Consider the following 56,248-nt stretch of genomic DNA (forward strand, 5'->3'; position numbering starts at 1 on the left):
CGCGGCACGACGGCCGCACCGACGCGCTTGCCGCTGGCACAGATCGTCGCCAATCCGCAGCAGCCGCGGCGCCAGTTCGATGCGGCGGCGATGGATGAACTCGTCGCATCGGTGCGCGAACGCGGGCTGTTGCAGCCAATCCTGGTGCGGCCGCTGCCCGGTGGGCGCTACGAAGTCGTCGCCGGCGAACGCCGCTGGCGCGCAGCGCAGGCCGCACAACTCCATGAAGTGCCGGTGGTGGTGCGTGAGCTTGATGACAGCGCGGCGTTCGAAATCGCGCTGATCGAAAACATCCAGCGCGTCGACCTCAACGCCATCGAAGAAGCTGAAGGCTTCGCGCGGCTGATGCGCGACTTTGGCCACACCCAGGAAGCACTCGCCAAACTGGTCGGCAAGGCGCGTAGCCATGTCGCCAACCTGCTGCGCCTGCTCGACTTGCCCGAAGCCGTGCGCGCGATGGTCATCGAACGCAAACTGACCATGGGCCACGCCCGCGCGTTGGTCAGTGCGCCCGACCCGGTCGGCCTCGCCAATCGCATCATCGCCGAAGGCCTGTCCGTGCGCGCCACCGAAGCGCTTGCCAGCGCCAGCCAGCCCGCTGCCGGCACGGCGCGCGCACCACGCACCAAGTCGCGCGATGCCGAAATGGACGCCAACGTCATTGCGCTCGAAAATCAATTGGCGGACGCCATTGGCGTGCCGGTGTCGATCACTATGTCGACGGTCGACTCGGGCTCGGTGACGCTGCGCTTTGCCTCGCTCGATCAGCTCGATCTGATTTCGGCGCGTGTGGCTGGTGAGGCGTTGATTTAGAAGCTGAATTTAAGGGCCTCCGGCGGGCAGGCCTGAGGCCTGCACCCGATTGAAGAGCGCACAACAGTTGGGTGCAGGGCCTGAGGCCCTGCCCGCCGGAGGTCCTTAACGCTTCGGCGCCATCAATGTCGCAATCCCCAGAATCGCCTGTCGCGCCAGCACATCACCGGCGCTGGCGCTGGTCTTAATCTCGCGTTCGGCGCCGAGCAGACGGTCGAGCGCGTTGCGGATCTGCGGGACGCGGGTGCGGCCGAGCTGGCTGGTGATCGCCGGTTTGGCCTTCCAGAACACCGGCGGGCGGGCGCCATCGACGGCGCTTTGCGGTGAAAGTCCGCCTTCGACGGCGAGGCGCAGTTCAAGCAGTAGCCAGAAGCGCCGTGCGATACCGCGCAGCATGACGATGCCGGGGATGTTGGCTTCGGCCAGCCGTGCCATCTGCTGGTCGGCAATATCGGGGCGGCCGGCCGATACCGCTTCGACTAGCGCGTTGATCTCAGAGTCGCCGAGGTCGGCGCCGATGGCGGCTAGAGCGGCGGGTTCGAGCGTCGCAGGCGCTTCGGGCGAGGCGTCGAGATAGAGTGCAAACTTCTGCAGTTCGGCCCGCAGCACGCCGCGATCACCGCCGGTGGCGGTGGCGAGCGACCTTGCGACGCCGCGCGCCAGTCGCAGCCCGAATTCGGTTGCGGCGGCGTCGGCAACAGTATCCCAGTCGCGGCCTTCGGCGGCGTAGTTGATGACGCTCAACGTAACCGGCGAACGTTCCGCAAGTGACTGTAATTTAGAACCTTTTTTGAGTTCACCGGCCACCATCAGTACCGGATTGCCGGCCACTTCGGCGTTAAGCAACATCGTCACGGCATCGAGTACCTCGTCGCCGGCATCATCGACCCGGACTAGGGTGCGGTCGCCGAACATTGAGACTTCGGCGGCGGCTGCCGCGAGCGCTGACGGGTCATCCTTGAGCGTTGCGGCGGCAATCAGCGTCTGTGCCAGCGGATTGTCGGCAGCATCGAACTGGCGCGCGATCTGGCGTGCCATGTCGCGCGATGCGGCCTCGTCGCGGCCGTGCAGCAGCACCAGCCGCAGTTTCGGGTCGAGCCGGGAAAGGTTGGCTGCAAGCTGTTGCTTGTCGGCCTTCATTTGGCGGCTGCGGGCACCAGTTGGCCGCTCTTGGCAAATAGCGTCAGCCGCTGCGCGATCTGCTGCGCGACGACAATCGACAGCCGTTCGATGGCCGAGGTTTCGGCCGCCACGGTCGCGTAGTCCGAGCTGCTGACGTTGTCGATCGACATGTCCGACCCGGTGGTGGCGAGCAGCAGCACCTTACCATTGGCGTCCTTGAGCTCGTAACGCGCGCGCAACGTGATGCGTTCGGCAGCGATGGTGTTGTTATCGCGAATACCGAAGCCGAGGATTTGCTCTTCGAGTTCGATTTCGATGCGGAACTGCGGGTTGGCATTCACCGGCCCGAGTTCATGGCGCAGCGCGGTGCTGACCAGATAGCCTTTGCCGTTTGCAATCGGCGCAATGGCGATATCGCTCATCGCGGTCGCCACGGTACCGGTGTTGCCGCCGCTGTACACCGGCTGCAGGCCGCAGCTGCCCAACATCAGCCCGGCCGCGAGCAGCGCGCCTGCCATCAAGGCGCGCACGCGGCTCATGCGACGAGATTGACCAGCCGGTCGGGGACGACGATGACCTTGCGCGGCGGCTTGCCGTCGAGTGCGCGCACGATCTTTTCGTGGGTCAGCACCGCCGCTTCGACCGCCTCGCGCGGGTGGCCCTTGGGCAGGTCGAGCGTCAGCTTGAGTTTGCCGTTGATCTGCACCGCGATGGTGACGCTGTCATCGACCAGCAGCGCCGGATCGGCGACCGGCCATGGCGCGTCGATGACCATGTTGCCATTGCCCAGCGTCGCCCAGCATTCTTCGGCGAGATGCGGCATCATCGGCGCCGCCAGTTGCACCAGCGTGGCAATCGAGGCGCTGCGTGTCGCACTGGCGGACGCGCGTTCGATGGCGTTGGCGAGTTCGTACAGCCGCGCGACGGCCTTGTTGAACTGCAGCTTGTCGATGTCGGCGGTAACGCCGGCGATGGTCTTGTGCGTCAGCCGCACCAGCGGCAGGTCGTCGCCAGTGGCGGCGGCGTCATTGCCCTGCACAAGGCGCCAGACGCGCTGGACATAGCGCCAGGCACCCTCGATCCCGGCTTCGGACCAGGTCAGGTCGCGTTCGGGGGGCGAGTCGGACAGCATGAACCAGCGCACGGCGTCAGCGCCGTACGCGGCGATGATGGCATCGGGATCGACAACGTTCTTCTTCGACTTCGACATCTTTTCGATGCGGCCGAGTTCGACGGCGGCGCCGCTGGCGACTTCGACCCATGCACCGTCACGGCGTTCGACCGCGGTGGGCTCGAGCCATTGGCCGGCGGCGTTCTTGTAGGTCTCGTGCGTCACCATGCCCTGCGTGAACAGGCCCTTGAACGGCTCGGCGATGTCGATCATGCCGATACGGCGCAGTGCCCGCGTCCAGAAGCGCGCGTAGAGCAGGTGCAGAATCGCATGCTCGACGCCGCCGATGTACTGCGCGACGGGCAGCCACGCCTTGATCATTTCAGGGTCGAACGGCCGGTCGGCAGGCGCACTGGCGAAGCGCAGGAAATACCAGCTCGAATTGACGAAGGTATCGAGCGTGTCGGTTTCGCGCCGCGCCGGCTTGCCGCAGCTCGGGCAATCGACCAGCTTCCATGTCGGATGGCGGTCGAGCGGATTGCCCGGTGCGTCGAACGTCACGTCTTCGGGCAGTACGACGGGCAATTGCGCGCGCGGCACCGGCACCGCGCCGCAGGCGTCGCAGTGGATGATCGGGATCGGCGTGCCCCAGTAACGCTGGCGCGACACGCCCCAGTCGCGCAAGCGCCAGACCGTGGTGCCGGTGCCCCAGCCTTCGGTTTCGGCGCGCGCGATGACTGCGGCCTTGGCGGCGTCGACGCTCATGCCGTTCAGGAAGCGCGAATGCACCAGTGTGCCGGGGCCGGTATAGGCCTCGTCGCCAATGGGCGCGTCGGCTTCGCCTTCGGGTGCGACGACGCGTGGCACCGGCAGCGCATATTTGCGTGCGAAATCAAGGTCGCGTTGGTCGTGCGCCGGGCAGCCGAAGATCGCGCCGGTGCCATAGTCCATCAGCACGAAGTTCGCGACGAACACCGGCAGGCGGATGCTTGGGTCGAGCGGGTGGACGACCGACAGTCCGGTGTCGAAGCCCTTTTTCTCCTGTGCCTCGACTTCGGCGGCGGCGGTGCCGGTGGCACGGCATTCGGCGTTGAACGCGGCGAGCGCCGGGTTGTTCTCCGCCAGCGCGAGGCTCAGCGGGTGGTCAGCGGCAATCGCGGCAAAGCTCGCGCCGAACAGCGTGTCGGGGCGCGTGGTGAAAACTTCGAAGCCGTCATGGCCGACGGCGGCTTCGGCCAGCGCAAAGCGGAACCGCATGCCCTGCGACTTGCCGATCCAGTTTTCCTGCATCAGCCGCACCTTGTCGGGCCAGGCATCGAGCGTCGCCAGTCCGTCGAGCAGTTCGTCGGCGAAGTCGGTGATCTTCAGGAACCACTGGTTCAGCTTGCGCCGTTCGATGGTTGCGCCTGAGCGCCAGCCCTTGCCGTCGATGACCTGCTCGTTGGCGAGCACGGTGTTGTCGACCGGGTCCCAGTTGACCGAGCTTTCCTTGCGATAGACCAGCCCGTGCGCCAGCAGGTCGAGGAACAGCGCCTGTTCCTGACCGTAATAGTCGGGCTCGCAGGTCGCCAGCTCGCGGCTCCAGTCGAGCGCGAAGCCCAACCGCTGCAGCTGGCCGCGCATCGTTGCGATATTGGCGCGCGTCCAGGTGCCGGGGTGGCTGTTCTTTTCGAACGCGGCGTTTTCGGCGGGCATGCCGAACGCGTCCCAGCCCATCGGGTGGAGCACTTCAAAGCCCTGCGCGCGGCGGACGCGCGCAATGACATCGCCCATCGAATAGTTGCGGACGTGCCCCATGTGGATGCGTCCCGACGGATAGGGAAACATTTCAAGCACATAGGTCTTGGGCTTGGGGCTGGCGTCGTTCGCGACATAGCTGCCCGCGGCAGACCATGCGGCCTGCCAGCGGGCTTCGGCGGCCGCGGGGTTGAACCTGGTAGACATGAATTTTTCCGGTAACTAGCTCGGCAATTGCGATTGGCGGAGGCGGCGCGCGCGCTCGAGGATGGTTTCCTCAAGCTTCTGCACGGTGCCGGCGCGGACCGGGGCATCGACCCAGCCGGCGGCGCCGAGTTCCTGGCGGTTGACCGACACGCGCAGCGCATCGGCGCGCAGATCGGTGTCGAGAATGGCGACCGACACCTTGACGCGTTCGCTGGGCGACTGCGGATTGACGTACCAGTCGGTAACGATGACGCCGCCGTTCGAATCGACCTGTGCCAGCGGCATGAAGCTCAATGTTTCAAGGCTGGCGCGCCACAGATAGGCGTTGACGCCGATCGCGGTGACGCGCGACGGCGCCATCGCCGGTGCTGCGCTGGCGCTCGCCGCCTTGGCTTTCTTGTTGGAGCAACCGGGCGCGGCAACAATGATTGCCATTGCCGCCAAGGCCGTCGCTACGCGCACTACAGTCATGAAACACTCCCGAAACCGCTAAACCTGACGTTCAGTTGGCCGCTGTTATAGGCAGCCATGCCCGTGACGGAAAGGCCCGAACGTAGCAATAGCCGGCGCGGGCAATGCTGGTGCGATGGAATGGGGAATCATGGCAGAATCGCCACACTCCTTGTATTATTTCTGTAGCATCAACACACTAGTGCAATTGGTGGGTTCGCGACTCCGATTCGCGTTGATATGAGGAAGCATGATCGCGGCTAAACAGCGACGCACGGGCACTGCTCAAATGGGCACTGCACGCAGCCTGGGGACAACAGCATTGCTGTTGGTCGCCGGTCTGTGCCTGCCGTCGATCGCTGCCGTTGCCGCGACAAAGGCCAAGACAACGCACGAGCGCGTGGTCGTTCAGAGCGATACTTCGGGCGAGCGCCTGCGCGCGAACAGCCTCGGATCGTTCACGCCACCGGTCTTCGACAGCAAGTTCAGCTTCACCGCGCCGGGCAAGTCAGCCGCCACTGCGCGTGCACAAACAATTGAAAACGCTTACAACTTCACGCCGTCGGGGCGCAACAACCGCAAGGCGCTGACACTGGGCGTGACGTCGCGCGTCGTCGCGCCGGTCACCGACACGTCGCGTGCCGCAGCACCTTCGGAATTCCTGGTGACCACGCCGGCCGGCTATGGTGTCGACCTCGCGGTCGGCTGGAAGGGCTTTGCCGTGTCGGGCGGCTACAGCCGCGTCGATGCCGTCGCACCCGCCAGCCTCAACCCGGTGCGTCGCGAAGCCGTCGATGTCGGCGTGAGTTACCGCTTCAAGAGCTGGAAGACCAGCTTCCAGCTTGGTGCCGAATCGGGTGGCACGCTGCCGCTCAGCCCGCTGTCGAGCGCTGCCGACCGTCGCTACACCGCCGAAGTCGGTGCCGCCTATGCGGTGTCGCCGCGTCTGTCGCTGTCGGGTGGCGTCCGCGCCCAGACCATGCAGATGGCGCCGGGCGTGCTCGATCCCAATCGCATCGATTCGTCGGTCTATCTCGGATCCGCGTTCAGCTTCTGACGCTGGCGCGACCGTTCCCAACCGATTTTCAGCATGACCAGCACCGATTCCACCGCGGCCAGCCGCTTGTCCGACGTGCGCGCCGGTATCGCGCGAGCCGCGCGCATCGCCGGCCGCGATGCTGCTGGCGTGACGCTGATCGCAGTGTCGAAAACTCACCCCGCCGATATAATCCGGCCGCTGCTCGACGCCGGCCAGCGCGATTTTGGTGAAAACCGCGTTGCCGAAGCCGCCGACAAATGGCCCGGCCTGCGTGCCGACTATGACGACATCCGCCTCCACCTCGTCGGCCAGCTCCAGTCGAACAAGGCCGAAGACGCCGTGGCGCTGTTCGATTACATCCACAGCGTCGATCGCCCTTCGCTGGTCGCTGCGCTCGCCAAGGCGATGACGGCGCTGGCCAAGCGGCCCGATTGCTTCATTCAGGTAAACATCGGCGATGAACCGCAGAAGGGCGGCTGCCCGCTTGCCGACCTGCCGGCGCTGCTCGATACGGCGCGCGCCGCCGGTCTGCCGGTCATCGGGCTGATGTGCGTACCGCCCGCCGATATCGAAGCCGCGCCGTTCTTCGCGCTGCTCGCCAAGCTGGCGCGCGACCACGCGCTGCCGGCGATCAGCATGGGCATGTCGGGCGACTACGAAACCGCGGTGATGCTCGGCGCGACGCATGTGCGCGTTGGAAGTGCGTTGTTCGGGGCTAGAGATTAAGAGCCTCCGGCGGGCAGGGCCTCAGGCCCTGCACCCAAATGTTATGCGCTCTTCAATCGGGTGCAGGCCTCAGGCCTGCCCGCCGGAGGCCCTTTACCTAAGCCTCCAACTCCGCATCCCAATACAAATAATCCCGCCACGTCGAATGCAGGTAATGCGGCGGGAACGCGCGCCCGTGCTCCTGCAGCTCGAACGTCGCGGGTTTGTACGGCCGGTGGCGCAGCGCCATGTGCGCCTCGGTCGGCGTGCGGCCGCCCTTGCGCAGGTTGCACGGCGCGCAGGCAGTGGTGACATTCTCCCAGGTCGTGCGGCCGCCATAGGCGCGCGGGATGACATGGTCGAAGGTCAGGTCGTGGCGGGCGCCGCAATACTGGCAGCTGAAGCGGTCGCGCAGGAACAGGTTGAAGCGCGTGAACGCCGGGTGCGACGCCGGTTTGACGTATTGGCGCAGCGCGATCACCGACGGCAGCTTCATCGCGAACGACGGCGAGCGGATTTCGCGATCATATTCGGCAACGATATCGACGCGTTCGAGGAAGGCAGCCTTGATCGCCGTCTGCCACGGCCAGATCGACAGCGGGTAATACGACAGCGGCGTATAGTCGGCGTTGAGTACCAGCGCCGGGCAGCTTTCGGGCGCGGCTTGTGCACCGCTCACGAATTTGGTGGCCCCCAAGTGATTGGGCAGTAAATCAGGATGATACATGCGCTCGCCCGCTCCCTTGCCGGAGCAACACGCGAACCTTTGGGCCCTGTCGCACGCAAGACCGCATCGGATGCGGTCGCTCGAAATCAACTCGATGACATACGCTCTACAACACATCGTATGTCAACCGCATGACACCACTTGATATAGCGGTTCGTCAAGGCCGATTGCTGAATCGCATCCACGAATCGTCCTGCGCGGCTGTGCCGCGCGACAACATGACATGGTTGCGAACGGATGCGACCGCGCGCATGTGAAGCTCGATAATAGCGTATTTGGCCGTGCTCGGCCCCGGAAAGGCAGTTTCAGCCATGATGCAGACGGTTTTGATCATCCTGATGATCGTTTCGGCGCTCGCCACCCTGGGTGTGCTGGCGCGCGGCATCTTCATCATGGCGAGCGGCAAGGACATTACCGGCGTCAAGTCGAACAAGATGATGAGCTACCGCGTCGCCTTCCAGGCGCTGGCAATCCTGTTCATCATAATCCTGTTTGCGGTAAATCGGCCGTAATATGGTCAAGCTCAACAAAATCTACACGCGCACCGGTGATGATGGCTCGACCGGACTCGTCGATGGCTCGCGCCGCGCCAAGTTCGATGCGCGCATCGACGCCTATGGCACCGTGGATGAGGCCAATTCGGTGCTCGGCATCGTCCGGTTGCATACCGCGGCCACCGATGCCGACGCCATGCTGGCACGTATCCAGAACGACCTGTTCGACGTCGGCGCCGACCTTGCGACCCCCGGCGACGATTTCACGCCTTCGCCGATGACCTTGCGCGCGGTGCAGGCGCAGGTCGACCGCATCGAAGCCGAAATCGACGTGATGAATGCGAATCTCGCAGCGCTGACGTCGTTCATCCTGCCCGGCGGGACGCCGGCCGCCGCCTATCTGCACCTCGCCCGCACCACCGTCCGTCGCGCCGAACGCTCGGCGGTCGAAGCTGCCACCGTCGAGCCGATCAACCCGCTCGCCATCACCTATCTCAACCGGTTGTCGGACCACCTGTTCGTGCTCGCGCGCGTGATGAATGCTGCGACCGGCGATGTGTTGTGGGTGCCCGGGGCCAATCGGTAGGAAGAGCCTCCGGCGGGCAGGCCTTAGGCCTGCACCCGATTGACTGACTTTGACTTGCGCGATTGACACTTCGCGGGGATAGCTGCGCCAACACTATCCTTGGGGAAGGCTTCGCGATGAATCTGTTCGATCTGACCGGCATGGTCGCACTGGTGACCGGCGGCAACGGTGGCATCGGCATCGGCATGGCCGAGGGGCTGGCCCGACAAGGCGCCACGGTCATCATCTGGGGCACCAATGCCGACAAGAATGCCGCGGCGGTCGAAAAACTGGGCGCGCACGGCGGCATCGTGCGCAGCGATGTTGTCGATGTCTCCGACGAGGCAGCGGTCAAGGCCGGCATCGCCGACATCCTCGGTGAGTTCGGCCGGCTCGACCAGGCGATCGCCAACGCCGGTATCGGCCAATCGCGCCGCGACATGTTCGACATCAGTCTCGAAGATTTCCGGCGGCTCGAAGACATCAACGTCCACGGCGTCTTCTTCACACTGCGCGAAGCTGCGCGCCACATGAAGGAGCGCCACGCCAATGGCGACGCCGGCGGCTCGCTCGTCGCCGTCGCCTCGACCGCGGCCATCCACGGCGCCGCACGCAACGAACATTACGGCGCGACCAAGGGCGCCGTGGTGTCGATGATCCGCGCCATGGCGGTCGAACTCGGCCGCTACGCGATTACCGCCAACAGCATCTGCCCCGGCTGGATCCGTTCCGACATGACTGCCGGCGCGCAAGGCGCGGCGAAGTTCAACGAAAAGGTCATCAGTCGCGTCCCCGTCGGCGGCTGGGGCGACGGCGCCGACTTCGCGGGCATCGCCGTCTACCTCGCCAGCCGCGCCTCGCGCTACCACACCGGCGACTCGTTCGTCATCGACGGCGGCTACACGATCTTCTGATCATCGATCGCGGACTCCACATCGATTTGCTCTAATGCGCTGATGGAAATCGAGCAGGTCATCACGCTTTGCCGGGCCTTCGAAGCGGCTCAGCTTGGCTTTTGGATTGACGGAGGCTGGGGCGTCGATGCGCTGCTCGGCGCGCCAACACGTCCGCACACCGACCTCGACCTTGCCGTTGCGCGCGATGACCTTTCAGCATTCCAGCGCCTACTCGAACTGCAAGGCTATGCGCGGGCAGACCGCCCCGGGGACCCTGATTGGAACTGGGTGCTCCGCAATACTGACGGAATGCAGGTCGATCTGCACGGCTTTGTCCTCGATGCACACGGCAACGGCATTCTCGGAGATACTGCAAACAACGAAATGTATCCTGCCGGTGCGCTGGACGGCATGGGCGAACTCGGCGGTATGACGCTGCGTTGCATTGCGGCGCCGTTCGTTCTCCAGTTCCGCAATGGCTTTGACCCGCGTGTTGTTGACCACCACGACGTGACAATGCTGTGCAATCGCTTTGATCTGCCGCTTCCCTCGCGCTTTCGGCATCCACGATAGTCACCTTGCGAAGACCGCGTGCAGGGCTAAGCCCTGCTTGCCGGAGGCCCCGCACGCGGCGCTTTCCGCCGCACCCATGCGCTAAGGCGTTGACTGTCACGCGCGTCTGTCGCAATCACGCGCGTCAATTCAACTGTGCGGGCGCAGCCTGCTTGGGAGTAGCCGATGAAGATCCTCGTCCCCGTCAAGCGGGTGGTCGATTACAACGTCAAGGTCCGCGTCAAATCGGACGGCACCGGTGTCGATCTTGCCAACGTCAAGATGAGCATGAACCCGTTCGACGAAATCGCCGTCGAAGAAGCCATCCGGCTCAAGGAAAAGGGCATTGCGACCGAAATCGTCGTGGTGTCGATCGGCGTGCAGCAGAGCCAAGAAACCTTGCGCACCGCACTCGCCATGGGTGCCGACCGCGCCATTCTGGTGGTGACCGATGTCACGACCGAATCGCTGACCGTGGCGAAGATCCTCGCCAAGGTCGCCGCCGAGGAACAGCCCGGCCTGATCATTCTCGGCAAGCAGGCGATCGATGATGACGCCAACCAGACCGGCCAGATGCTGGCAGCGCTGCTCGGCTGGCCGCAGGGCACCTTCGCTTCGGCGGTCGTGCCGAACGGTGACCGCGTTGCGGTGACGCGCGAAGTCGATGGCGGTCTCGAAACCGTCGATCTGAAGCTGCCGGCGGTGGTGACCACCGACCTACGCCTCAACGAACCGCGCTATGCGTCGCTGCCCAACATCATGAAGGCGAAGTCGAAGCCGCTCGCGTCGAAGACGCCGGCTGACTACGGCGTCGATCCGACGCCGCGCCTGACCATCACCAAGGTCGTCGAGCCCGCCAAGCGTTCGGCGGGTACCAAGGTCAAGACCGTCGACGAGCTGATCGAAAAGCTCAAGAATGCAGGAGCCATCGCATGACGACACTCGTTCTCGCCGAACATGACAACAGCGTCCTGAAGGATGCCACGCTCGCTGCCGTGACGGCGGCCGGCAAGCTGGGCGGCGACGTGCATCTGCTCGTCGCGGGCCACAACGCCAAGTCGGTCGCCGAAGCCGGTGCCCAGGTGGCGGGCGTCGCCAAGGTGCTGCTCGCCGATGACGCCGCTTATGGTGCCGCACTCGCCGAAAACGTCGCGCCGCTGATCGTGTCGCTGATGCCGGGCTATGACGCCGTTGTTGCGCCGGCCACGACGCGCGGCAAGAACATCATGCCGCGCGTTGCCGCTGCACTTGATGTCGCGCAGATAAGCGAAATCCTGTCGGTCGAAAGCGCCGACACGTTCACGCGCCCGATCTACGCCGGCAATGCCATCGCCACCGTCACCTCGTCGGATGCGAAGAAGGTCATTACCGTGCGCGGCACGGCGTTCGACAAGGCCGCGACCAGCGGCGGCAGCGCGTCGGTCGAAAGCATCGGCGGGCCCGGTGACGCCGGCCTGTCGAAGTTCGTCAGTGCCGATCTGACGACCTCGGCGCGCCCCGAACTGACCGCGGCGAAGATCATTGTTTCGGGTGGCCGCGCGCTCGGCAGCTCGGACAAGTTCCACGAATTCATCGATCCGCTCGCCGACAAGCTCGGCGCCGCGGTCGGCGCCAGCCGCGCCGCCGTCGATGCCGGCTATGCGCCGAACGACTATCAGGTCGGCCAGACCGGCAAGATCGTCGCGCCGGAACTGTATGTCGCCGTCGGTATTTCGGGCGCTATCCAGCATCTCGCCGGCATGAAGGATTCGAAGATCATCGTCGCGATCAACAAGGACGAAGAAGCTCCGATCTTCCAGGTCGCGGACTTCGGCCTTGTCGGCGATCTGTTCACGCTGGTGCCGGAGATGACGTCAAAGCTTTAGGTTGCTCGATCATCGCGGGGGCAAGAATGCCACGAACATTATTCGTCCTCGCGATGATTGCGCTGGCCAGCGCGACTCCTTCAGCCGCGCAAGACGCACGCGTCCTTGCTTTCCTTAAGCAGGTCAATGATCAGCAACAGCCGCCTTCCATAGAAGTCCTTGCCGCGGGCGGTCTTGAAGCAGCCGGACGCGCCGCAGCGCAGGGCACCTGCATGCCCCAATCCGTTGAAGTATCGAACGTCCGGCCGATCACGGGCGACCGCTTGGTTCTGCAGGGTGTAGCACAACGCAGTCTACAGAACGGCTGGCGTTTCGATGGTGTCCTAGTGGGCTGCCCTTTGGGCGCGCGCGCGGACTTCATCGTCATCCGGGACGCAGCAGGCCAGCTGCAAATGCATTTGACTAACCTCGGGCAGTCGCTCGTCAGCTATTCGGTTGGACAGGACAGCGTGAGCAAGGCCATACTGATGAGTGACATACTACTAGGGAAGGCCGGTGCTGCCTGCGAAACCGGTCTCGAACGCCCGCTCGATTCCCGCGTGACGCAGAAGAGCAATGATCTTGGCCCGGAAACGTATGGCGTACGCTATAAGGGCGGATGGACCGAAATTTGGACGCTTCGTCGCTGCAATAGGGAAATAGAGGTAGAAATGATGTTTAGCGGCGATGGTGACGGGGGTGCATACATCAACGTTTCGGAGGCGGGATCGCGCCTTAAATAGTTGCGCTGTTTCAGCTCCACGCGATTAACAAGGACGAAGAAGCCCCGATCTTCCAGGTCGCGGACTTCGGCCTCGTCGGCGATCTGTTCACGCTGGTGCCGGAGATGACCGGCAAGCTGTAATCCGGCGTTTCGTCGCTGACTCAAAGCCCCGTCGCCAGCACTGGCGGCGGGGTTTTTTGCTTGTCACAAGCCCGCAACATGATTGGCACTTGCGCGTAACATCCCGCGGTTATGGCGTCGCTGAACGCAACAGGGGACAGCGACATGACGATTTCCAAACTTGCAGCAGCATTGTTGCTCGGCGCGGCGGCATTGCCGGCGCACGCCGCGATTACTTTTGGCGGCGCGCTCGATGTGGCGGGGGACGCTACCGACCTCGCGACATTGGGCAATGGCCCGAACCTCAACCGGCTGAGCTTCGGTTCGGACCTGACGTACAATGCGCGCACCGGCACCTTCTACGGCATCAGCGACCGCGGTCCCGGCGGTGGCACGATCGACTGGGCGCCGCGCGTCGAAGCCTTCAAGATCGACGTTTCGGGCAGCGCTGCGCCGAGCAATTTCCAGCTGCAATCGACCACGGTGTTCCGTCAGGCCAATGGCCAGGTCTACAGCGGGCTGTTCCCCAATCTCATTCCCGGCGGCAGCAGCACCAACCTCAACAAGTCGCTCGATTCAGAAGGTATTGTCCGGCTGTCGAACGGTCACTTCCTCGTCGCTGACGAATATGGCCCGTCGATTTATGAAATGGACCGCAACGGCAAGTTCCTCCGCGCCTTCACCCAGCCGTCGAACATTCTGCCCAAGGTCGGCAGCACCGTCGACTATGTCGCGACGCGCCCGACGCTGACGTCGGGGCGTCAGGACAACCGTGGCTATGAAGGCCTGACCGTATCGGCCGACGGCAAGACCGCCTGGGGCATCCTGCAGGACCCGTTGGTCAACGAAGGCGCTTCGAACGACGGCCGCCGCAGCCAGAACCTGCGCATCGTGCAGTTCGACGTTGCGACCGGCGTGGCGCAAAAGCAGTTTGCCTATCAGCTCGAGGCCTTGTCGGCGATCAACGGCCGCATCCCCGGCACCGCCGATGATTTCAGCGCGACCAACCAGGGCCGCAGTATCGGCGTGTCGAGCCTGACGTGGATCGGCGGCACCAAGTTCCTGGTCATCGAACGCGACAACCGCGGTCAGGGCCCCGACAACATCGTCGCCGGCGCGTTGCAGCCTTCGGGCACCAAGCGCATCTACATGATCGACATCGCCGGCGCGTCGGATGTGTCGGGCGTCAGCTTTGTCGGCTCGAACAGCCTGCCGTCGGGCGTGGTGCCGGTCGGCAAGTCGCTGTTCATTGATGTCCAGTCGGCGCTTCTTACCGCCGGGTTGGTCCTGCCGGAAAAGCTTGAAGGCCTGGCAATCGGCCCGAAGCTGGCGGGTGGCGGCTTCGCGCTGATCCTCGCGACCGACAACGACTTTTCGGTGACGCAAGGGTCGGGCGTGCAGACCGATGTCTGCACCAACGGCGTGCAGGTTGCGCTCGGCGCCGGCTGCCCGACGGGGTCGTCGCTGGTGCCATCGCGGCTCTACAGCTTCGCGGTGACAGGCGATGACGCCAAGCAGTTTGACGCATCGCTGTTTGCGGTGCCCGAGCCGGCGACCTGGTCGATGATGATCGCCGGTTTCGGTCTGGTGGGTGGTGCGATGCGCCGCCGTGCCACGCGCGTGACGACCAGCGTCGCCGCGTAAGCTTTCCGCACTTGCGGTTGCTCTGAATCCGCCGCCCCCGCTCCAAAAGGCGGGGGCGGTGTGATTTTTTGGGGGCCGCGCGGAATAATGCCTGCCGACGCCCGTTGTCCTTTTGCGCACCGGGAAGTTGTCATGTCGGCAGCTTCCGGGCGACACGAAAGGAATATCACATGATCAAGAAGTTCGCGCTCGCCGCAGTTCTCGCCGCCACCACGCTCGGTTTTGCCGGCACCGCCATCGCCGGCGAAGGCCATTGGTCAATCGGCGGCGGAGTCCAGTGCCGCCTCATCTCGGGCGTCGTGGTCTGCAGCAAGTCGCGCCCCTGATTTGCTGAAATCAAAAGCCCCGCTTCCCGGTCGGGCAGCGGGGCTTTTTTGTGCCTGAATGGCAGCGTCGCTTTAGGCGACGGTTGCCTTGATGATCTTGCCAGGGACGCGCGGCGGCTCGCCCTTGGGCAGTGCATCGACGTGTTCCATGCCCGACGTGACCTGGCCCCAGACAGTATACTGGTTGTCGAGGAAACGCGCGTCATCGAAGCAGATGAAGAACTGGCTGTTTGCCGAATGCGGGGCGCTGGTGCGCGCCATCGAGCAGACGCCGCGGACATGCGGTTCCTTAGAGAACTCGGCCTTCAGGTCGGGCTTCTTCGAGCCGCCGCCGCCGGTGCCGGTCGGATCGCCGCCCTGCGCCATGAAGCCGGGGATGACGCGGTGGAAGACGACGCCGTCGTAGAAGCCTTCCTTGGCGAGTTCGGTGATGCGCGCGACATGGCCGGGGGCGAGGTCGGGGCGCAGCTTGATGACGACATCGCCGCCGTCGAGCGTGAGTGTCAGGGTCTGGGCAGCGTCGGTCATAACATCTCCTTGCAGGTTGCAGCGCTACTTAGGCGTGCAGCGCGTAGCTTTCCAGTGTGGCGCGCAAGATATCGGGAATGGGCGCCGGACCTTTTTCGCCGCGATGGACGAGCACCCCGTCCGATAGCCCGATGCAGCGGTCATTCTGGAACAGCCCGACACCGAGCCGGTAGCTGGTGCCGCCGACGCTGATGACGCCGAGGCCGAGGTTGACCGGCGTCGGATACTGCCCCTCGTCAAGATAGTCGATTTCGACGCGTGCAACGAGGAAGTGCGGGTGGCCGATTTCGCGATGGTGTTCGCGCAGGTGCATGTGGAAGCGCACGCGCGCCTCCTCGTACAGCCGCGCGATGGCGCTGTTGTTGAGGTGCCGGTTGGGGTCCATGTCGGCAAAGCGCGTGTCGACTTTGAGCTGAAAGGCATAGCGGCCGGCCTCGCGCCGCCAAGGGTCATTGCGCATAAGATATCCTGAAAAATCGGGTGCAGGGGTCACCCCTGCCCGCCGGAGGCCCTTACTTCATCTTGAACGTAATAGGCAAAGTCTTCAGCCCCGAAACGAAAACCGAGGTTGAGTTCTTGGGCGTCCCCGCCAGCTCGACCGAATCCAGCCGCGACAAAAGTTCGGTGAACAGGATGCGCAACTCCATGCGCGCCAGATGTAGCCCGAGGCACAGGTGGATGCCGTTGCCGAACGCGACTTGCGGGTTGTTGGCGCGGTCGACCTTGAACGCGAACGGGTCCTCGAACACCTCGGCATCGCGGTTGCCCGACCAATAGAATAGCGCGAGGCCGTCGCCTTCCTTGACCTGCTTGCCGCCGATTTCGCAGTCTTCGGTGGCGGTGCGCATGAAGTGCTTCACCGGCGTCACCCAGCGGATCATTTCCTCGACCGCTTGAGGGATCAGCGACGGGTCGGCCTTGAGCTTGGCGAGTTCGGCCGGGTTCTGGATCAGCGCCAGCAGGCCGCCCGCAGCGGTCGAGCTGGTAGTGTCGTGCCCGGCGGTCGCGGTGATGGCGTAATAGCTGATGGCTTCCTTTTCAGGGATAAGTTCGCCGTCGATCTTGCCGAGCGCGATGACGGTGGCGAGATCGTCGCGGGGGTTGGCGCGGCGGTCGATGATGACCTGATTGAAATAGACGAAGAATTGCTGGACCAGCGCGAACAGATCGACCTGCTTGTCGCCCGACGGGGCGTTTTCGGCGGCGGTAATGATGTTAGAGCGCGCGACGACATCGGGATCCTGCGGCCCGAAAATCTCCTGCGTCATCTTCATCATCAGCTTCTCGTCCTCGGCGGGCAGGCCGAGGATCAGCATGATGACGCGCAACGGGTACCACAGCGCGACCTCGTTGACGAAATCGCATTTGCCGCCCAGCGACGCCATGTGATCGACGTGTTGCTTGGCGAGCGCGGCAATCTTCGGCTCGAGCTTGCGCAGGTTCGCCGGCAGAAACCAGTCGTGCGTCAGCTTGCGCAGCTTGCGGTGCATCGGGTCGTCAAGGTCGACCAGCGTGCGGAACATGTGGCTGTCGCCGGTCAGCGCCAGCATCTGCGCCTCGCCCTCGGCCGGGGTCAGATAGGTGCGGAAGCGGTTGACGAAGCGCTCGCTGTTCTTTTCGACCGCCATGATGTCGGCATGGCGCGTCACCGACCAGAACGGCCGGTAACCGTCAGGCTGCGTCCAGTGCAGCGGATCGGTGGCGCGCAGCTCGCCGTACGCCGCGTGGATCGCATCGCCGTCGGCCATCGCGAGCGGGTCGACGAGGGTGTTGTCGATTTTGGTCATTTTTGCAGCGCCTCCGGCGGGCAGGGGCTTGCCCCTGCACCCTATTGATTTCGGAGACTATCAACCGAGGTTGACGTTTGCGGCAAGCCCTAAAAATTGGGTGCAGGCGTCACGCCTGCCCGCCGGAGGCTCTTCCTGCAGCGCGACATTGCCGCTATAGCCGCGCAACACACCGAAGCAGGGGGCGCCCGCATGAAACTGTTCCTGAAGATTCTCGCCGGTATCGCCGGGCTGATCATCGTGCTGGTCGCAGGGCTCGCCATTGCGCTACTGGCGACAGCGGTAACGCCCGATCACCCCGTCGGCTTCCAGCAGTTCGTCGTCGCTGATCCGGGGCACAAGCCGGTCGCCGTTGCGGTCTGGTATCCGACCGACACGCCGCCGGGCCGCGCGCTGGTCGGCACGATGGTCATGCGCGTCGCCACCGATGCGCCGGTCAAGGGCGCCGGGCTGCCGCTGGTCATCTTGTCGCACGGCACCGGCGGCGCGGCGCAGAGCCATATCGACACCGCGCTGGCGCTGGCATCGGCGGGCTTCGTGGTCGCGGCACCGACGCACACCGGCGACAATTTCCGTGACGATGCGATCGTCGGCACCTCGGCATGGTTCGTCGACCGCGCGCGCCAGATCAGCCTGGTCACCGACTTCATGACAGATCGCTGGGCCAGCCACGCGCAAGTCGATCCGGCGCGCGTCGGGGTCTTCGGCTTCTCCGCCGGCGCGACCACCGCGCTGATCGCTGCCGGCGGCACCCCCGACATCGCGCGCTTTGCCGCCGATTGCGCCGCCCACCCGGAATTCGTCTGCAAGCTCGGCGTGCCGGGCGCGACGCTGGTCAACCCGCCCGCCTGGCCGCGCACGCCGCGCATTGCGGCCGCTGTCATTGCCGCGCCCGGACTCGGCTTCAGCTTCGCACCGGCGGGGCTGGCCGACGTCAAAATCCCCGTGCAGCTTTGGCAGGGCGCCGCCGATGAACGCGTGCCCTACGCCACCAACGCCGGCGTCGTCCGCCAACTCCTGCCGCAACCGCCTGAATTCCACAGCGTGCCAGGCGCCGTGCACCTGAGCTTTCTGACGCCCTGCGGTCTGATCGGCCCGCCACCGCTGTGCAGCGATCCCGCAGGCTTCGACCGCAAGGCCTTCCACCGCGACTTCAACGCGCAGATCGTGGCGTTCTTCGAGAGAAACCTGCCGAAGCGCTGATTGGAGTCACAGAGCCTCCGGCGGGCAGGCGTGACGCCTGTACCCGGTTGAAGAGCGCCAAACAAATGGGTGCAGGCCTCAGGCCTGCCCGCCGGAGGCTCTTTACTGCGCGCGGCCGCGTTCGACGACCGCGAGGCGTGCGGCTTCGACGGCACCCGGAGTGACCGCTGCATTGGCGGCCGACGAGCGCTTGTGCTCGATCGCCATGCCGTCGGCGAGCGTCACGCCGTAGCCGTCATCGATCAGGCGCTTATAGGCGCGCACAAAGCCGGTATCGACCTGCGCCATTTCGGACGCCAGCTTGCGCGCCGCGGGCATTAGCTCGTCGGCTGCGAAGACGCGGTTGACGAGGCCCCATTTCTCGGCGGTCGCGGCGTCGAGGAAGTTACCGCTGAACGACAGTTCCTTGGCGCGGTACGGCCCGACCAGGCGCGACAGTTTCTGGCTGAGTCCCCAGCCGGGCATGACGCCGACGCGCGCATGCGTATCGGCAAAGCGCGCGTTCTCGCTGGCGAGCAGCACGTCGCAGGCCAACGCCAGTTCGAAGCCGCCGGTGATGGCGACGCCGTTGATCGCGCCGATGACCGGTTTACTGCACTGCTCGATGGCGCGCACCGGATTGCTGTCGGGGCTCTGGTCATTTGCAGCGCTCAGCCCCTGCTGGCCGAGCTCCTTGAGGTCGAGCCCGGCCGTAAACGCCCGTGTGCCGGCGCCGGTCAGGATGACGATGCGGACATTGTCATCGGCATCGACCGCACGCATCGCCTTCGCCAGTTCGATGCGCAGCGCCTGCGACAGCGCATTCATCGCCTGCGGGCGGTTGAGCGTGACGGTGGCAACGCCGTCGGCGATGTCGATGGTGACGATGGATTCAGACATGAAATTCTCCAAGACTAGAGCCTCCGGCGGGCAGGCCTGAGGCCTGCACCCGATTGAAGAGCGTCAAACAAATGGGTGCAGGCCTCAGGCCTGCCCGCCGGAGGCCCTTAACCCTTAAACGTCCAGATTCGCCACCGACAATGCATTTTCGACGATAAAATCGCGGCGCGGTTCGACGATATCGCCCATCAGCGTCGTGAAGATTTCATCGGCGAGGTCGGCTTCCTCGACTTCGACGCGCAACAGCGCGCGTGCGGTGGGGTCGAGCGTGGTTTCCCACAGCTGTTCGGCGTTCATTTCGCCCAGCCCCTTGTAGCGCTGGATGCCCAGCCCCTTGCGGCCGGCTTCGAAGATCGCGTCGAGCAGTTCCGACGGGCGCCGGATGGTCTGGCTGCCGAGCTTGGCAGGCGCGGCATAGGTCGCGGCTTCCTCGCGGCCGAGCGCGTGGAGCTTGCGGGCTTCGGCCGACACCAGCAGCGCGCGGTCGATGACGTAGTGGTCGGTGACGCCGCGCAGCATGCGGCTGAAGTGGTAGCCGCCTTCTTCGGCGGGCTCGGCGACCCAGCCGGGAATGTCGTCGCTGGCGTCGAGCCAGGCGGCGGTGCGGCTGGCGGCGGCGGCGAGTGCCTCGCGGTTGCCCGCCAGTGCCGGATCGAGCGCGCCGGTCAGGGCGAGTGCCTCGATGATGCGGCTGTCGTAGCGGCGCGGCACATAGGTCATCAGCACCTTGAGCCGGCGCGCGTGTTCGACGAGCGCGCGCAGGTCGTTGCCGGTGCGCGGGCCGGCGGCGGTGTCGAGTACGAGGCCGGTGAGGCCTGAGTCGACGAGATACTCGTCGAGCGCCGGATTGTCCTTGAGATAGACCTCCGAACGGCCGCGCGCGACTTTGTAGAGTGGCGGCTGCGCGATGTAGAGGTGCCCGCCGCGGATGAGTTCGGGCATCTGGCGGTAGAAGAACGTCAGCAGCAGCGTGCGGATGTGCGCGCCGTCGACGTCGGCGTCGGTCATGATGACGATCTTGTGGTAGCGCAGCTTTTCCAGTTTGAACTCGTCGCGGCCGATGCCGCAGCCGAGCGCCTGGATGATCGTACCGATTTCGCGGCTCGACAGCATGCGGTCGAAACGCGCGCGCTCGACGTTGAGGATCTTGCCGCGCAACGGCAGGATCGCCTGGAACGCGCGGTTGCGGCCTTGCTTGGCGGAGCCGCCGGCCGAGTCACCTTCGACGAGGAACAGTTCGGACTTCGCCGGGTCGCGTTCCTGGCAGTCGGCGAGCTTGCCGGGCAGGCTGGCGATATCGAGCGCGCCCTTGCGCCGCGTCAGGTCGCGGGCCTTTTTGGCGGCTTCGCGCGCCGCGGCGGCATCGATGATCTTGGCAATGATCGTGCGTGCGTGCGCCGGGTTTTCCTCGAGCCATTCGGCAAGCTTGTCGGCGATCAGCGATTCCAAAGGCTGGCGCACTTCGGACGAGACGAGCTTGTCCTTGGTCTGGCTGCTGAACTTCGGGTCGGGCAGCTTGACCGAAATGATCGCGGTCAGGCCTTCGCGCATGTCGTCGCCGGTCAGCGAGACCTTTTCCTTCTTCATCACGCCCGACTTGTCGGCGTAGGTGTTGAGCGTGCGCGTCAGCGCGGCGCGAAAGGCCGCGAGATGCGTGCCGCCGTCGCGCTGCGGGATGTTGTTGGTGAAGCACAACACCTGTTCGTAATAGCTGTCGTTCCACTGCAGCGCGACGTCGATGGCGACGTCGTCGCGTTCGCCATGGATGGCAACCGGTGCCGGAATCAACGCGACCTTCGACTTGTCGAGATACGCCACGAAGGCCGCGATGCCACCTTCGTAGTACAGCTCGATCTGTGCCGGCTCGGCGTGGCGCGCGTCGGTCAGGATGAGGCGTACGCCCGAATTGAGGAACGCCAGCTCACGGAATCTGTGTTCAAGCTTGGCGAAGTCGAATTCGACGGTCTTGAAGGTTTCGGGTGACGGCAAAAACGTCACTTCGGTGCCACGCCGGTCGCCCTGCGGCCCGACGATGGCAAGCGGCGCCTGCGGCTCGCCGTGGTGGAAGCGCATGTAATGCTCCGAACCTTCGCGCCAGATGCGCAGTTCGAGCCAGTCCGAAAGTGCATTGACGACGCTGACGCCGACGCCGTGCAGCCCGCCCGAAACCTTGTAGGCGTTCTCGTCGGAGTTGTTGAACTTGCCGCCGGCGTGGAGCTGCGTCATCACCAGTTCGGCCGCCGAAACGCCCTCTTCGGTGTGGATGCCGGTCGGGATGCCGCGGCCGTTGTCGGCCACCGTTACCGAGCCATCGGGATTGAGCCGGATGTCGATGCGGTCGCAGTAGCCCGCCAGCGCTTCGTCGATGGCGTTGTCGCTGACTTCGAACACCATATGGTGCAGACCCGACCCGTCATCGGTGTCGCCGATGTACATGCCGGGGCGCTTGCGCACCGCGTCCAGCCCGCGCAGCACCTGGATCGAATCGGCGCCGTAGTCGCCTTCGGCCATGTTGGTTTCGTCGCTCAAATCTCGCGTCCTTGAAGTGGCGACGGGTGCACCGTCAGCCTGCCCCATTCATATAGGGAATCGCGCGCGCATACGCGAGGGGAAACGCCTGATTTCGGCGTGTCGGTTAGGCCGCGCTTGCGAGTGCGACGGGCTCGACGGGCTGGAGTCTGGCGAGCAGTCGCTTCTGCACCGCGGGGCTGCGATAGAGGAAGTCGGCGGGCAGGCCGATGCGGGCGCTCGACTGGCATGCCGGCGATGACAAGTCGGGGCGGCGTTCGGCAATCCGGCCGACAAGTTGCAGCGCGATGCGGTCGGAGAGTTTGAGGTCGTACTGCGGCCCCAGCGCCAGCTTTTGCCGGACCAGCGGCGGCAGAATCGACACCGCGGCGCGGCCCAATGCGCGGTGCAGGAACTTCGGCGTGCCGGGTGCGGCCTTGCCCGACTGGATGATGTCGAGGAATTCGGTGTTGATGGGGTGCGGTTCGAAGCGCGGCGACAATTTCTCCATCATCGCCATGAACTCGGCCGCCGATGCCGGAATGACGCGCGCGCCATACAGGCGCCCGACGGTGGCGCCGTCGCTGAAGTAGCGCGCCTTGTCGGCGTCGCTAAGCGGCGCGACGAAGCGGTCATAGGCGGTCACGAAGCCATAGGCGGCGGTCGCGGCGACCCAGTCGAGCAGTTCGGTGTCCATCGCCTTGTACGCCTCGCCGCCGGGCGTCGTGCCCTTGACGCGGACATGCATGCGGTTGACGCCGGCGATCACTTGGCGCGCGGCGTCGGCGGGGCCGTAGCAGCCGACCATCGCGGCGATACCGGTGCGCATCGACCGCCCGATCGGGTCGGCCTTGTAGGTCGAATGATCCCAAACGCCCGAACGGATACGCGGGTCGGCGAACTCCATCAGCACCGCCGCGACACCGCCGATGCCGAGTGCGATCGGGTTCTTGAACACGCGCCACTGCACAGAATCGGGCGATTGCAGCGCGGTGGCGCCAACCGGGTTGGCGAAATCTACTTTCCAACCCTGATATGTCTCGGTCATCGTCGGTCCTCGGCTGACGTCAGCTGACAGTATCGATGCCACATCGCCAGTCAATCAGCACGCGCCGGCCGCGTCTCGCCGCGATAGTAGATGTAGCTGCACGCCACCGCGACCGCGCCGAGCAGGTGCCACGCGGCATGGCCCTGCCACAGGCTGTCCGGCGCGCACAGCGTTCGCGCCTGATCGGGCACCCACAATGCGAACGCCGCGATGTTGGCGACAAGGCCAGCGAGGAACCAGTGCGGCGCGACACCGATGCGTCGCGGTCGCGCGCCGAACCATTCGGCGGCGATGGCGGCGACCAGGACGACAGCAAACAGCCAGCGCCGCGTTTCGGGCACCAGCAGCAAAAGTCCGATGAGCACGCTGCACAGCGCCACATAAATCGCCACGCTGCTGTTGTCCGACAGGCAGCGCCAGCGCCGCAGCGCCCACGCCAGCACCAGGCTGCCGAGCAGATACATGCCGACGACATCGAGGAACTGGCCCCACAATGTCAGCGTCGCGTGCAGCATGACGCTGCCGACGCCGATGAAGATCGCGGTGAGCCCGTACCAGGCCGCCACTGCGCCGCCGAAGGTCGCGCTGCGCTGCCGGTCGAGGATGATCCACCAGCCGACAAAAACGAATCCGAACGATGACCAGCTGTTCGCGGGTTGCAGGATCAACGTGCCGGTGCGCGGCGTTTCGCAGAAGCAATGCGTGCCAAGGCAGGTCGCGGGGGCAAATCGCGTCCAGTCGGGGCCAAGCGCCTGCAACAACGCCAGCGTCGCGGCGACCGTCAGCAACGTCGCCGCCACGGCTTCGACCCATTGGCGTATTGTCGGCATGCATGCCCCCCCTGAGCCCGCATTTGGCGCCGAATCCGGCCGCAACGCAAGCCGCGCGCTAACGCACCTGCCCGCCTTCGATGACCAGCCGTGTCGTTGCCGACGCATCGGCAAACAGCACCGCCTCGGTGCCGGTCATCCAGACTTGCGCGCCGGTGTCCGCCAGCCGCTCGAACAGCGCCCCGCGCCGCCGCGCATCAAGGTGCGCCGCGACTTCATCGAGCAACAGCAGCGGCGGTGAGCCGGTGCGCGCCGCGACCAGTTCGGCATGCGCCAAAATGATGCCGAGCAGCAGCGCCTTTTGCTCACCGGTCGAGCTCCGCGCCGCCGGCTGGCGCTTGGCGGCATGGGTGACGACGAAATCGGCGCGGTGTGGCCCGGCGGTGGCACGACCGGCGGCGGCATCGGCGCTGCGGTTGCGCGCCAACGCCGCTGCCAGATCGGTCGCGTCGTCCCAGCCCTCCAGCGCGATTTCGGCGCGCGCGAACGGCGTTTCGGGAACCGCTGCCAAGGCGTCGGCCAGTGCGGCGATGGTTTCATTGCGCGCGCGGGTGATCTGCGCGCCGTGTTCGGCCATCGCGTGTTCGAGTGCGGTAAGCCACGCCTTATCGGGTGCCGGGTCGGCGAGTAGCCGCGTCCGCGCCCGCATCGCCGCATCATAGCGCGCCGCCTCACGCGCGTGACCGGGGTGCAGCGCCAGCACCAGCCGATCGAGGAAGCGGCGGCGGCCACTCGCGGGCTCGCTGAACAGCCGGTCCATCGCCGGGGTCAGCCAAAGCACCGACAGCCACTCGCCAAGTCGCGACACCGGCGCCGTTGCCCCGTTGATGCGGAGCTGGCGGCGGTCGGGGGCGCTCGCCAGCGTGCCGGTGCCGATTTCGACATCACCACCGGCCGCCGCGACTACTGCCGCAACCGACCAACCGCCGCTACCGCCGCTGCGTGCGGCCTCGGACAGTGGTGCACCGCGCAGGCCGCGCCCGGGCGCCAGCAGCGAAATCGCATCGAGCAGGTTGGTTTTGCCCTGGCCGTTCTCGCCGGTGACGATAACCAGGCCGGGCCCGGCGGTGATGTGCGCCGCCGCATGCGAGCGGAAGTCGGTGAGCGTCAGGCGGGCAACGCTGGTGGCCGGGGCGGTCGCGGAATTCATCGCGCCTGCTCTAGCGCGAAGTGCGCGGTGGCGCAAAATGGCGCACCCGTCTTGGCGCGCCGCCCGGCGCACCCTAGATAGGCGCGATACGCAACAGGGAATCCAAGATGGCCACGCCTTCCAAGCAACCGCCGCCGCGTTTGTCGCCGCTGCCTTTGCTGGTGTTCAGCTCGCGCTGGCTGCAGGTGCCGCTTTACCTCGGGCTGATCGTCGCGCAGATGGTCTATGTCGGGCTTTTCCTCAAGGAATTGTGGCATCTGGTCAGCCATGCCGCGAGCTTCGGCGAGCAGCAGATCATGCTGATGGTGCTCGGCCTGATCGACGTGGTGATGATTTCGAACCTGCTGGTGATGGTCATCGTCGGCGGCTACGAAACGTTCGTCTCGCGGCTGGGTCTCAGCGGTCACCCCGACGAGCCCGAATGGCTGAGCCACGTCAACGCCGGCGTGCTCAAGGTCAAGCTGGCGATGGCGATCATCGGCATTTCGTCGATCCACCTGCTCAAGACCTTCATCGCGGCGGGCAACCTCGGCAGCCCCGGCGCGACGCTGACCGAGCCCGGCGTGATGTGGCAGACGATCATCCACACCATCTTCATCGTGTCGGCGATGGGCATTGCCTATGTCGACAAGCTCAGCACCGGGTCGGCCAAACACTAATCGCGGGGCGGTGCATCCTTTGCCGGAAGCGGGTGGGCATTGCGTAGTTTCATCGGCACCAGCCCGCCCCAGCCGCGGTGGATCAGTCCGGCGATCTGCTCGGCATCGGCACATTCCAGCCGCACCAGCGCAATCGGGTAGCCGTCGTAATGTTCGGTGGTAAAGAACACCTCGGGCTGCGCGTCGATCAGTGCCTCGCGTAACCCATCCTCTACTTTCAGCGTCATCACGCCGTCATCGCGCAGCCGCGCCAGCAGCTTGCCGCGCACCTTGAGCGACGGCGTCCCGTAGGACGTGCCCAGCATCGTCAGCGGCAGCGCCAGCGCGACGCACGTTACATGGTCCCAGTCGGTCATCGCGCCTTGTCGCGCGTTCGGGCGCATATGGCAAATCGGCTTGGCCGCCGCCCCGCAATGTGCAATTTGTGGCGCAGGGCTCGATTTCAATTGCGCGCAGCGGCGTCATAGCCTGCGCAATCAGGGCCGCGATGGATCAATTGCCGACAAGATGGCCGGCACTGCTGCCGAAACTCGAAGCGCTCGGGTTGCGGCTGCTCGGGGCTGTGGCGCTTGCGGCGCTGGGCTGGCTGCTGATCCGCTTTGTCGTCCGGCTGACCGGCGCGGCGTTGGAGCGCGCGCACGTCGAGCCGACGATCGCCGGCTTTCTGACGCGGCTGCTCAACGCCACGCTGACGGTTTTCCTGGTCGTGGTCCTGCTCGGACTATGCGGGCTGCAGCTGGCGTCGTTTGCGGCGTTGATGGCCGGTGTCGGCATCGCGGTCGGCGGCGCCATGTCGGGGTTGCTTGGCGACTTTGCCGCAGGGCTGTTGCTGCTGGTGCTGCGGCCGTTCGATATCGGTGATGAAATCGCCATCGACGGCGCCGAAGGCGAGGTCGAGGAAATCGGCGTGTTCCGCACCGTGCTGGTCAGTGAACAAAATGTCCGGACACTGGTCGGCAATGCCAAATTGCTCGGCGATGTGGTCGAGCTCAAGCACCCCGACCGCATCGTCGAAGTGCGGCGCAAGGTGGCGCTGGCGCCGGGTGCCGATGTCGCGGCAATCGCGGCGCAACTGGCCGGTGTCGAAGGCATAGCCGCAATGCCGGCGCCGCGGATATCGCCGTCGAAGGGCGAGGGCGGCGAGCCGGCGATTTCCATCCAGTACAGCTGCCGGGCAGATGCCGCAGATGGCATCGCTTTTGCCATCAACCGGTTGCTCGCAACGGCGTTGCCGGCAGCACCGCGCCGTGTGCCGACCGTACGCGTGCAGTTGCTTCGGCATACGGCCAATGCCGCCTGAACCCAGCTTGTTTTGGCCAGATGATTGTGAAATTGTAACAACTTCAATGTGAGGGAACTGAATATGGGTAGACTTCCAGCGATGTGGGATAGCGCCGGGCCGATGCTGCTCGCTGCGGGCATCAAGATCGGCAGCGCGTTCCTGCTTTACATGGTCGGCCGCTGGCTGATCGGTTTTGCCATCAAGATGCTCAATGTCGCCCTCACCCGGCGCCAGTTCGACCCGACGCTGCAGCGCTACATCGCCAATATTCTGGCGGTGACGCTCAACATCATCCTGGTCATCGGCATCCTCGGCTACTTCGGTATCCAGACGACGTCGTTCGCCGCACTGCTCGCCGGCGTCGGTCTCGCGGTCGGTGCGGCATGGTCGGGGCTGCTCGGCAACTTCGCCGCCGGCGCGTTCCTGATCATCTTCCGGCCGTTCAAGGTCGGTGACTTCGTCACGGCCGGCGGTATCACCGGCACCGTCACCGAAATCGGGCTGTTCAACACCGTCATCACCGCGCCCGACAACGTCCAGACCATTGTCGGCAACGGCAAGGTGTCGGGCGACGCGATCATGAACTTCTCGAGCCACAAATACCGCCGCGTCGAACGCACCGCGCAGCTGGCGTTCGGCGTCGATCCGCTCGATGCCATCGCCCGCCTAAAGCCGGCGCTGTCGGCGATCCCCAATGTCCTCGCCGACCCGGCACCCGATGTCGAAATCCTCGACTTCAATGCCATGGGCACGCAGCTCGCGGTGCGGCCATACTGCCACAACGACCATTACTGGCAGGTGTTCTTCGACACCAACAAGCTGATCGCCGCGACGTTCGGCAACGCCGGCTACGCTGCGCCGCATACGCGGATGGGCGTGACGCTCGACAAGTAGGACAGAGCCTCCGGCGGGCAGGGCCTTGGCCCTGCACCCATAAAATTGGGGCGCTCCGGTTTCCCGGGGCGCCCCTTTTCATTCGGGTGCAGGGCTCAGCCCTGCCCGCCGGAGGCCCTTAGACCCGCATCGGCATCAGCACATACAGCGCCGGCGAGCTGTCGCCTTCGCGGATCAGCGTCGGTGCGGCGGCGTCGGCCATGTGCAGGTCGACGATGTCGGTGCCGATCTGGTCGAGGATATCGAGCAGGTAGCGATAGTTGAAGCCGACCTCGAATTCGGGCGAGGTGTATTCGGCGCTGACTTCTTCGGCGGCGGTACCGTTTTCGGGGCTGGTCACCGACAGCGTGATCTTGTCGCGGCCGAGTGCCAGCTTGACGGCGCGGGTCTTTTCCGACGTGGCGATCGCAGCGACGCGGTCGACACCTTCGGCGAGCGACTTGCGGTCGATGCGCAGCAGCTTGTCGTTGGCGGCGGGGATGACGCGGCTGTAATCGGGGAAAGTGCCGTCGATCAGCTTCGAGGTCAGCACGGCGTTGCCGAGCTTGAAGCGGATTTTCGACGCCGACAGCGACAGTTCGACATCGCCATCGACTTCATCGAGCAGCTTGCGGATTTCGCCGATGCATTTGCGCGGCACGATGACGTCGGGCATGCCCTCGGCGCCTTCGGGGCACGGCAGTTCGATCTTGGCGAGGCGGTGGCCGTCGGTGGCGACGGCGCGCAGCGTTGCCGGCGTGCCGGGCGCGACGTGCAGGAAGATGCCGTTGAGGTAGTAGCGCGTTTCCTCGGTCGAGATGGCAAAGCGCGTCTTGTCGATGATCTGGCGCAGCGTCGCGGCGGGCAGGCTGAAGCTCGACGGCAGGTCGGTTTCGGCAATCACCGGAAAATCATCGCGCGGCAACGTCGCCAGGCTGAAGCGTGCGCGGCCGGCGACAACGGTCATCTTTTCATTGGCGACGGCGAGTTCGACCTGCGCGCCTTCGGGCAGCTTGCGCGCGATATCGAACAGCGTGTGTGCGCTGACCGTGGTGGCGCCGGGGGTATCGACGTGCGCGGCGACGGTTTCGACGACCTGCATGTCGAGGTCGGTCGCCATCAGCCGCAGCCCGCCGTCCTTGGCTTCGATCAGCACGTTCGACAGGATCGGGATGGTGTTGCGGCGCTCGACCACCGACTGGACGTGCGCCAGGCACTTGAGCAGCGTTGCGCGTTCGACGGTCGCTTTCATTCTCTACCCTTAACTAACAGCCCCATGCGTTATTGCGACTATAGCGCAGGCGGCAGTCTAATCCAGTGCCTGTGCGACACGATTCGCGGCAAATCGTGCGCGCGGGCGCGGGTCAGTCGATATAGTGCGCTGTCGTCTTGGTGCGGACTTCGGCGGCGGTCACCCCTGGTGCGGTTTCGATCAGCTTGAACGGCGAGCCCTTGCGGTCGGGCCGCGCGAATACCGCGAGGTCGGTGATGATCATGTCGACGGCGTTCTTGCCGGTCAGCGGCAGCGTGCAGGCCGGGCAGAACTTCGAACCACCTGCCTTGTCGTTATGCTCCATCAGCACGATGATCCGGCGCGCGCCGGCGACGAGGTCCATCGCGCCACCCATGCCCTTGACCATTTTGCCGGGCACCATCCAGTTCGCCAGATCGCCGTTCTCGGCGACCTCCATCGCGCCGAGGATGGACAAGTCCATATGGCCGCCGCGGATCATCGCGAAGCTGTCGGCGGAGGAAAAATAGCTGGTGCGATCAAGCTCGGTGATCGTCTGCTTGCCGGCGTTGATCAGGTCGGCGTCAATCTCATCGGCAAAGGGAAACGGCCCCATGCCGAGCATGCCGTTTTCGGACTGCAAGGTGATATCGAGATCGCCGGCATAGTTCGCCACCAGCGTCGGCATGCCGATGCCGAGGTTGACGTAAAAGCCGTCCTGCAATTCCTTCGCGGCACGCGCCGCCATCTCCTCGCGGGTCCAGGCCATTATGCGCGCTCCCTGACGGTGCGTTGTTCGATACGCTTCTCGAATTCGCCCTGCACCAGCCGCTGGACGTAGACGCCCGGCGTGTGGATGCAATCGGGGTCGAGGCTGCCGGCGGGAACGATCTCCTCGACTTCGGCAACGGTGATCTTGCCGGCGGTCGCCGCGGGCGGGTTGAAGTTGCGCGCGGTCTTTCGGTAGACGAGATTGCCGTAAGGGTCGGCCTTCCACGCCTTGACGATGGCCAGGTCGGCGACCAACCCGGTCTCCAAGATGTAGGTTTCGCCGCCGAAGTCCTTGTGCTCCTTGCCCTCGGCAATCAGCGTGCCGACGCCGGTTTTGGTGTAGAAGCCGGGGATGCCGGCGCCACCGGCGCGGATGCGTTCGGCGAGCGTGCCCTGCGGCGCGAACTCGAGCTCGAGCTCGCCGCTGAGATACTGGCGCTCGAACTCCTTGTTCTCGCCGACATACGACGAGATCATCTTCTTCACCTGGCGTGAGTTGAGCAGCATGCCGAGCCCGAAGCCGTCGACGCCGGCGTTGTTCGAGATGACGGTGAGGTCCTTCACGCCGGAATCGCGGATTGCGGCAATCAGGTTTTCGGGGATGCCGCACAGCCCGAAGCCGCCCGCGACAATCGTCATCCCGTCGAACAGCACGCCGTCCAAAGCGGTGCGCGCATCGGCATAGGTCTTGGACATTCGCGCCTCCAGATTTGCTGCACTGCAGCTAAACATGCACGGCCAAAATGTCCACCGCCCGCATGCGTATTGCGGGCGTCACCGGCCTCGCTTATGCCGGTATCATGACAGCACCCCTCTACCTCGCCCGCCATGCCGAAACCGTCTACAATGCGGGCGCCCGCATGCAGGGCCATATGGCGCACACACCGCTCACCCACGCCGGTATCGCGCAGGCGCATGCAATGGGCGATGCGCTGCGCGCTCACTTCGGCGACAAGCCCGATATCGACTTGTGGGCCTCGCCGTCGGGCCGCACGCTGCAGACGATGGCGGTGGTCGCCGAGCATCTGGGGCGCGATTTCTTCGATGTTCGCAAGGACGACCGGCTGCTCGAAATCGACGTCGGCGACTGGGAAGGCCGCCTCTACGGCGACATCATCGCCGAAACCGGACCGATCGTCGACCACGACCGCGGCCTGTTCAGCGTGCCGCCGCCCAATGGCGAATGGTTCCCCGCCATCGCCGCGCGGTTGACTACCTGGCTCGCCGCACTCGACCCCGACCGCCCGGCGCTGGTCATCAGCCACGGCATCACCGCGCGCGTGCTGCGCGGGCTGCTGGTCGGCGGCGATGACTGGCACGGCGTCAAGGTCGCCGGCAACGCGCCGCAGGGCACGGTGTTCCGGATTCAGAACGGCGCCGAAGAAGCCGTGCATGTCGGCAGCGGCGTGGCCGGGGTGAAGGCGGCTTAAGGGCCTCCGGCGGGCAGGGCCTAGGCCCTGCCCGCCGGAGGCCCTGCCTTTCTTTTGCCGCGCCCAGCGACTATATCGCGGCCATGCAGATTCCCGGCCTTGTCGATCCAGTGGCGTTGCCGCGCAGCGTTCCCGTGCGTGCCGATGGGCGCATCGCGCTCGTTGGTCTGACGCGTCCCGAGATGGTGGCGGCGTTGGTTGACGCCGGACTTGATGCCAAGGCGGCGAAGATGCGCGCCAGCCAAGTGTGGCACTGGATCTACCACCGCGGCACGACTGAGTTCGAGGCGATGACCAACATCGCCAAGCCGGTATTGGCATTGCTGGCGGAAAAGTTCGTCGTCGGCCGCCCCGAAGTGGTGACCGCGCAGGTCAGCGAAGACGGCACGCGCAAATGGCTGCTGCGCTTCGATGACGGCAACGAAGCCGAGTGCGTTTTCATTCCCGACGCCGATCGCGGCACGCTGTGCGTGTCGAGCCAGGTCGGCTGCACGTTGAACTGCCGCTTTTGCTTTACCGGCACGATGAAGCTGGTGCGCAACCTGACCGCGGGCGAAATCGTCGGCCAAGTCATGCTGGCGCGCGACGCGCTGGGCGAATGGCCGAGCGCGCAGGAAGGCCGCATGCTGACCAACATCGTCATGATGGGCATGGGCGAGCCGCTGTACAATTTCGACAATCTCAAGACCGCGCTGGGCATCGTCATGGATGCCAGCGGGCTCGGCCTCAGCCGCCGCCGCATCACGCTCAGCACCTCGGGTGTCGTGCCGATGATGGCGCGTGCCGGGGCCGAAATCGGCGTCAACCTCGCGGTGTCGCTGCATGCGGTGACCAAGGAAGTCCGCGACGAGATCGTCCCGATCAACAAGAAGTACGGCATCGACGAGCTGCTCGCGGCGTGCGCGGCCTACCCTGGCGTCAACAACGCCCGGCGCATCACTTTTGAGTATGTGATGCTCAAGGACAAGAACGACCGCGACGAGGACGCGCACGAACTCGTCCGGCTCATCCGCAAATACAACCTGCCGGCGAAGGTCAACCTGATCCCGTTCAACCCCTGGCCGGGGTCGCATTACGAATGTTCGGATGACGACCGCATCCAGCGCTTTTCGAAGATCATCTTCCGCGCCGGCTACTCGGCGCCGGTGCGCACGCCGCGCGGCCGCGATATCATGGCTGCATGCGGCCAGCTCAAATCGGCCTCCGAAAAGGTGACGCGCGCCGAACTCGACCGCCGCGCCGCCGAGAAAGAGGCCGGCTGGGCACTCGCCGACGCGTGAGCGAACCGGTCGCCCCGACACTCAATCCGGCGCTCGACTGGGACGCGCTTGCCGCATCATTCGCGCGTGACCGCCGCGTCCGCATCCATGATTTCCTGACCGCCGACTCGGCGGCCGCTCTGACCGCACATCTGCGCGCGCGACAGGACTGGCTGCTGGTGCTCAACTCGAACGACCGGCTGTTCGAACTCAGCCGCAGCGCGCGCGCAACGCTGCCGCCCGACCGTGCCGCCGCACTCGCCACCGCGGTCAAGGCGCAGGCGCAATTCGGCTTCCAGTTCCACTACGAATCGATCCGCGTCCCCGATGCCGCCGCCGACCGCGCCGCTGACCCCAGCCCGATCAACCAGCTCGCACTGCTGATGTCGTCCGAGCCGGTGCTCGAACGGCTGCGCCATGTTGTAGGCGCGCCCGACATCGCGTTTGCCGATGCGCAGGCGACCGCCTACGCGCCCGGCGATTTCCTGACAGCGCATGATGACGACGTCGAAGGCAAGAACCGCCGCGCCGCCTATGTGCTCGGGCTGACCCCCGAATGGCGCATCGACTGGGGCGGGCTGCTGCTGGTGCATGACGACGGCGTCGCCTGGGTGCCGAAATTCAACACGCTCAACCTGTTCACCGTGCCGCAACCGCACAGCGTCAGCCAGGTTTCGACGTTCGCCGCCGACCGGCGCTATGCGGTGACGGGCTGGTTGCGGGCAGGGGTAAAGCCTTAAGAGCCTCCGGCGGGCAGGCCTGAGGCCTGCACCCGAATGAAGAGCGCCAAACAAATGGGTGCAGGCCACAGGCCTGCCCGCCGGAGGCCCTTTCGTTTCGCACCCGAATGCAGCACTTGGCGTGCCTCAACGGGCACGTTACTAGTTTCACCATGTGGCTACTTGACCGTCTCCTCCGCCGCGCCATCATCGATGGCGAACTCATCCTCACCGACGCCAGCGGCAAGGTGCATCGATACGGCACGCCGTCGGCGCAGTTCCCGACGGTGAAGGGCCGGCTGACCGACAACAGCGTCGCCTGGGCCATTGGTCGCAACCCGGCACTGGGGGCCGGCGAGGCTTGGATGGACGGCAAGCTGATCCTCGAACAGGGCGATATTCTCGATCTGCTCAAGCTGGTCACCTACAATACGCGCTGGGACAAGGATAACCCGACGCGCGTCGCGCTGTGGCGTCAGCAGGCGATCGGCGCCAAGATTGACCAGATCAATTTCGCGCGCCGGTCGAAGCGCAACGTCGCGCACCACTATGATCTGAGTGACCGGCTCTACGACCTGTTCCTCGATGCCGACCGTCAATACAGCTGCGCCTATTTCACCGACCCGGCGAACACGCTGGAGCAGGCGCAGTCGGACAAAAAGGCCCATATCGCCGCCAAGCTCGACCTCAAGCCCGGGCAGAAGGTGCTCGACATCGGCTGCGGCTGGGGCGGCATGGCGCTGTACATCCACCGCGTTTCAGGTGCCCAAGTGCTGGGCGTCACGCTCAGCGAGGAGCAGCTCAAGGTCGCGCGCCGCCGCGCCGAGGAAGCCGGCGTCGCCGACAAGGTCAAGTTCGAGCTGATCGACTACCGCGCGCTCACCGGCCAGTTCGACCGCATCGTCTCGGTCGGCATGTTCGAACATGTCGGGCTGCCGCACTACCGCCAGTTCTTCGACAAGGTCCATGAACTGCTGACCCCCGACGGCGTCGCGCTGATCCACTCGATCGCCCGCGCCGACGGCCCTGGCGCCACCGACCCGTGGACCGCCAAGTACATCTTCCCCGGTGGCTACTCACCCGCGCTGTCGCAGATTGTGCCAGCGGTCGAACGCGCCTGGCTGTGGATCACCGATATCGAGGTGCTCCGCCTGCACTACGCCTTCACGCTTGAGGAATGGTACAAGCGCACCGTCGCCGCGAAGGACGCCATCGTCGCGCTCTACGACGAACGCTTCTACCGCATGTGGCTGTTCTACCTCGGCGGCGCCATCTGCGCGTTCCGCAACGACGGCCACATGAACGTCCAGATCCAGCTGACGCGCCGCCGCGGCGCACTGCCGATCACCCGCGATTATATGGCGGCGACCGAGCTCAAGTATCGGGAAATGACGAAGTAAGCGCCTCCGGCGGGCAGGCCTGAGGCCTGCACCCCTTTGTTGGGCTCTGCACAAAAAAACGGGGCCGCATTGCTGCGGCCCCGTTCGTTTTATTGGTCAGTCAGCGCTCACAGCGGCGTGAGGTTGATCGCCGCCTGCTTGCCGCGACGGTCGAGTTCGAGCTCGAAGCTGACACGCTGGCCTTCATCGAGACCAGCCATGCCGGCACGTTCGACGGCCGAAATGTGCACGAAGGCATCGGGGCCGCCGTCTTCACGCTGGATGAAGCCGAAGCCCTTCTGGCCGTTGAAGAACTTGACGACACCGTCGACACGTTCGCCATTGCCGGCCGGAGCACCGCCGCCGAATTCGCGACCGGCGCCGCCGTAACCACCGCCACGCGGGCCATCGTTGCGGCTGCCGAAACCGCCTTCACGCGGTTCGCGCGGGGCACGTTCGACGACCGGCAGCGGCTCGCCATCGATGACAAGGTCGGTTGCCGAAACACGGCCCGAACGCTCGGTCAGCGTGAATTCGAGCGGCTGGCCATCGGCGAGGCCGTTGAGGCCGGCAGCTTCGACCGCCGAAATGTGGACGAAAACATCTTCGCCGCCGTCATCACGGACAACAAAGCCGAAGCCCTTCTGGCCGTTGAAGAATTTTACGGTACCCTTGGCAGTGCCGAGCACAACGCCGGGGCCCATGTCGCGCGGGGGACGCGGGCCGCCGAAGCCGCCGCCGCCCGGACGACCGCCGAAGCCGCCGCCACCACCACCGCCACCGAAGCGCGGTGCGCCGCCGCCACCGCCGAAGCGATCGCCGCCGCCGCCGAAACGGTCACCGCCGCCGCCACCGAAACGGTCGCCGCCGCCTTCGAACTGGTCAAATCCGCGCTCACGCTTGTCGAAACCGCCACGGCCGGGCCCACGCCCGCGTTTATCAAAGCTCATCTTGGAATAGTCTTTCGTATTTCGTCGTCTGTTGTTGTCATGTCCCGGTCAGTTCCGCCTGATTGCGGTTCCGGCCAAGCGGTTGCGGGTCACCCGGTCTTCACCTGTCTCCGACGCATCGCTGCAAAATGCCGCGAAAATGGCAGGAGGCAGTCGATCAAAACGAGCAACGCCACCTTCATGCATATACCAGAACCCGTCGCGGCGCGAGCGGTTTATCCACAGGCTGCGCCGGCCATTGCGGCGCCCTGCCAAGCGACTAGGATGGTGCCATGACAGGCCCCGTCCAACGGCTGATTGGCGTGCTGCTGCTGTTGCTGGCGCAGCCGGCATTTGCGGCGTGGTTCAGGGCTGAAACCCCGGCATTTGTCGTCTATGGGCAGGGCTCGTCCCGGCAGGTCAGCGCTGCGGCAACACAGCTCGCGGCGTTTGATCAGCTGTTGCGGCAGTTGACCGGCACCACCGGCGATGCACCGCGCGCCCGCGTCAATGTCTACCTTGTCGATGACGCACGCGATTTCGAGCGGCTGCGCGGCGCCGGGCCAGGGTTCGATGGCTTCTACACCGCTACGCCGAACACCATCGCGGCCTTTGTCGATCGCAGCGATGCAGCGCACAAAGCGCGCGCGCAGAACGTGATGTTCCACGAATACGCGCATCATTTCATGTTCGCCCACCAGCCCGCCAGCTATCCGGCGTGGTACATCGAGGGCCTCGCAAGCTATTGGGAAACTGCGCGTTTTTCGAACGGCAAGGCGCGTTACGGTGACTATGACAGCGGCCGTGCGCAGACGATGATGCTGGCCAACTGGATGCCGATGGCGCGGTTGCTCGGTGCCGACTGGGCGAATTTGCCGGGCTATGAAACACCGATGTTCTACGCGCAGAGCTGGCTCGCGGTACACTACCTCGCCAGCGATCCGCAGCGTGCGGCGTCGTTGGCGCGCTACCTTGAATTGGTTGCGGGCGGCACGCCGTCGGGCACGGCGTTCGCGCAGGTCTTCGGCTATCCGGTCGAACGCTTCGACAAGGTGCTGATCGACTATGTCATGGGGCGCACGCTCAAACCCACCGAACTGGCGTTCGTGCCGCTACAGGCGGCGGTCGCTGCTGTGCCACTTTCGGCGGTCGCGGATGCACTGCTGATTCCCGCGGCGCAACTCGACATCGGGGTCGATCCCGACAAGGCGCCGGCGCTGCTTGACCGCATCCGGCACATTGCCGCGCGCTATCCGGATGACTGGTCGGCAAAGGTCGTGCTGGCGACGGCCGAACTGCGACTCGGCGACCGGGCGCAGGCGCGGGCGCTGATCGATTCGCTGGTGGCGGCGAAACCCGACAGCGCGCCGCTGCTGGTATTGCTCGGCACCGCGCAGCTTCTCGACCATCAGGCGGCCAGCGCGACGCTGGCGCATGCCGATGCCGTGCGTCCCGATGACTACCGCATCCTGTTCCTCCGCGCGCTCGCCGAGCCGCCGGGCGCCGAAGCAGAACGCCGCGCGCTGCTGCTGCGTGCCAACGCGCTGGCACCGCAGGTTGAGCCCGTGGCGCTGGCCGCAGCGCAGGCGCAGGCTGAGGCGAGCGACTTCACTGCCGCCCGCGCGCTGCTGATGCCGGTCGCCAACAATCCGCACGGCGGGCCGGCAGCGGCGCAGGCGCGCGACTGGCTCAGGCAACTGCCGGCAGCATCGCCGGTTGATGGCACGATTAAGGCAGCGCCCCCGAAATGAACACAAATTGTTAAGAACGCATTCAGTGCCATATCGCTAGAAGCAACACGTCGGCGGGGCGCTCCGGTGCGCCGCCGATTGTTTCGTGTTGCGTATGCGTTGTGTTGCGTAGTGTTGCGTAGCCCCCGGTACCGGGCCTGCGGCGGCATCAGACAAGCACCTCCCCAGATGCCGTTTCGATGCCGCCGCAGATTGTCGTTCGGATGCGACAATGCTACGCCCGCCCCCATGACAATTTATCTCCATGAAGGCGACCTGCCGCGCGATGTGTTTGCGCCCGGGCCGATAGCAATCGACTCCGAAACCATGGGCCTCAACCCGCACCGCGACCGGCTGTGCCTGGTGCAGCTCGCCGATGGCCAGGGCGACGAGCATCTGGTGCGGTTTTCGGGCGGCGACTATAGCGCGCCGGTGCTCAAATCGGTGCTGACCGACCCGTCGCGGCTCAAAATCTATCATTTCGCGCGTTTCGATCTCGCGGTCATCAAGGCTTATCTCGGCGTCACTGCCGGGCCGGTGTTCTGCACCAAGATCGCCTCCAAGCTGATTCGCACCTACACCGATCGCCACGGCCTGAAGGATGTGCTGCGCGAAACCATCGGCGTCGATGTCTCGAAAGCGCAGCAATCGTCCGACTGGGGCGCCGATGTGCTCAGCGAAGCGCAGAAGGACTATGCCGCGTCGGATGTGCGTTATCTGCACCGTGCGCAAGCGGTGCTCGCCGAACGCCTGGCACGCGAAGGCCGCACCGAAATGGCGCAGGCCTGCTTTGATTTTCTGCCGTGGCGCGCCGAGCTCGATCTCGCCGGCTGGCCCGAATCCGACATTTTCGCGCACATGTGATGAGCGCTGCGGTTATCGAGCGCGCCGCCTACACGCCGCGCCAGTTGCACGCGCTGCCCGGCGGTGCGCACGACCGGCTTGTTGCCGTGCTGCGCTGGCTGCTGCCGGCGCTGGCGTTGGCGTTGCTGGCGCTGCTGGTCATCCTGCCGCTGACCAGCGGCCGAGAATTCTCGTTCCTGCTCGCCAAGGACAAGGTGGCGATGAGCCCCGACCGGCTGCGCATCGACAATGCGCTCTACCGCGGCGAAACCGCCGACGGCGAACCCTTCGAAATCCGCGCTGCAGACGCCGTGCAGCGCACCTCGGCGGTGCCCATCGTCGAACTGCGCAAACTTTCGGCATCGCTCGGCACCACCGATGGCCCGGTGCGCGTGTCGGCACCGGCGGGTGCCTATTACATGGACAAGGACCTGCTGGTGGTGAAGGGCCCGGTGCAGGTCGCCAGCCCGAACGGCTATGTCATCGACAATGGTGATGTCCGTGTCAGCCTGATCGACCGCACCATTGCGTCGGACGGAAATATCCGCGGGCTATTGCCGCTCGGCAGCTTTTCAGCCGATTCGCTGCGTGCGGATATCGGCGGCCGCGTGCTCAAACTCGATGGCCAGGTGCGCATGCACATCACGCCGGGCCGGCACAACACCGTTTCGGTCGGTGCGCTGCCGCAAGCCCAGCCCGCCGGTGCCAAGCCGGCAGCGACCGTAGCACCGGGCTTGCAGTTCACGCCCGGCACGCGCAAATGAGGCGGCCATGACCAACCTTCGTGTTTCGCTCCCCCTGATTGCCGTATTGCTGTGCGCGCTGCCCGCCGCCGCGCAGGTGTCGGCGCTCAAGGGTCACAGCACCAACGCGCCGATCGACGTCGCCGCCGACCGCATGGAAGTCCGCGACACGCAGAACCAGGCGATTTTTTCGGGCAATGTCGCGATTCGCCAGGGCGGCATGACGCTCGATGCCGACAGCGTCACAATTTTCTACAAGCGCGGCACCGGCACCAATCCCGAAATTTCGCGCATCGATGCGCAAGGCTCGGTCAAGCTGGTGACAGCGTCCGAAACAGCATCGGGGCGCTACGGCATCTATGACGTGGTCGCCAAAACCATCACACTGGTTGGCAATGTCGAGCTGACGCAAGGCGGCTCGGTGCTGCGTGGCCAGCGGCTGGCCATCGACCTCGCCAGCGGCCGCTCGACGCTCGATGGCGCCGGTGCGCCGGCCAAGGGCAATGCCCCGGCGACGTCTTCGGGCCGCGTCACCGGGCGATTCGTGGTGCCGGCACGCCCGGCAAAGCAGCCGTAAGGCACGATACCGCCATTTTGGCCGGCAATTCGGCTGCAATTGGATGCAGCTTGCTTTGCAAAGCCCCCGCAAGGCGCTAGGCTTCCATCAACAAGCAGGATTTGCGCCAAAATTTGGCGCGATTCGTGCATAAACCTTTCGGCGCATTCCGCTGATGGAGTGGTGATGGCTCAGGCAGCGGCGCAGTTCGATAGCACGCAAGACAGCAACGACGCCGCCGTCGAGTTTGGCCTCGCGGTCGTTTCGATTGGCAAAAGCTATGACAAGCGCGTCGTGCTGCGCGATGTCTCGATGTCGGTGCGCCGCGGTGAAGTCGTCGGGCTGCTTGGCCCCAACGGTGCCGGCAAGACCACCTGCTTTTATTCGATCATGGGTCTGGCGATGCCCGACCAGGGCCGCATCCTGCTCGACGGCCATGACATCACCACGCTGCCGATGTACCGCCGCGCCGCGCTGGGGCTGGGCTATCTGCCGCAGGAAACCTCGATTTTTCGCGGGCTGACGGTCGAACAGAACATCATGGCGGTGCTCGAAGTCACCGAACCAGACAAGGCGCTGGCGGCGGCGCGGCTCGAACAATTGCTCGAAGAATTCAACATTACACGGCTGCGCGAAGCACCGGCGATGGCATTGTCGGGCGGCGAGCGGCGGCGCTGCGAAATCGCCCGTGCGCTCGCCGCACATCCGTCGATCATGCTGCTCGACGAACCGTTCGCCGGCATCGACCCGATCTCGATCGCCGACATCCGCGCGCTGGTCGTGCAACTGCGCGACCGCGACATCGGCGTGCTGATTACCGACCATAATGTCCGCGAAACGCTCGACATCGTCGACCGCGCCTGCATCATCTATGACGGCCGCGTGCTGTTCGAAGGCACCCCCGAAGCGCTGGTCGCCGACGAAACCGTGCGCCGCGTCTATCTCGGCGAGGGTTTTGCCCTGTGAGGCCGGTAGCCATGACGTCGGCCGGGCGCGTAGGGAGCTAGGGCGGAAACCATGGCCATAGGGCCACGCCTCGACCTGCGCCAAAGCCTGCAGCTGGTGATGACGCCGCAGCTGCAGCAGGCGATCAAGCTGCTGGCGCTCAACAACATGGAGCTCGAAGCCTATCTCGGCACCGAGCTCGACAGCAATCCGCTGCTCGCATCGTCAGGCAGCGAAGACGGCGGCGATGCCGGCGAGGATTTCGCCGCCGGCGACCGTGAAGGCGACGGTGAAGGCGATGGCGGTGATTTCGAACCGGCAACCGCCGATGTGCTGATGACCGGCGCCGATGCCAATATCGATGCGCCGCTCGATGTCGACTATGCCAGCGAAACCTTCCACCACGACGGCCCGACCGACACCGCCAGCTATGATGGCAGCGGCCCGGCGCCCGACAGCGGGCTCAGCGCCACGGGCAGCACCAGCGGTGGCGAAACCAGCGATTTCGACCAGTTCGCTGCTGCCGAGCCGTCGTTGCTCGATTTCCTGCTCGAACAGGCCGGCGCGGTTTTCGACGGCGTCGAACTCGTCATCGCCCGCCATGTCATCGACCAGATCGACGAGGCCGGCTACCTGACTGTGCCGCTCGACGACATTGCCGACCGCCTCGATGCCGATATCGCCGTCGTCGAAGCCGTGTTGGCGCGCGTCCAGATGTTCGAACCGACCGGCGTCGGCGCGCGCAACCTGCGCGAATGCCTGATGCTGCAGGCACGCGAGGCCGACCGGCTCGATCCGGCGATGCAGGCGATGCTCGACAACCTCGACATTTTGGCTCGCGGCGACAAGGTGACGTTGCGCCGGCTGTGCGGTGTCGACGCCGAGGACCTCGACGACATGATCCGCGAATTGCGCCGCTACAACCCCAAGCCCGGCCTGCGCTATGGCGGCGAGCGCTCGCAACCCGTCGTTCCTGACATCTTCGTTTCGCGGCTGGCGAGCGGTGGCTGGGGCGTCGAACTCAACACCGCGACGCTGCCGCGCGTGCTTGTCGACCGCGGCTACTACACCGAGCTGTCACATTCGAGCGGCCGCACCCCCGAAGCCGAGCGCGCGGCGCGCAACTATCTGTCCGAGTGCCTGATTTCGGCAACCTGGCTGGTCAAGGCGCTCGACCAACGCGCCCGCACCATCATCAAGGTGACCAGCGAACTGGTGCGCCAGCAGGAAGCCTTCTTCGAACACGGCGTCCACCACCTCAAGCCGCTGACGCTGCGCAACGTCGCCGAAGCCATCGGCATGCACGAATCGACGGTCAGCCGCGTCACCTCGAACAAATATCTCAGCTGCGACCGCGGGCTCTTCGAGCTCAAATACTTCTTCACCGCCGGCATCGCGTCGTCGGACGGCGGCGAAGCGGTCTCGGGACTCGCCGTCAAGGACCGCATCGCCCGGCTGATCGCCGCCGAAACCGCCAACAACATCCTCAGCGATGACCGCCTCGTCGACGTGCTCAACGCCGAAGGCTTCAACATCGCACGCCGCACGGTGACGAAATACCGCGAGGCGCTCGGGCTGGGGTCGAGCGTGGCGCGTCGGCGGGCGAAGAAATTGGACGGCTAAGAGCCTCCGGCGGGCAGGCCTGAGGCCTGCACCCATTTGAAGAGCGCCTAACAATTGGGTGCAGGGCCTAGGCCCTGCCCGCCGGAGGCTCTCAGCCTATCTTTGCTTGAGCCAGCCCGCAATCAAGTCGCCAACCTTGGTCATCGCGGCGCCGTAAAACAGCCAATGCCCGGTATCGGGCAGCTCGTGATAATCGACGTTGCTGCCGATGGCGCGCGCGGTGGCACGGGCGACGGCAGCGGTGGTGATCTGGTCTTGCGCACCGACAATGATCAGCACCGGCATCGTCAGGCGGCCGAAGTCGATGGTCGCGGCGGGTGCCTTGGCGACGCCGGGCAGCGACAGTTCGAACAACACACGGCCGGAATCCCAGACCAGCGCCTTGATTTCGGCGTCGGCGACCTCGGCGGGTACGCCGTTGTAGACGCCGAAACGCGCCCCGGCATCGTCGAGCAGCGTCGGGCTTTTCCACCAGCCCCAGTGCCGGATGACGCCCCACATCGAGCGCAGCGAATTGATCGCCAGCACGCCGGTCTTGGCGCTGGGGGCGGGTGACAGCAACACCAGCGCCGGCGGCTGGATGCGCGCCGCGACCGCCTGCGCCAGGAAGCCGCCGAGCGAGTGGCCGATGATGATCGGTGTCTGCGGCAGCCGCGCGATATCGGCGACGAGGAAGTCGACATAGTCCTGCACGCCGAGCTTGCCGAGTTCGGCCACCGGCGGCAGCGACGGGTCGCGGTCGTGATAGGGCAGGCAGGCGGCGTGCGTGTTGTAGCCCGCGACTTCGAAACGCTCGCGCAGGCCGGCCCAGACCGCTGGCGTGCTCCACATGCCGTGGATGAAATACAGCGGCGGCCTGCCGGCGGCGGCCGGCGCGTCGGGCCTGCCGGCGGCGGCCGGCGCTTCGGGACCGCCGGTGACGGCCGGCGTGTCGCTCACGACATCGCCCCCGTCGCGGCGAGCACGGCCAGCGTCACCAGATCGCTGGCGGTGCTGGTCATTGGTGCGACCTGTACCGGCTTCGACATGCCCATCAGCAGCGGCCCGATCATCTTGCCGCTACCGAGTTCCTTGAGCAGCTTTGCCGAAATGTTTGCCGACTGCAGGCCGGGCATGATCAGCACGTTCGCGGGCCCCGACAGCCGCGAGAACGGATAGCGGTCGGCCATCATCGGATTGAGCGCCACGTCGGGCGACATTTCGCCTTCATATTCGAAGCTGACGCGGCGTTCGTCGAGCAGCGTGATGGCATCGCGGATATTGGCGAGGAACTGGCCCGGCGGGTTGCCGAACGTCGAATAGCTCAGGAACGCGACGCGCGGCTCCTGGCCAAGGCGGCGCGCCACCGCGGCGGTCTGTTCGGCGATATCGGCGAGCATCTGTGACGACGGGCGCTCATTGACCGTGGTGTCGGCGATGAAGATCGTGCTCGACCGGCCGACCCACATGTGGATGCCGAACGGGATATGCCCCGGCGCGGGGTCGATGACCTGCCGGACCTGGCTGAAGCTCTGCGCGAAATTGCGCGTCACGCCGGTCATCATTGCATCGACTTCGCCGAGTTCGAGCATCAGCGCGCCAAAGATGTTGCGTTCGTGGTTCACCATGCGCTCGACGTCGCGCAGCACATGGCCACGGCGCTGCAGCCGGGCATAGAGCAGCTCGACCATGCGCGGCACCAGCGGGCTGTTGGCGCTGTTGTGGATTTCGAAGCTGTCGATGTCCTCGGGCGATACGCCGATGCGTTCCAGTCCCTCACGGACCGGCGCTTCGCGGCCGATCAGCACCGGCTCGCCGAAGCCGCTCGACCGGTAGCTGACCGCGGCACGCAGCACGACTTCCTGCTCGCCTTCGGCAAACACCACGCGGCGCGGGCGGGCGCGCGCGGCCTCGAAGCTGCCCGCGAGCACGCCGGTCGTCGGGTTGAGCCGGGCGCGCAGTTGCTGGCGGTAGGCATCTTCGTCGAAGAACGGCTTGCGCGCCACGCCCGATGCCATCGCCGCCTTGGCGACGGCGACGGGGATGGCTTCGATCAGCCGCGGATCGAACGGTGCCGGGATGATGTATTCGGGGCCGAAGTTGCGCGCCTTGCCGCCATAGGCCGCGGCGACCTCATCGGGCACCTGCTGGCGCGCCAGATCGGCGATGGCGTTGGCAGCGGCAAGCTTCATTTCCTCGTTGATCGTCGTCGCGCGCACGTCGAGCGCGCCGCGGAAGATGTACGGGAAACCGAGCACGTTGTTGACCTGGTTCGGATAGTCCGAACGGCCGGTGGCCATGATCGCATCGGTACGGATGGCGTGGACTTCCTCCGGCGTGATTTCGGGGTCGGGGTTGGCCATCGCGAAAATTATCGGGTTCGGCGCCATCGAGGCGACCATTTCGGCAGTCACCGCGCCCTTGGCCGACAGCCCAAAGAACACGTCGGCGCCGCGCATCGCCTCGGCCAGCGTACGGTCGGGGGTGGCGGCGGCATGCGCCGACTTCCACTGGTTCATGCCCTCGGTCCGGCCCTGCCAGATGACGCCCTTGGTGTCGCACATGATGACGTTGTCGGGCTTGACGCCCATTGCCTTGACCAGTTCAGTGCAGGCGATCGACGCGGCGCCGGCGCCGTTGACCACGAGTTTGATGTCGGCGGGCTTGCGGCCCGTGAGGAACAGCGCGTTGATCAGGCCGGCGGCGGCGATGATCGCGGTGCCGTGCTGGTCGTCATGGAACACCGGAATGTTCATGCGCTCGCGCAGCGTCTGCTCGATGATGAAGCATTCGGGCGCCTTGATGTCTTCAAGGTTGATGCCGCCGAAGCTCGGCTCCATCAGCTCGACGGCGTTGACGAAGCGGTCGACGTCTTCGGTGGCGAGCTCGAGGTCGATTGAATCGATATCGGCAAAGCGCTTGAACAGCACCGCCTTGCCTTCCATCACCGGCTTCGAAGCCAGCGCGCCAAGGTTGCCGAGGCCGAGAATAGCCGTGCCGTTCGAAATCACCGCCACAAGGTTACCCTTGATCGTGTAGTCGTACGCCGCGTCAGGGTCCTTGGCGATCGCCAGCACCGGCACCGCGACTCCGGGGGAGTAGGCGAGGCTGAGGTCGCGCTGCGTCGCCATCGGCTTTGATGCGATGATCTCGATCTTGCCGGGGCGGCCATTGGCATGGAACCGCAGCGCCTCCTGGTCGGAGAACTCTTTGGCTTTATCGTCGGACATCGAGCACCTTTCACGCGCCGGGCGATACTGCACGGCCCGGTTCAAGGCTCGCTAGCATAGCTGTCCGCGCCTTGCACGTCATGCGCGCAAAATCACGCGCGGTGCTTGGTGACGTTGCCGGCAGCGCAGGCTATGACACGGGCGATGACCGCCCCGCCTGCTCCCGAGATACCCGACACCGCCTCGCCGATGATGGCGCAGTATCTGGGCATCAAGGCCGGCGTGCCCGATTGCCTGTTGTTCTACCGGATGGGCGATTTCTACGAATTGTTCTTCGACGACGCGGTGGCCGCCAGCGCGACGCTCGATATCGCGCTGACCAAGCGTGGCCTGCATCTCGGTGCCGATATCCCGATGTGCGGCGTGCCGGTGCACAGCAGCGAAGCCTATCTGATGCGGCTGATCCGCGCCGGGCATCGCGTGGCGATTGCCGAACAGATCGAGGACCCGGCGGCGGCCAAAAAGCGCGGCAGCAAAAGTGTCGTCGCACGTGCCGTGGTGCGCGTGGTGACGCCGGGGACCTTGACCGAGGATGCGCTGCTCGAGGCCCGCAGCGCCAATTGGCTGGCGAGCGTGGCGCAGGTCGGCGGCATGGCGGGGCTGGCGTGGTGCGACGTCTCGACCGGCGAATTCCGCACGCTAGCGTGTGCGCCCGCGGCGCTCGAACCCGAACTGGCGCGCATTGCGCCCGCCGAAATCATCGCGCCCGCCGACTGGGAAATTCCCGGCTGGTTCGGGGCACCGCCCACACCGCGACCCGCGGGCGACTTCGATTCGCTGCGCGGCGAGGCACGGCTCAAGGCGCAGTTCGATGTCGCGACACTCGACGGCTTCGGCAGCTTCAGCCGTGCCGAACTCGCCGCCGCCGGCGCGCTGCTCGCCTATCTCGGTGTCGCCGGGCAAGGCCGGATGCCGCTGCTGCTGCCGCCGCTGACGCAACCGCCGGCAGGCCATATGGCGATCGACGCGGCAACACGCGCCAGCCTCGAACTGGCACGCGCGGCTGACGGTGGCCGCGCCGGCAGCTTGCTCGCGACCATCGACCGCACGGTGACCGGCGCCGGTGCGCGCTTGCTCGCGGATGACCTCGCCGCGCCGTTGACCGACGCCGCTGCCATCGGCGACCGGCTCGATCTGGTGGCATGGTTTGTCGGCGACAGCACGACGCGCAGCCGCACCCGCGGCGCGCTCAAGGCAGCGCCCGACCTGTCGCGCGCATTGTCGCGGCTGGCACTGGGGCGCGGCGGGCCGCGCGACCTTGGCGCGATTCGCGATGGCCTGATCGCGGCAACCGCGCTCAAGACACAGCTCACCGAAGCCGCCGCGCTTGACTTGCCACCGCTGCTCGCCGCGACGTTGGGCAACATTGCCGGACACGGCGAGGACATCGCCGCGCTGGCGCGCGCGCTGGTCGCCGAACCGCCCGTCGATGCCGCATCGGGCGGTTTCATCGTCGCCGGCTATGACGCGGCGCTCGACGAACTGCGTGCCGCTTCGGCCGATGGCCGCCAGCTGGTCGCGGCGCTTGAAGCGCGACTGCGCGACGAAACCGGCGTCGCGGCACTCAAGATCCGCCATAACAATGTGCTCGGCTATCATATCGAAGTCGCGGCGCGCCACGCCGACCCGCTGATGCGCCCCGACTCGGGCCTGATCCACCGCCAGACGCTGGCGGGCGTCGTGCGTTTCGGCTCGGTCGAACTTGGCGCGCTGGCAACCCGCATCGCGCAGGCCGGCGACCACGCGCTCGCCGCCGAAGCCGCGCATTTCGAGGAACTGGTGGCGGGTGTGTTGACCCGCGCGACCGAAATCGCCCGCACGGCAGCGGCGCTCGCACGGCTCGATGTCGCCAGCGCGCTCGCCGAACTGGCGGCGCTCGAAGGCTGGTCGCGGGCGCTGGTCGATGACAGTTGCGCGTTCGAAATTGCCGGCGGCCGCCATCCTGTGGTCGAGGCGGCGTGCCGCGCGGCGCGCGTGCCGTTCGTTGCCAATGACTGCGACCTGGGCGTCAAGAACCGCCTGTGGCTGGTCACCGGCCCCAACATGGCAGGTAAATCGACGTTTTTGCGCCAGAACGCGCTGATCGCGGTGCTCGCGCAGGCGGGGTCGTTCGTGCCGGCGGCGTCGGCGCATATCGGCGTCGTCGACCGGCTGTTCAGTCGCGTCGGTGCGTCGGACAATCTCGCGCAGGGGCGTTCGACGTTCATGGTCGAGATGGTCGAAACCGCCGCGATCCTGACGCAGGCGACCAACCGCAGCCTCGTCATTCTCGACGAAGTCGGGCGCGGCACCTCGACCTATGACGGCCTCGCCATCGCCTGGGCGGTGCTCGAGGCGGTGCACGACACGCTGGCCTGCCGCTGCCTGTTCGCGACGCACTATCACGAACTGACGCAGCTTGCCGGGCGCCTCGACGCGCTGGCGCTGGTGACGGTCAAGGTGCGCGAATGGAACGGCAAGCTGGTGTTCCTGCACGAAGTCGCCAGCGGCGCTGCCGACCGCAGCTACGGACTGGCGGTCGCCGAACTCGCCGGCTTGCCGCGCGCGGTGATTTCGCGCGCACGCTCGGTCCTCGCGCGGCTCGAGGATGGTCGCGCCAAGACTGGCGGCATCGCAGCCGGCTTGAGCGATCTGCCGCTGTTCGCTGCGGCACCGCCGCCGCCAGCGGTCGACGCGCTGCGCGTGCGGCTGGCGGCGATCAGCCCCGATCTGCTGTCGCCGCGCGAAGCGCTCGACCTGATTTACGAACTGCGCGCGCTGACCGATCGGGCCTGAACCGGCAGCCCCTGCCAGCAATCCGTGCGCGCCGCACGGTGCCAATTGCCACGTCGAAATTCGACTGCCTCTTAATCACATTATCATTTAAATAAATTTTGTATTTGTCCCTTGAAATTCGGCATATCAGGCAACATCTGGTGTTCAGGGCCGTTGATGGCCGTAGAGAATTGATGGAGCGAATTGATGCTGTTTCGCCTTGCTATGGTTGCCGCGATTGTCGCTGGCGCCGCGTCTTCGGCGGGGGCCGTGACGACCCTGATGTGGTCGAGCACTGCCGACGTCGGCAAGACCCAGACCGTGAGCTTTAACGGGCTTTATGGTGCGTCGGTCAATCACCGGACCGTGGCCACGCCGCTCGCCGGCCTGAGTTCGACTCTGGCACTGACGCTGACGAGGGTCAGCGGCAAGGACTGGACGTTCGACTATGCTGTCGACAACACGTCGCTGGCGCCGGTTGCGGCCTCCAAGGTTTCGGTGTTCGGCTTTGACTCGCTCGGCAAGATTTCGGGCGCCAGCTCGACCGGCGCGTTCGGCAGGTCGGGCAGCGGCCCGGTGCCGCTGCTCGGCACCTCGGCCGACGTCTGCTTCCGCGTCAGCGGAAGTGATTGCACCGGCGGCAACTCGGGTGTGACGATCGACGAACCCCTGTCGAAGGGTAGCCTGACGCTACGCTTCGAACGCGCTACGCCGCTGGTCAATCTGAACAACTTCTTCGTGCGTTATGCTGCGGTCACCAACGCCAACAGGTCGATCAACAACGTCAACGGCACCAGCGGTGAGGCCGTGTTGATGGCCGACGCTGTCGATAGCGTGCCCGAACCGGCCAGCTGGGCGATGATGATTACCGGCTTCGGTCTCATCGGTGGCACGCTGCGCCGCCGGCGCACCACCTTGGCGACCACGACCTGCTAATACCCCGATAGCGCGCGCCGCACCCCCCTGATCGCGGCGCACGTTTAGCCGGCCTCCTGTTTCCCCTGGCAGGAGGCCGGCCTCCGTTCGGCGGCACGGCTGCGGCCACATGTCTGACGCGTCAGGCATGGCGCCGCGTCGGCATTGCGCCTATCAATCGTCGCATGTTCCGGCGCTTCAACTTGCTCGTCAACCGGCGGGCCATCATCGATCGGCGCGCCTTGAGCGCAACCGCGCAGCCATAATCAGGAGGCTCGCATGCTGGTCCCGGCAGCCGATAGCGACATTCCGGCGGTCGCCGCGCTGATGAATCGCGCCTATCGCGGCGAAAGCTCTGGCTGGTCGTCGGAAACATCCTTCATCTCCGGCGACCGAACCTCCGAAGCGCTGTTGCGCGCCGACCTTGCCGCCGAGCCTGCGGCCGTGCTGCTCAAATGGGTCGACGGGCCGGGGGCCGGTTTCGACGGTTCGGTCTGGTTGCAACCGGTCGCTGGCAACGTCTGGTATCTTGGATCGCTGGCGGTCGATCCGCACCGGCAGAATGACGGTCTGGGACGCCGGATCCTGGCCGCAGCCGAAGATTGGGCACGTGCTCGCGACGCCACGCGTATCCGCATGACCGTCGTCAATGTCCGTGAAACGTTGATCGCCTTTTATGGTCGCTGTGGTTATGCACCAACGGGCGCGACCGAGCCGTTTCCGTATGGCGATGACCGTTTTGGCAAGCCGCTGCGCGACGACCTCGCCTTCGTCATTCTCGAAAAGCCGGTTTGACCGCCGCCTGGTATATGCGTCACCGCCAACGGTAGCGCGGCGCGCACAAACCGCCTATCAAACGCTGCATGTCTTGGCGCTTCAACTCGCTCGTCAACCGGCGTGCCATCATCGATCGGCGCGTCGTCAGCGAAGCACTAGCGGAAATTGCCGAAAAGCACGACCGCGTCGAAGCCCGGCGTGACGCCGCTGCCGCACTGGTCAAGGCGGCGATGGTCGCGGGGCGCGCCGAACTGCAGCGACGGTTGCTCGAACATCCGTCGCGCGGGCTCGAAGCGGCCGCCGGCTATGCCTTCCTGACCGACCAGATGCTGCGGCTGATTTTCGATTTCACCATCACCGCACTCTATCCGGTCACCAATCGCACCGCCTCCGAACGCATCACGCTGATCGCGGTCGGCGGCTATGGGCGCGGCGAAATGGCGCCGTTTTCGGACATCGACGTGATGTTCCTGACGCCGTGGAAACAGACCGCTTGGGGCGAGCAGGTCATCGAAACGATGCTCTATCTGCTCTGGGACCTCGGTCTCAAGGTCGGCCATTCGACGCGCTCGGTCGATGACATGATCCGCATGGCGAAATCCGACCTCACGATCCGCACCGCGTTGCTTGAATCGCGCTACGTCTGGGGCGACCAGCCGCTGTACGACGAAGCCTCGGCGCGCTTCCGCAAGGAAGTCGTGGCGGGCACCGCACGCGCCTTCATCGCCGACAAACTCGCCGAACGCGACACCCGCCACCAGCGCATGGGCGACAGCCGCTACGTCGTCGAACCCAATTTGAAGGAGGGCAAGGGCGGCCTGCGCGACCTCCACACTTTGTTCTGGATCGGCAAATACGCCTATCAGGTGCAGTCGGTGAACGAGCTGGTCGACAAGGGACTGCTCACCGCGCCCGAGCTGCGCCAGTTCCTCAAGGCCGAAAATTTCCTGTGGGCGGTGCGTTGCAACCTCCACGATATCGCCGGCCGCGCCGAAGAACGGCTGACGTTCGACGTCCAGCGCGAGCTCGCGGTGCGCATGCGCTATGCCGAGCGCGGCGGCATGTCGGCGGTCGAACGCTTCATGCGCCACTACTTTCTGGTGGCACGTCAGGTCGGTGACTTGACCGGACTGTTCCTCGCGCACTTGGATGAAAGCTTCGGCCGCGCTGCGTGGCTGCCGACGATCACCCGCAAACCCAAGAAGCTCCACGGTTTCACGCTGCGCCGCGGCCGCATCGGCGTGCCGAATGACCGCTTCTTCCACGAAGACCCGGTACGGCTGATCGAAATGTTCGCACTCGCCGACAGCGAAAACCTCGACATTCACCCGCTGGCGATGCGCCAGGCCGGCCGCGATGCCAATCTGGTCAACGAGAAAGTCCGCCAGGACCCTCGGGCCAACGCGCTGTTCCTGTCGGTGCTGACCAGCAAGAATCGACCTGAAACGGTGCTGCGCTGGATGAGCGAGGCGGGCGTCTTCGGGCGCTTCATTCCCGATTTCGGCCGCGTCGTGGCGCAGATGCAGTATGATATGTACCACCACTATACGGTGGACGAGCACACCATTCGGGCCATCGGCCTGCTGGCGCTGATCGAAGCCGGCAAGCTCAAATCGGATCACCCGCTGTCGACCGCCATTATCCGCCAGCTGGTGTCGCGGCGCGTGCTCTATGTTGCGGTACTGCTCCACGATATCGCCAAGGGCCGCGGCGGCGACCACAGCGAAATCGGCGCTGAAATCGCGCTCAAGCTGTGCCCGCGGCTCGGGCTGACACCCGCCGAAACCGAAACCGTCGCCTGGCTGGTGCGCTACCACCTGCTGATGTCGTCGACGGCGTTCAAACGCGACCTGTCGGACTTCAAGACCATCCTTGATTTCGTCGAAGTCGTCGCTTCGCCCGAACGTCTGCGGCTACTGCTCATTCTGACGGTCGTCGATATCCGCGCCGTTGGCCCCGGTATCTGGAATGCCTGGAAAGGCCAGTTGCTCGGTGACCTGTACGAAGGTGCCGAGGAGGTGCTGCGGCTCGGGCACAAGCAAACCGGTCGCAGCGAACGCATCGCTGCCAAGCAGGCGGCGCTCGCCACCGAGCTGCGCTGGCCGCAGACCAAGTTCGCCGCCTATGCCAAGCGCCATGCCGATCCCTATTGGGTGGCCGAACCTGCCGATGCCCTGTTGCGCAACGCGCAGCTGGTCGAGGCCGCCGATACCAGCAAGCAGCCACTGTCGATTGCCACGCATGTCGACGAAGCCTCGGGGACGACGCTGGTCAGCGTCTATGCCAGCGACCATCCGGGACTGTTCTACCGCATCGCCGGGGCGATCTCGCTGGGCGGCGCCAACATTCTCGACGCGCGCATCCACACGACGCGCGACGGCATGGCGCTCGACAATTTCGTCGTCGCCGACCCGCTCGACCGGCCGTTCAATGAACCGACGCAGCTGGCGCGCTTGAAGCGCACGATCGAGGATGTGCTGACCGGCAAGGTCCGGCTCGCCGACAAGCTGGCGGCACGACCACTGGCGCGCCGCCGCGCCGATGTGTTCAAGGTCGAACCCAATGTGCTCATGGATAACCGCGCGTCGAACCGCTACACCGTCGTCGAAGTCAGCGCGCTCGACCGGCCGGCGCTGCTCTATTCGCTGACCAACACCTTCTTCAACGCGCGCGTGACGATCCATTCGGCGCACATCGCAACCTACGGCGAACGCGCCACCGACACCTTCTACATCACCGACCTCACCGGCGAAAAAATCGACAACGGCCCGCGCCTCAAGGCGCTCGAAAAGCGCTTGCTCGAAGTCGCGAGCGGCGCCGTCGAACGCGCCGAAACCGTTCAGGCGGCGCAATAGCCGCACCTCAAGCGTTGACGCGGGTTAGCCGGGTGCGCTTATAGCGGCGCAGCAGGAGACGCATGATGACCGACAAGACGCACGCCGACTGGGCCGCCGCCGCCGCCAAGGAAGTCAAAGACGCCGACCTGACATGGCATACGCCCGAGGGCATCGATATCAAGCCGCTCTACACCGCCGATGACGTGGCGGGCACCGATCCCGGGCTGCCGGGGTTCGCGCCGTTCACCCGCGGCGTCAAGGCGACTATGTACGCCGGCCGGCCGTGGACGATCCGGCAGTACGCGGGCTTTTCGACCGCCGAGGAGTCGAACGCCTTCTACCGCCGCAACCTCGCGGCCGGGCAAAAGGGCCTGTCGGTGGCGTTCGATCTGGCGACGCACCGCGGCTATGACAGCGACCATCCGCGCGTTGTCGGCGATGTCGGCAAGGCCGGCGTGGCGATCGACAGCGTCGAGGACATGAAGATCCTGTTCGACGGCATCCCGCTCGACCAGATGTCGGTCAGCATGACGATGAACGGCGCGGTCATCCCGATCCTGGCGTTCTTCATCGTCGCGGGCGAGGAGCAGGGCGTCGACCGCAAGCTGCTCGACGGCACCATCCAGAACGACATTTTGAAGGAGTTCATGGTCCGCAACACCTACATCTACCCGCCCGAACCAAGCATGCGGATCATTTCGGACATTTTCGGCTACACCAGCCGCGAGATGCCCAAGTTCAACAGCATCTCGATTTCGGGCTACCACATGCAGGAAGCCGGCGCGACGCAGGTCCAGGAGCTGGCGTTCACCATCGCCGACGGCCAGGAATATGTGAAATACGGCGTCGCATCGGGCCTCGACATCGACAAGTTCGCCGGGCGGCTGAGCTTCTTTTTCGCCATCGGCATGAACTTTTTCATGGAAATCGCCAAGCTGCGTGCCGCGCGCGTGCTGTGGCACCGCGTGATGACCAACCTCGGCGCCAAGGATGAACGCTCGAAGATGCTGCGCACGCATTGCCAGACGTCGGGCGTGTCGCTGACCGAGCAGGACCCGTACAACAACGTCATCCGCACGACGATCGAGGCCATGGCGGCGATGCTCGGCGGCACCCAGTCGCTGCACACCAACGCGCTCGATGAAGCCATCGCGCTGCCTACCGACAATTCGGCGCGCATCGCGCGCAACACGCAGATCGTCATCCAGGAAGAGACCGGGATGACCAAGGTCGTCGACCCGCTCGGCGGCAGCTACTACATCGAAGCGCTGACCAATGAACTGGTTGAAAAGGCGTGGGAAATCATCGCGCGCGTCGAAGCCGACGGCGGCATGGCCAAGGCGGTTGCCAATGGCTGGCCCAAGGCGATGATCGAGGAAGCCGCCGCTGGCCGCCAGGCCCGCGTCGACCGCGGTGACGACGTCATCGTCGGCGTCAACAAGTACCGGCTGGCGAGCGAAGACCGTCTCGAAACGCTCGAAGTCGACAACGCCAAGGTCCGCGAAGGCCAGGTGGCGCGCCTCGCCAAGCTGCGCGCGACGCGCGACGATGCCGCCTGCCAGGCCGCCCTCGCGGCACTGACCGAAGGCGCCCGTGGCAATGGAAACTTGCTCGATCTCGCCGTCGATGCGGCCCGCGCCCGCGCCACGCTCGGCGAAATCTCGGCCGCGATGGAGGAAGTGTTCGGCCGCTACGGCACGACCCCGACGCCGGTGAAGGGCGTCTATGCGGCGCCCTACGACGGTGACGCGCGCTGGGCGCAGGTCGTCGCCGGCGTCGAAGCCGTCACCCGCCGCCTCGGCCATGCGCCGAAGATCCTCGTCGCCAAAATGGGCCAGGACGGCCACGACCGCGGGGCCAATGTCATCGCCTCCGCATTCGCCGATCTCGGCTTTGACGTCGTCCCCGGCCCGCTGTTCCAGACACCCGAAGAAACGGTGGTGCTGGCGCTCGAAGCCAATGTCGACGTGGTGGGTGCCTCCAGCCTTGCTGCCGGCCACAAGACACTGATCCCCGAACTCATCCGCGGCCTCAAAGCCGCCGGCCGTCCCGACATCAAGGTCATCGCCGGTGGCGTCATCCCGCCGCAGGACTATGACTTCCTGCGCGACGCCGGCGTCCAGGGCATCTACGGCCCGGGCTCGAACGTCGTCGAATGCGCCGCCGACGTGCTGCGCCTGCTCGGCCATAACATGCCGCCCAAGGGCGAAGAACTGGCCGCCTGACAGCACTGACACCATGACCGGTTTCAACGTCGCCGCGATTGCGCCGCTGAAGAATGGTCATGGCGCAGCCAAGCTTGGGCTGCGGCCGCTCGAACCGGCGCTGTGGCGTGACACCGGGCCGGAACTTGCGGCGCGGGCAGCGGGCAAGGCGTCGGTGTTCGCCGCGCATCCTGAGGCGCTGCACGAAATCCCCGGCCATGCGGCGGCTGCAGAACTCGCGGCGCTGGTCGGCGCGGCAGGGCTGACGCTGCGCGACGCGGCATGCGCATTGTTCGAAGATGTCTGCATCCTCGAACGCGGCGCCGATGGGCTGCACATCTTCACCGCCGGGGCGCTGGCGTATCCGACCGACTGGCATTTGCACGAGAAGATCGGCCAGCCGCTGGCGGGCATCCATGCGCCGGTGCCGGGGTTTGCCGCGAAGCTCGCAGCGGGCGTCGACCATGTATTCGATACGCTGACGCCGGCGCGCATGCTGACCCGCGCCAACTGGAACATCGTCGAGACCGATACGCTGCGCTACCTGCCCGCGCTACCGGCGGCGCAGCGCTTCGGCCATGTCACCGCCGAAAATGCCGGCGAGACGCTGTGGCTCCGCTGCGAGCGGCAGGCACTGCGGCGATTACCCCAAACGGGCGCGGCGGTGTTCACCATCGGTATTTACCGCGAACCGCTAGCGGCGCTGCCCGCAGCACTGGTCAGCAACTTGGCCGCAGCGGTGCGGACACTGCCACACGCCGAAGCATTGCGACGTGGCACATCGGGCTATGGGGCCGCACTCGACGCCTATGCGGCGAAGCTATAAACTCGCGGCAATCCGATTCAGGGGCGGAGGTTTCCGATGCCGATTCTCAAAACGATTGACGGTCGCCCGCGCGATCTGGGCGGCTTTACCGTGGCGCGGTTGCTGCCGGCACCGGGCTTTCACATGGTCGGGCCGTTCATCTTCTTCGATCACATGGGGCCCGCCGATTTCGCGCCCGGCGCAGGCATCGACGTGCGCCCGCATCCGCACATCGGGCTGGCGACGGTAACTTATCTGTTCGAGGGCGCATTCACGCACCGTGACAGCCTCGGCACCGTCATCGATATCGAACCCGGTGCGGTCAACTGGATGACCGCGGGCCGCGGCATCGTCCATTCGGAGCGTTCGCCCGACGGCCTGCGCGCGGCCGGCCACCGCGCACACGGCATCCAGAGCTGGGTGGCGCTGCCGCGCGACCATGCCGAGGACGTACCGGCGTTCGTCCATCACCCGGCCGCCAGCCTGCCCGAAGTCGAGCTGCCCGGCATCGAGCTGCGCATCATCGCCGGCAGCACGTTCGGTGCGACCTCGCCGGTAAGTTTTCCGCATCCAATTATCTATATCGAGGCCTGGATCGACGCCGGTGCCACGCTGACGCTGCCCGCCGACTGGCAGGAACGCGGCGTCTATGTCGTGGCGGGGGCGGTGACGGCCGATGGCGTGGCGGTCGGCGAACGCACGCTGGCGGTACTTGAACCTGGTGCTGATACGGTGCTGACGGCGCAAGTCGACAGCCATGTCATGC

General features: G+C 65.5%; 52 protein-coding genes and 3 pseudogenes (2 of these 55 running past the window's edge). 35 read left to right on the forward strand and 20 right to left on the reverse strand.

From position 1 onward, the window contains the following. Window positions 1–813, forward strand: partial view of a ParB/RepB/Spo0J family partition protein gene (locus EUV02_RS14890; RefSeq protein WP_135247098.1) — the 3' portion only. It extends 81 nt beyond the left edge of the window; only the last 813 of its 894 coding nucleotides appear in the window; its start codon lies beyond the left edge, outside the window; it ends in the stop codon at window positions 811–813. Between the two features lie 105 nt (window positions 814–918). On the opposite strand, the gene holA is transcribed toward EUV02_RS14890, so the two are convergent. The 4 genes from holA to EUV02_RS14910 are packed head-to-tail and all read right to left on the reverse strand — an operon-like array spanning window position 919 to window position 5,461. Further along, window positions 919–1,953, reverse strand: coding sequence for a DNA polymerase III subunit delta (gene holA, locus EUV02_RS14895; protein WP_135247099.1), 1,035 nt, complete (start codon window positions 1,951–1,953; stop codon window positions 919–921). After that, window positions 1,950–2,474, reverse strand: a complete 525-nt coding sequence (lptE, locus tag EUV02_RS14900; protein ID WP_135247100.1) for an LPS assembly lipoprotein LptE — start codon at window positions 2,472–2,474, stop codon at window positions 1,950–1,952. Before lptE ends, holA begins: the two co-directional genes overlap by 4 nt. After that, on the reverse strand, window positions 2,471–4,990 hold the full coding sequence (leuS, locus tag EUV02_RS14905) for a leucine--tRNA ligase (protein ID WP_135247101.1): 2,520 nt from the start codon (window positions 4,988–4,990) through the stop codon (window positions 2,471–2,473). The genes lptE and leuS overlap by 4 nt, the downstream gene beginning before the upstream one ends. Before the next feature lie 15 nt (window positions 4,991–5,005). Next, complete coding sequence (locus EUV02_RS14910) at window positions 5,006–5,461, reverse strand: DUF3576 domain-containing protein (protein WP_135247102.1); 456 nt, start codon at window positions 5,459–5,461, stop codon at window positions 5,006–5,008. Between the two features lie 268 nt (window positions 5,462–5,729). Between EUV02_RS14910 and EUV02_RS14915 the strand changes: the two genes are divergently transcribed. Then, a complete protein-coding gene (locus EUV02_RS14915) occupies window positions 5,730–6,497 on the forward strand; it encodes a porin family protein (protein ID WP_135247103.1) in 768 nt (255 codons plus the stop codon). A 33-nt stretch (window positions 6,498–6,530) separates the two neighbouring features. Then, a complete protein-coding gene (locus EUV02_RS14920; RefSeq protein ID WP_135247104.1) occupies window positions 6,531–7,205 on the forward strand; it encodes a YggS family pyridoxal phosphate-dependent enzyme in 675 nt (224 codons plus the stop codon). A 97-nt stretch (window positions 7,206–7,302) separates the two neighbouring features. Here the strand turns inward: EUV02_RS14920 and EUV02_RS14925 are convergent, their stop codons facing one another. Beyond that, on the reverse strand, window positions 7,303–7,911 hold the full coding sequence (locus EUV02_RS14925) for an HNH endonuclease (RefSeq protein WP_135247105.1): 609 nt from the start codon (window positions 7,909–7,911) through the stop codon (window positions 7,303–7,305). Between the two features lie 311 nt (window positions 7,912–8,222). On the opposite strand from EUV02_RS14925, the gene EUV02_RS14930 reads away from it, so the two are divergent. The 11 genes and pseudogenes from EUV02_RS14930 to EUV02_RS15725 all read left to right on the forward strand — a co-directional run bounded on the left by EUV02_RS14930 (window position 8,223) and on the right by EUV02_RS15725 (window position 15,076). Beyond that, the gene (locus tag EUV02_RS14930; protein ID WP_243445938.1) at window positions 8,223–8,423 is read left to right on the forward strand and encodes a twin transmembrane helix small protein; all 201 of its coding nucleotides are present in this window, start codon (window positions 8,223–8,225) and stop codon (window positions 8,421–8,423) included. Window position 8,424: 1 nt separating this feature from the next. Further along, complete coding sequence (locus tag EUV02_RS14935) at window positions 8,425–8,991, forward strand: cob(I)yrinic acid a,c-diamide adenosyltransferase (protein WP_135247106.1); 567 nt, start codon at window positions 8,425–8,427, stop codon at window positions 8,989–8,991. Between the two features lie 116 nt (window positions 8,992–9,107). Further along, window positions 9,108–9,884 (forward strand): SDR family NAD(P)-dependent oxidoreductase, encoded by a 777-nt coding sequence (locus EUV02_RS14940; RefSeq protein ID WP_135247107.1) that lies wholly within the window; start codon window positions 9,108–9,110, stop codon window positions 9,882–9,884. 42 nt (window positions 9,885–9,926) lie between these two features. Beyond that, on the forward strand, window positions 9,927–10,439 hold the full coding sequence (locus EUV02_RS14945; RefSeq protein WP_135247108.1) for a nucleotidyltransferase domain-containing protein: 513 nt from the start codon (window positions 9,927–9,929) through the stop codon (window positions 10,437–10,439). A 165-nt stretch (window positions 10,440–10,604) separates the two neighbouring features. Continuing rightward, the gene (locus EUV02_RS14950; protein WP_135247109.1) at window positions 10,605–11,354 is read left to right on the forward strand and encodes an electron transfer flavoprotein subunit beta/FixA family protein; all 750 of its coding nucleotides are present in this window, start codon (window positions 10,605–10,607) and stop codon (window positions 11,352–11,354) included. Further along, a complete protein-coding gene (locus tag EUV02_RS14955; protein ID WP_135247110.1) occupies window positions 11,351–12,283 on the forward strand; it encodes an electron transfer flavoprotein subunit alpha/FixB family protein in 933 nt (310 codons plus the stop codon). The genes EUV02_RS14950 and EUV02_RS14955 overlap by 4 nt, the downstream gene beginning before the upstream one ends. Window positions 12,284–12,336: 53 nt before the next feature. Continuing rightward, on the forward strand, window positions 12,337–13,005 hold the full coding sequence (locus EUV02_RS14960) for a hypothetical protein (protein WP_135247111.1): 669 nt from the start codon (window positions 12,337–12,339) through the stop codon (window positions 13,003–13,005). Between the two features lie 20 nt (window positions 13,006–13,025). Then, window positions 13,026–13,127, forward strand: a pseudogene (locus tag EUV02_RS14965) (electron transfer flavoprotein subunit alpha/FixB family protein); the annotation flags it as partial. A gap of 144 nt (window positions 13,128–13,271) precedes the next feature. Continuing rightward, a pseudogene (locus EUV02_RS15820) lies at window positions 13,272–14,468 on the forward strand (esterase-like activity of phytase family protein); the annotation flags it as partial. Window positions 14,469–14,633: 165 nt separating this feature from the next. Beyond that, window positions 14,634–14,750 (forward strand): annotated as a pseudogene (locus EUV02_RS16150) (PEPxxWA-CTERM sorting domain-containing protein); the annotation flags it as partial. A gap of 170 nt (window positions 14,751–14,920) precedes the next feature. Then, window positions 14,921–15,076, forward strand: a complete 156-nt coding sequence (locus EUV02_RS15725) for a hypothetical protein (RefSeq protein WP_166430651.1) — start codon at window positions 14,921–14,923, stop codon at window positions 15,074–15,076. Between the two features lie 72 nt (window positions 15,077–15,148). Here EUV02_RS15725 and EUV02_RS14975 read toward each other — a convergent pair whose 3' ends face one another. Genes EUV02_RS14975 through EUV02_RS14985 form a run of 3 tightly spaced genes read right to left on the reverse strand, consistent with a single transcriptional unit; the run spans window position 15,149 to window position 17,391 of the window. Continuing rightward, window positions 15,149–15,604, reverse strand: coding sequence for a peptidylprolyl isomerase (locus EUV02_RS14975; RefSeq protein ID WP_135247113.1), 456 nt, complete (start codon window positions 15,602–15,604; stop codon window positions 15,149–15,151). 28 nt (window positions 15,605–15,632) lie between these two features. Then, on the reverse strand, window positions 15,633–16,064 hold the full coding sequence (locus tag EUV02_RS14980) for an acyl-CoA thioesterase (protein WP_135247114.1): 432 nt from the start codon (window positions 16,062–16,064) through the stop codon (window positions 15,633–15,635). 52 nt (window positions 16,065–16,116) lie between these two features. After that, complete coding sequence (locus tag EUV02_RS14985; RefSeq protein ID WP_135247115.1) at window positions 16,117–17,391, reverse strand: cytochrome P450; 1,275 nt, start codon at window positions 17,389–17,391, stop codon at window positions 16,117–16,119. A gap of 192 nt (window positions 17,392–17,583) precedes the next feature. Between EUV02_RS14985 and EUV02_RS14990 the strand changes: the two genes are divergently transcribed. Further along, the gene (locus EUV02_RS14990) at window positions 17,584–18,594 is read left to right on the forward strand and encodes an alpha/beta hydrolase family protein (RefSeq protein ID WP_135247116.1); all 1,011 of its coding nucleotides are present in this window, start codon (window positions 17,584–17,586) and stop codon (window positions 18,592–18,594) included. A 102-nt stretch (window positions 18,595–18,696) separates the two neighbouring features. Here EUV02_RS14990 and EUV02_RS14995 read toward each other — a convergent pair whose 3' ends face one another. The 5 genes from EUV02_RS14995 to recF all read right to left on the reverse strand — a co-directional run bounded on the left by EUV02_RS14995 (window position 18,697) and on the right by recF (window position 25,009). Beyond that, window positions 18,697–19,473 carry an enoyl-CoA hydratase gene (locus tag EUV02_RS14995; protein WP_135247117.1) on the reverse strand — a complete coding sequence of 259 codons (777 nt, stop codon included), beginning with the start codon at window positions 19,471–19,473 and terminating at the stop codon, window positions 18,697–18,699. Window positions 19,474–19,587: 114 nt separating this feature from the next. After that, a complete protein-coding gene (gene gyrB, locus EUV02_RS15000) occupies window positions 19,588–21,984 on the reverse strand; it encodes a DNA topoisomerase (ATP-hydrolyzing) subunit B (RefSeq protein ID WP_135247210.1) in 2,397 nt (798 codons plus the stop codon). Window positions 21,985–22,108: 124 nt separating this feature from the next. Further along, complete coding sequence (locus tag EUV02_RS15005) at window positions 22,109–23,029, reverse strand: oxygenase MpaB family protein (RefSeq protein ID WP_135247118.1); 921 nt, start codon at window positions 23,027–23,029, stop codon at window positions 22,109–22,111. A gap of 50 nt (window positions 23,030–23,079) precedes the next feature. Beyond that, entirely contained in the window at window positions 23,080–23,859 is a 780-nt protein-coding gene (locus tag EUV02_RS15010) for a ceramidase domain-containing protein (RefSeq protein WP_166430652.1), read from the reverse strand. A 58-nt stretch (window positions 23,860–23,917) separates the two neighbouring features. Next, window positions 23,918–25,009: a DNA replication/repair protein RecF gene (gene recF / locus EUV02_RS15015; RefSeq protein ID WP_135247120.1), complete on the reverse strand. Its 1,092-nt coding sequence runs from the start codon at window positions 25,007–25,009 to the stop codon at window positions 23,918–23,920. 107 nt (window positions 25,010–25,116) lie between these two features. Here recF and EUV02_RS15020 point away from each other — a divergent pair, with 107 nt between their 5' ends. Beyond that, a complete protein-coding gene (locus tag EUV02_RS15020) occupies window positions 25,117–25,668 on the forward strand; it encodes a TIGR00645 family protein (RefSeq protein WP_135247121.1) in 552 nt (183 codons plus the stop codon). Here EUV02_RS15020 and EUV02_RS15025 read toward each other — a convergent pair. Beyond that, window positions 25,665–26,024 carry an MmcQ/YjbR family DNA-binding protein gene (locus tag EUV02_RS15025; protein WP_135247122.1) on the reverse strand — a complete coding sequence of 120 codons (360 nt, stop codon included), beginning with the start codon at window positions 26,022–26,024 and terminating at the stop codon, window positions 25,665–25,667. The genes EUV02_RS15020 and EUV02_RS15025 overlap by 4 nt on opposite strands. 131 nt (window positions 26,025–26,155) lie before the next feature. Between EUV02_RS15025 and EUV02_RS15030 the strand changes: the two genes are divergently transcribed. Both EUV02_RS15030 and EUV02_RS15035 read left to right on the forward strand, forming a co-directional pair. After that, window positions 26,156–26,968 (forward strand): mechanosensitive ion channel family protein, encoded by an 813-nt coding sequence (locus EUV02_RS15030; RefSeq protein WP_135247123.1) that lies wholly within the window; start codon window positions 26,156–26,158, stop codon window positions 26,966–26,968. Between the two features lie 63 nt (window positions 26,969–27,031). Beyond that, on the forward strand, window positions 27,032–27,844 hold the full coding sequence (locus tag EUV02_RS15035) for a mechanosensitive ion channel family protein (protein WP_135247124.1): 813 nt from the start codon (window positions 27,032–27,034) through the stop codon (window positions 27,842–27,844). Between the two features lie 118 nt (window positions 27,845–27,962). Here the strand turns inward: EUV02_RS15035 and dnaN are convergent, their stop codons facing one another. The 3 genes from dnaN to EUV02_RS15050 form a co-directional block, all read right to left on the reverse strand. Further along, the gene (gene dnaN, locus EUV02_RS15040) at window positions 27,963–29,075 is read right to left on the reverse strand and encodes a DNA polymerase III subunit beta (protein ID WP_135247125.1); all 1,113 of its coding nucleotides are present in this window, start codon (window positions 29,073–29,075) and stop codon (window positions 27,963–27,965) included. A 112-nt stretch (window positions 29,076–29,187) separates the two neighbouring features. Next, the gene (locus EUV02_RS15045; protein WP_135247126.1) at window positions 29,188–29,823 is read right to left on the reverse strand and encodes a 3-oxoacid CoA-transferase subunit B; all 636 of its coding nucleotides are present in this window, start codon (window positions 29,821–29,823) and stop codon (window positions 29,188–29,190) included. Then, window positions 29,823–30,521, reverse strand: a complete 699-nt coding sequence (locus EUV02_RS15050) for a CoA transferase subunit A (RefSeq protein WP_135247127.1) — start codon at window positions 30,519–30,521, stop codon at window positions 29,823–29,825. Before EUV02_RS15050 ends, EUV02_RS15045 begins: the two co-directional genes overlap by 1 nt. A gap of 47 nt (window positions 30,522–30,568) precedes the next feature. On the opposite strand from EUV02_RS15050, the gene EUV02_RS15055 reads away from it, so the two are divergent. From EUV02_RS15055 to EUV02_RS15070, 4 genes are all read left to right on the forward strand, one after another. Continuing rightward, entirely contained in the window at window positions 30,569–31,255 is a 687-nt protein-coding gene (locus EUV02_RS15055; RefSeq protein WP_341533712.1) for a histidine phosphatase family protein, read from the forward strand. 83 nt (window positions 31,256–31,338) lie between these two features. Continuing rightward, window positions 31,339–32,535 carry a dual-specificity RNA methyltransferase RlmN gene (gene rlmN, locus EUV02_RS15060; RefSeq protein ID WP_135247130.1) on the forward strand — a complete coding sequence of 399 codons (1,197 nt, stop codon included), beginning with the start codon at window positions 31,339–31,341 and terminating at the stop codon, window positions 32,533–32,535. Further along, window positions 32,532–33,254, forward strand: a complete 723-nt coding sequence (locus EUV02_RS15065) for a 2OG-Fe(II) oxygenase (protein WP_243445939.1) — start codon at window positions 32,532–32,534, stop codon at window positions 33,252–33,254. Before rlmN ends, EUV02_RS15065 begins: the two co-directional genes overlap by 4 nt. A gap of 152 nt (window positions 33,255–33,406) precedes the next feature. Beyond that, window positions 33,407–34,633 carry an SAM-dependent methyltransferase gene (locus EUV02_RS15070; protein WP_135247134.1) on the forward strand — a complete coding sequence of 409 codons (1,227 nt, stop codon included), beginning with the start codon at window positions 33,407–33,409 and terminating at the stop codon, window positions 34,631–34,633. Window positions 34,634–34,740: 107 nt separating this feature from the next. Here the strand turns inward: EUV02_RS15070 and EUV02_RS16035 are convergent, their stop codons facing one another. Beyond that, complete coding sequence (locus EUV02_RS16035; protein WP_135247135.1) at window positions 34,741–35,562, reverse strand: cold-shock protein; 822 nt, start codon at window positions 35,560–35,562, stop codon at window positions 34,741–34,743. Window positions 35,563–35,834: 272 nt separating this feature from the next. On the opposite strand from EUV02_RS16035, the gene EUV02_RS15080 reads away from it, so the two are divergent. From EUV02_RS15080 to rpoN, 6 genes are all read left to right on the forward strand, one after another. After that, window positions 35,835–37,292: a hypothetical protein gene (locus tag EUV02_RS15080; protein WP_135247136.1), complete on the forward strand. Its 1,458-nt coding sequence runs from the start codon at window positions 35,835–35,837 to the stop codon at window positions 37,290–37,292. Between the two features lie 228 nt (window positions 37,293–37,520). After that, complete coding sequence (locus EUV02_RS15085; RefSeq protein ID WP_135247138.1) at window positions 37,521–38,135, forward strand: ribonuclease D; 615 nt, start codon at window positions 37,521–37,523, stop codon at window positions 38,133–38,135. Next, window positions 38,135–38,878 (forward strand): LPS export ABC transporter periplasmic protein LptC, encoded by a 744-nt coding sequence (locus EUV02_RS15090; protein WP_135247140.1) that lies wholly within the window; start codon window positions 38,135–38,137, stop codon window positions 38,876–38,878. The genes EUV02_RS15085 and EUV02_RS15090 overlap by 1 nt, the downstream gene beginning before the upstream one ends. Before the next feature lie 7 nt (window positions 38,879–38,885). Continuing rightward, the gene (locus EUV02_RS15095) at window positions 38,886–39,434 is read left to right on the forward strand and encodes an LptA/OstA family protein (RefSeq protein ID WP_135247142.1); all 549 of its coding nucleotides are present in this window, start codon (window positions 38,886–38,888) and stop codon (window positions 39,432–39,434) included. A 165-nt stretch (window positions 39,435–39,599) separates the two neighbouring features. Next, window positions 39,600–40,379 (forward strand): LPS export ABC transporter ATP-binding protein, encoded by a 780-nt coding sequence (gene lptB, locus EUV02_RS15100; RefSeq protein ID WP_135247143.1) that lies wholly within the window; start codon window positions 39,600–39,602, stop codon window positions 40,377–40,379. A 51-nt stretch (window positions 40,380–40,430) separates the two neighbouring features. Beyond that, window positions 40,431–41,981 carry an RNA polymerase factor sigma-54 gene (gene rpoN, locus EUV02_RS15105; RefSeq protein WP_135247144.1) on the forward strand — a complete coding sequence of 517 codons (1,551 nt, stop codon included), beginning with the start codon at window positions 40,431–40,433 and terminating at the stop codon, window positions 41,979–41,981. Window positions 41,982–42,077: 96 nt separating this feature from the next. Here rpoN and EUV02_RS15110 read toward each other — a convergent pair whose 3' ends face one another. Further along, window positions 42,078–42,920: an alpha/beta hydrolase gene (locus tag EUV02_RS15110; protein WP_135247145.1), complete on the reverse strand. Its 843-nt coding sequence runs from the start codon at window positions 42,918–42,920 to the stop codon at window positions 42,078–42,080. Next, window positions 42,917–45,190: an NADP-dependent malic enzyme gene (locus EUV02_RS15115; RefSeq protein WP_135247146.1), complete on the reverse strand. Its 2,274-nt coding sequence runs from the start codon at window positions 45,188–45,190 to the stop codon at window positions 42,917–42,919. The genes EUV02_RS15110 and EUV02_RS15115 overlap by 4 nt, the downstream gene beginning before the upstream one ends. Window positions 45,191–45,334: 144 nt before the next feature. Between EUV02_RS15115 and mutS the strand changes: the two genes are divergently transcribed. The 7 genes from mutS to EUV02_RS15150 all read left to right on the forward strand — a co-directional run. Further along, window positions 45,335–47,965 (forward strand): DNA mismatch repair protein MutS, encoded by a 2,631-nt coding sequence (mutS, locus tag EUV02_RS15120; RefSeq protein ID WP_243445940.1) that lies wholly within the window; start codon window positions 45,335–45,337, stop codon window positions 47,963–47,965. A 186-nt stretch (window positions 47,966–48,151) separates the two neighbouring features. Continuing rightward, entirely contained in the window at window positions 48,152–48,880 is a 729-nt protein-coding gene (locus EUV02_RS15730) for a cistern family PEP-CTERM protein (RefSeq protein ID WP_166430653.1), read from the forward strand. Window positions 48,881–49,138: 258 nt separating this feature from the next. Next, window positions 49,139–49,654 carry a GNAT family N-acetyltransferase gene (locus EUV02_RS15130; RefSeq protein ID WP_135247147.1) on the forward strand — a complete coding sequence of 172 codons (516 nt, stop codon included), beginning with the start codon at window positions 49,139–49,141 and terminating at the stop codon, window positions 49,652–49,654. 68 nt (window positions 49,655–49,722) lie between these two features. Next, a complete protein-coding gene (locus tag EUV02_RS15135) occupies window positions 49,723–52,491 on the forward strand; it encodes a [protein-PII] uridylyltransferase (protein ID WP_135247148.1) in 2,769 nt (922 codons plus the stop codon). 65 nt (window positions 52,492–52,556) lie between these two features. Next, window positions 52,557–54,698, forward strand: a complete 2,142-nt coding sequence (gene scpA / locus EUV02_RS15140) for a methylmalonyl-CoA mutase (RefSeq protein WP_135247149.1) — start codon at window positions 52,557–52,559, stop codon at window positions 54,696–54,698. Between the two features lie 13 nt (window positions 54,699–54,711). Continuing rightward, the gene (locus EUV02_RS15145; protein ID WP_135247150.1) at window positions 54,712–55,503 is read left to right on the forward strand and encodes a heme-dependent oxidative N-demethylase family protein; all 792 of its coding nucleotides are present in this window, start codon (window positions 54,712–54,714) and stop codon (window positions 55,501–55,503) included. A gap of 36 nt (window positions 55,504–55,539) precedes the next feature. After that, window positions 55,540–56,248 carry the 5' portion of a pirin family protein gene (locus tag EUV02_RS15150; protein ID WP_135247151.1) on the forward strand. Its footprint extends 155 nt past the window's final position, so the window shows 709 of its 864 coding nt (coding positions 1–709); the start codon lies at window positions 55,540–55,542; its stop codon lies off the right edge, out of view.

It is taken from the genome of Glacieibacterium arshaanense, assembly GCF_004681125.1.
Taxonomy (GTDB): Bacteria; Pseudomonadota; Alphaproteobacteria; order Sphingomonadales; family Sphingomonadaceae; genus Polymorphobacter_A; species Polymorphobacter_A arshaanense.

Coding starts and splice junctions, on each gene's coding strand:
- holA (WP_135247099.1), bottom strand. CDS start 1,953: ATGAAGGCCGACAAGCAACAGCTTGCAGCCAACCTTTCCCGGCTCGAC.
- lptE (WP_135247100.1), bottom strand. CDS start 2,474: ATGAGCCGCGTGCGCGCCTTGATGGCAGGCGCGCTGCTCGCGGCCGGG.
- leuS (WP_135247101.1), bottom strand. CDS start 4,990: ATGTCTACCAGGTTCAACCCCGCGGCCGCCGAAGCCCGCTGGCAGGCC.
- EUV02_RS14910 (WP_135247102.1), bottom strand. CDS start 5,461: ATGACTGTAGTGCGCGTAGCGACGGCCTTGGCGGCAATGGCAATCATT.
- EUV02_RS14915 (WP_135247103.1), top strand. CDS start 5,730: ATGGGCACTGCACGCAGCCTGGGGACAACAGCATTGCTGTTGGTCGCC.
- EUV02_RS14920 (WP_135247104.1), top strand. CDS start 6,531: ATGACCAGCACCGATTCCACCGCGGCCAGCCGCTTGTCCGACGTGCGC.
- EUV02_RS14925 (WP_135247105.1), bottom strand. CDS start 7,911: ATGTATCATCCTGATTTACTGCCCAATCACTTGGGGGCCACCAAATTC.
- EUV02_RS14930 (WP_243445938.1), top strand. CDS start 8,223: ATGATGCAGACGGTTTTGATCATCCTGATGATCGTTTCGGCGCTCGCC.
- EUV02_RS14935 (WP_135247106.1), top strand. CDS start 8,425: ATGGTCAAGCTCAACAAAATCTACACGCGCACCGGTGATGATGGCTCG.
- EUV02_RS14940 (WP_135247107.1), top strand. CDS start 9,108: ATGAATCTGTTCGATCTGACCGGCATGGTCGCACTGGTGACCGGCGGC.
- EUV02_RS14945 (WP_135247108.1), top strand. CDS start 9,927: ATGGAAATCGAGCAGGTCATCACGCTTTGCCGGGCCTTCGAAGCGGCT.
- EUV02_RS14950 (WP_135247109.1), top strand. CDS start 10,605: ATGAAGATCCTCGTCCCCGTCAAGCGGGTGGTCGATTACAACGTCAAG.
- EUV02_RS14955 (WP_135247110.1), top strand. CDS start 11,351: ATGACGACACTCGTTCTCGCCGAACATGACAACAGCGTCCTGAAGGAT.
- EUV02_RS14960 (WP_135247111.1), top strand. CDS start 12,337: ATGATTGCGCTGGCCAGCGCGACTCCTTCAGCCGCGCAAGACGCACGC.
- EUV02_RS15725 (WP_166430651.1), top strand. CDS start 14,921: ATGATCAAGAAGTTCGCGCTCGCCGCAGTTCTCGCCGCCACCACGCTC.
- EUV02_RS14975 (WP_135247113.1), bottom strand. CDS start 15,604: ATGACCGACGCTGCCCAGACCCTGACACTCACGCTCGACGGCGGCGAT.
- EUV02_RS14980 (WP_135247114.1), bottom strand. CDS start 16,064: ATGCGCAATGACCCTTGGCGGCGCGAGGCCGGCCGCTATGCCTTTCAG.
- EUV02_RS14985 (WP_135247115.1), bottom strand. CDS start 17,391: ATGACCAAAATCGACAACACCCTCGTCGACCCGCTCGCGATGGCCGAC.
- EUV02_RS14990 (WP_135247116.1), top strand. CDS start 17,584: ATGAAACTGTTCCTGAAGATTCTCGCCGGTATCGCCGGGCTGATCATC.
- EUV02_RS14995 (WP_135247117.1), bottom strand. CDS start 19,473: ATGTCTGAATCCATCGTCACCATCGACATCGCCGACGGCGTTGCCACC.
- gyrB (WP_135247210.1), bottom strand. CDS start 21,984: ATGGCCGAAGGCGACTACGGCGCCGATTCGATCCAGGTGCTGCGCGGG.
- EUV02_RS15005 (WP_135247118.1), bottom strand. CDS start 23,029: ATGACCGAGACATATCAGGGTTGGAAAGTAGATTTCGCCAACCCGGTT.
- EUV02_RS15010 (WP_166430652.1), bottom strand. CDS start 23,859: ATGCCGACAATACGCCAATGGGTCGAAGCCGTGGCGGCGACGTTGCTG.
- recF (WP_135247120.1), bottom strand. CDS start 25,009: ATGAATTCCGCGACCGCCCCGGCCACCAGCGTTGCCCGCCTGACGCTC.
- EUV02_RS15020 (WP_135247121.1), top strand. CDS start 25,117: ATGGCCACGCCTTCCAAGCAACCGCCGCCGCGTTTGTCGCCGCTGCCT.
- EUV02_RS15025 (WP_135247122.1), bottom strand. CDS start 26,024: ATGACCGACTGGGACCATGTAACGTGCGTCGCGCTGGCGCTGCCGCTG.
- EUV02_RS15030 (WP_135247123.1), top strand. CDS start 26,156: ATGGATCAATTGCCGACAAGATGGCCGGCACTGCTGCCGAAACTCGAA.
- EUV02_RS15035 (WP_135247124.1), top strand. CDS start 27,032: ATGGGTAGACTTCCAGCGATGTGGGATAGCGCCGGGCCGATGCTGCTC.
- dnaN (WP_135247125.1), bottom strand. CDS start 29,075: ATGAAAGCGACCGTCGAACGCGCAACGCTGCTCAAGTGCCTGGCGCAC.
- EUV02_RS15045 (WP_135247126.1), bottom strand. CDS start 29,823: ATGGCCTGGACCCGCGAGGAGATGGCGGCGCGTGCCGCGAAGGAATTG.
- EUV02_RS15050 (WP_135247127.1), bottom strand. CDS start 30,521: ATGTCCAAGACCTATGCCGATGCGCGCACCGCTTTGGACGGCGTGCTG.
- EUV02_RS15055 (WP_341533712.1), top strand. CDS start 30,569: ATGTCCACCGCCCGCATGCGTATTGCGGGCGTCACCGGCCTCGCTTAT.
- rlmN (WP_135247130.1), top strand. CDS start 31,339: ATGCAGATTCCCGGCCTTGTCGATCCAGTGGCGTTGCCGCGCAGCGTT.
- EUV02_RS15070 (WP_135247134.1), top strand. CDS start 33,407: ATGTGGCTACTTGACCGTCTCCTCCGCCGCGCCATCATCGATGGCGAA.
- EUV02_RS16035 (WP_135247135.1), bottom strand. CDS start 35,562: ATGAGCTTTGATAAACGCGGGCGTGGGCCCGGCCGTGGCGGTTTCGAC.
- EUV02_RS15080 (WP_135247136.1), top strand. CDS start 35,835: ATGACAGGCCCCGTCCAACGGCTGATTGGCGTGCTGCTGCTGTTGCTG.
- EUV02_RS15085 (WP_135247138.1), top strand. CDS start 37,521: ATGACAATTTATCTCCATGAAGGCGACCTGCCGCGCGATGTGTTTGCG.
- EUV02_RS15090 (WP_135247140.1), top strand. CDS start 38,135: ATGAGCGCTGCGGTTATCGAGCGCGCCGCCTACACGCCGCGCCAGTTG.
- EUV02_RS15095 (WP_135247142.1), top strand. CDS start 38,886: ATGACCAACCTTCGTGTTTCGCTCCCCCTGATTGCCGTATTGCTGTGC.
- lptB (WP_135247143.1), top strand. CDS start 39,600: ATGGCTCAGGCAGCGGCGCAGTTCGATAGCACGCAAGACAGCAACGAC.
- rpoN (WP_135247144.1), top strand. CDS start 40,431: ATGGCCATAGGGCCACGCCTCGACCTGCGCCAAAGCCTGCAGCTGGTG.
- EUV02_RS15115 (WP_135247146.1), bottom strand. CDS start 45,190: ATGTCCGACGATAAAGCCAAAGAGTTCTCCGACCAGGAGGCGCTGCGG.
- mutS (WP_243445940.1), top strand. CDS start 45,335: ATGACCGCCCCGCCTGCTCCCGAGATACCCGACACCGCCTCGCCGATG.
- EUV02_RS15730 (WP_166430653.1), top strand. CDS start 48,152: ATGCTGTTTCGCCTTGCTATGGTTGCCGCGATTGTCGCTGGCGCCGCG.
- EUV02_RS15130 (WP_135247147.1), top strand. CDS start 49,139: ATGCTGGTCCCGGCAGCCGATAGCGACATTCCGGCGGTCGCCGCGCTG.
- EUV02_RS15135 (WP_135247148.1), top strand. CDS start 49,723: ATGTCTTGGCGCTTCAACTCGCTCGTCAACCGGCGTGCCATCATCGAT.
- scpA (WP_135247149.1), top strand. CDS start 52,557: ATGACCGACAAGACGCACGCCGACTGGGCCGCCGCCGCCGCCAAGGAA.
- EUV02_RS15145 (WP_135247150.1), top strand. CDS start 54,712: ATGACCGGTTTCAACGTCGCCGCGATTGCGCCGCTGAAGAATGGTCAT.